This is a genomic window from Parabacteroides sp. ZJ-118 (assembly GCF_011038785.1).
Lineage (GTDB): Bacteria > Bacteroidota > Bacteroidia > Bacteroidales > Tannerellaceae > Parabacteroides.
In genome coordinates this window covers 173,015-214,542 of sequence record NZ_JAAKDT010000001.1, presented here as the reverse complement: position 1 = coordinate 214,542, position 41,528 = coordinate 173,015, and the positions used below count along the sequence as shown (strand labels likewise).

Below are 41,528 nucleotides of genomic sequence, written 5' to 3'. Positions count from 1 at the left end.
ATGGCACGAGGGATCCACCTCTTCCCATTCCGAACAGAGAAGTTAAGCCTCGTCACGCCGATGGTACTGCGTAACAGTGGGAGAGTAGGTAGCCGCCGTCTTGAGTGAAGGCGATAGCCGGAAGAGAGGGGAGTCAATCCGAAAGGGTTGGCTCCTTTTTTGGTATGACGGGCATGTCATACATCTGTGGTGAAAGATTAATTTATTAATCGGTAGAATGTTTTTTCTCCTTTTAGGTAAAACGCTAGGATAAGGCTTCCTCGCAAAAGTTCCGGGATGGAGGGAAGAACGGCTTTCTCTAAGTTTATTTTACGCTTAGGCGCATATTCCGGTTTGAGTCGGTGATAGGCTTTCCTTGCCTCATAAACGGCTTTGGCGTTCGCGAAATGTCCTTCCAGCAGGAACTTTGCGGCGGCGAGATAATCCAGCCAGAAGCGGACACGCATCACATGCTTTAAGTCGTCTTCCCTCGAGTTCTTATAAAGCATCAATAGGCTGTTCCGGAAATTCAAGAAGGTCTTACGGGGACTTTCCGCGTTCAAGGTGGCTCCACCTACGTGGTAGACGATGGATTGCGGGACACATACCAACCGATATCCCCGGGAACGTAAGCGCCAACACATATCGACCTCCTCTTGATGGGCAAAGAACCCGGCATCCAATCCTCCGACCTCCTTGTAAACAGCGGTACGAACGAACAGACAGGCTCCTGTGGCCCATAAGATATCGGCAGTCGTGTCGTATTGCCCCTCGTCCTTTTCCACGACATGCAAGATTCTTCCCCGACAAAAGGGGTAACCGTATTTATCAATATATCCTCCGGCCGCTCCCGCATACTCGAAGTATTCTTTATTGCGCTGGGCCCGTATTTTGGGTTGGACGCAAGCGATGGTGTGATCTGAATCGAGTGCGGTTATCGGGGCATCCAACCAATTGGGAGTTACCTCTACGTCGCTGTTTAACAAAACGCAATATTCATGGTCAATCCTGCTAAGTGCCTGATTATATCCCTCGGCAAAACCGTAATTCCGGTCGAGGCGGATAATGTCGACCGTAGGGAATTTAGCTTTCAACATCTCGATCGAGTCATCGGTGGAACCGTTATCGGCCACGATAACCTCAGCCCATTCCGGGGAATTGGCCACGACGGAAGGTAGGAATTCCTCCATTAACTTTCTTCCATTCCAATTTAAGATGACAATTGCTATTTTTTTCATCCTTGTTGCTCGTGTTTATGTTTCCAACGTTTATGAGTCCATAGCCAGTAGGCTGGATCACGCAAGATCATTTTCTCTAAGAGCCGTGCGTATCGCTCGGTGATGTAATTCTCTGGTGTCTCTTTCGGCGTCTCCGTAATGAGTTGCATATCCACGGTGTAGTAGCCTCTTTTTATCCTTTGGGTATCGAGGAAGATAACCGGTAGGTTCAACTTACGTGCGATACGTTCCGGACCGGTTAACAGGGCCGTATCTTGATGAAGGAACTCCGTCCAATAACGCAGGTTGGCCTTACTGGGTGTCTGGTCCGCCAAGAAGATGACGACAGAGCGGGTCCTGTCTTGTTTTAGCTTGATGATATCCCGTATCGTATCGTTTTTCTTGATGCCGAAAGAACCGAATCGCGTCCTGAGATTAGCGAATAGCATATCAAAAGCCTTGTTGTTTAACGGACGATATATCTGATAGATACGTGAATCCTCGAAACGGGTGGTCGATCCGGAGAACCATTCCCAATTGCCATAATGCCCCATCGTGAGAATGAAGCAAGTATGGCCTTTTTTCATAAGCTGATCAACCAATTCCGGATTCCTCAAATATGCGCGCCGTTGTATCTCATCTAGGGATATATGGGCCAATTTGATCGTTTCCGCGATATAATCGGCGAAATGATGGTAAAAACGACGTTCCAACCGGCGCAATTCTTCCTTGGATTTATCAGGGAAGGATGCGTTTATATTACGGCGGACTACTTTTACCCGATATCCGGCTATTTTATAGATGAGTACATACAGAATGTCTGATAGGACGTATAAAGCCCGCATGGGAAGTAAGGCGTGTACTTTTACCCAGCTATAAAGAATGGCGTATAGTATTTTATTCCACATGATCGTTAGCTGTTGATAGTTGACAGTTGGCCATTGACAGTGAGGGCGGTGTGATCCTCATCCCAATCCCCTAATGTGACTTGACGGGTTTCGTTTACCAAGGAAGCGTCATAAGGAATCCCCACCTTTATATAGTTTTCGGTAAAACCGTGCATCCTGCCGTCTTTTTGGGTATGCTCGAATAAGACGTTCGCTTTCTGTCCGATGTGGGCCTCATAAAAGGCATGTAGCTTCCGATCCGAGATATCCAAGAGCTGTTGGCTGCGTGCGTGTTTGGTCTTTGGGTCTACCACATAATCGATCTTCAGCGCTTGGGTACCCGGGCGCTCGGAATAACTGAATACGTGCAGTTGGCTTATATCCAGGCTGTCGATGAATTGGCGGGTCTCCTCGAAGTACTCGTCAGTCTCGCCACGGGTTCCTACGATTACGTCTACGCCGATAAAGGCATGTGGCATTATTTCCTTGATCTTTTCGATCTTATGACGGAAGAGAGCGGTGTCGTAACGGCGTCGCATGAGTTTCAATACGGCATCGCTACCGCTTTGCAAGGGAATATGGAAATGAGGGGCGAAACGTTTGCTACGGGCTACGAAGTCTATCGCCTCGTCGGTAATCAGATTGGGCTCGATAGAGGAGATCCGGTAGCGAATGACACCTTCTACCTCGTCGAGGGCACGGATTAAGTCGATAAAGGTCTCATGGGTACTTTTACCGAAATCCCCGATATTTACGCCCGTCAATACGATTTCCTTTCCTCCTTTACGGGCTACTCCCCGGGCTTGCTCTACCATGCTGGCGATCGTCCCGTTCCGGCTTCTTCCCCGGGCGAGGGGTATGGTGCAATAAGAGCAATAATAGTCGCACCCGTCTTGTACTTTCAGGAAATGACGGGTACGGTCGTCCGCAGAGCAGGATGGAGAGAAGGAACGTATCTCTTCGCGTGGTGAGGCGATAATCGCTCCTCCGTTTTCTTTCTTCTCCAGATCCTCCAGATATTGAAGGATCTTTAGTTTCTGTTCGGCGCCAAGAACCAGGTCAACACCTTCTATATGGGAGACTTCCTCCGGTTTCAACTGCGCGTAGCAACCGGTTACCACGACAAAGGCCCCGGGGTGTTGTTTCCCGATCCGACGAATCGCCTGCCTACATTTCTTGTCGGCAAGTTCCGTGACGGAGCAGGTATTCACCACGCATATATCCGCTTTCTCGCCGGGACGCGCTTTACGGATACCTCGCTCGGCCAGTAGCTTTCCGATGGTAGAGGTCTCCGCGAAATTAAGTTTGCAACCCAACGTATAATAAGCGGCCTTTTTATTGTTAAATACGGTCTGATCTATCATTTTTGATTTTGTTAGGTAGTAGGTCGGCAGCATTACTGCCGCTTTCCCTATCAAGAACCGCACGTGCGACTTTCATCGCGTACAGTCCCGATAATTCTAAATTTAATTCTCATAAAATTAAATCGGCTCATTTCCGCTCTTGCGAGTGGTCGTCGTTCCGAGAATGTCTGACAGCTTTATCAGCGCGAATTTAGATATAAATCGCGATTTATATGCCAATGAGGTAAGAAAACGTCAAGATCACTCCTGTCTTTAAAGGTAGTCTTTACAGGTAGGGGTGGAACGAAATCTCTCCTAAAAAGATATTGAGTGCTTACGAATTTATCAACGTTCTAATTTCCGGGTGAAATCTCTTAAACATTTTGCCGGGATGGGCTGTTATAGGTACAGTAGTGTGTTTTTCATGATATTAGGTTTTAGATTAGTAATTAGATTGTTCATTCAGTTCGGGAGAATAGGATGTTGGTCCCTAAATGGGATAGCCGGAAAGAAGAGAACTCATTCTCTCCTTTCCGGCTATTTTTTTGTTTAAAACTCGTCATTGGCGTAAAGACTCAATAGGTTTTTCAGCTCATAATCGAATATCTCGTCATCTTTGAAGAAGCGTTTCAATTCGATCTCGGCTGTCTCCGGTGAGTCTGATGCGTGCACGATATTCTCTTGTACGCTCATACTATAATCTCCCCGTATCGTACCGGGAGCGGCGTTCCTGCCATTGGTAGCGCCGGCCAAGGTCCTTACTACATGTATGGCATCTACCCCTTCCCAGCAACATACGATCACCGGGCATGCACGCATTGCATCCTTGATTCGTTGGAAGAAGGGCTTTTCTTTCAGGTGAGCATAGTGCTCACTCAAGATCTCATCAGTCAGCCAAACCATCTTCATACCGGCCAGACGGAGTCCTTTTTTCTCGAAACGGGTCACAATTTCACCGATCAGCCCTCGCTGAACGGTACAAGGCTTTAAAATAACCAATGTTTTCTCCATAAGATTTATATTAAAAGATTAAACAAACGTTTGATGTCTTGTGCATACATGTTAACCTTGCGGCGTCTGTCTTATACCTCCGCAAGGTAAGGGGAATAAACAAATAAATGAGCGATAAGTCCGCTAAACTTAACGGATTTAACACATATTAATTTTCGTTTAAGTAGTTAGTCCTTCTGTATCCTTTTCCATTTCCGCGGAATTTCCGGATGGGCCTTGAGGAATTCCCGCAAGGTCTGCCGGTTTACCCCCAGTTTCTTGGCTATATATACTTTGGTCCTATGTTCCTTAATATACTGCAAGATCTTCTCTTCCTTACCTTTCAGCTTACAGGCTTCCGGTCGCTCTCCTTTCGGGCGACCCAATTTGGCACCTTGTCCCTTTTTCCGAGCCAACGCCTCTTTCGTTCGTTGCGAAATCAGGTTACGTTCGATTTCGGCGCTTAGGCTGAATGCGAATGCCAAGATTTTACTGTTAATGTTATTTCCGAGTTCATAGCCTTCCTTTATCGTAAATACGATGATGTCTTTTTCCATACATTGATGAAGGAAGCTCATAACTTGCATGAGATTACGTCCGAGACGTGACAGTTCTGTCGTGATCAAGATGTCTCCTTTACGTATCTGCTTTAATAATTTACCAAGTTGGCGATCGGCGATTACTTTTGTCCCGCTGATCGTCTCGTCCACCCACCTGTCGATTCGTATGTTTCTCAATATTGTGAATTTTTCAATCTCGAACCGCTGGTTTTCAGTGGTTTGCTTGTCTGTGCTGACTCTTACATAACCGTATACCATGGACCCTAAATATTTAGTTAAACAACATCCAATTTACAGGAAACCGATTGATTGTTAATGCGTTTTAGTAAAAACAAACTTTTTTATGGTTGCGTTAAATAATTTGAACGGTTTTAAACGTCAGGCAAATTGTAATAAACAAGGATTAATGGATGCTCGTATGAAAAATTTAAGTTACTTTTGTTTTCGAAAAAAATAAGATGGAGCCTTGGAATGATCATGGGTATGAAAAAGTTGTTGTCTTTACCTCCAAACTTGGTAGATAGTTTCCATGCGATAGCGCATGTTGGTACAGAGGAGTGGTTTTGCACCTCGGATCCGGCAGGTGCGCGTTTGGGATCCGGGGGAGGAACGACATGGCTGTTGGAAGCCTCCCGGCGGAATGAGGCCCCTGATGTATCCATGAAGGAGTGGTTGGGACAGGAAAAGCGTATCCTGTTGCATGCCGGAGGGCAAAGCCGTCGTTTGCCCGGATACGCGCCATCCGGGAAAATCTTGACTCCGATCCCCGTGTTTCGCTGGGCAAGAGGACAGAGGCTGTCCCAGAACTTATTGTCCTTGCAATATCCTCTTTATGAGCGGATCTTGAAAAAGGCACCGGAATCGCTTCACACCTTGGTCGCCAGTGGCGACGTATATATCCGTGCGAACCAGCCTTTGCAAGAGATTCCTGAGGTCGATGTGGTTTGTTACGGTTTATGGGTCGAGCCTTCATTGGCAACGAATCACGGGGTCTTTGTGTCGAACCGTAAGTCTCCGGACATTCTGGACTTTATGCTACAGAAGCCTTCGTTGGAAACTTTGGGGGAATTGGCGGGTAGTCATTTATTCTTGATGGATATCGGAATCTGGCTGCTAAGCGACAAGGCGGTGCGATTATTAATGGAACATTCCTATACCGAAGACGGCAAGGCGATGAAGGCCTATGATTTATATGCCGAGTTTGGGTTGGCCCTGGGGAAGAATCCGCGTATCGCGGACTCGGCGTTGAACCGGCTTTCCGTAGCGATTTTGCCACTTCCGGGTGGGGAGTTCTATCATTATGGAACGAGCCGCGAGTTGATCTCCTCTACATTGGCGATACAGAACCTGGTCAGGGACCAACGTGCGATCATGCAGCGTAAGGTGAAACCGCATCCTGCCATGTTCGTGCAGAATGCGTTGTTACACCGGAAGTTAACCGCTGAGAATTCGGAATTATGGATAGAGAATAGTTACATCGGTGAGAATTGGACGTTACGTAGTCGGCAAATTATAACGGGTGTTCCGGAGAATAATTGGAGCTTATCTCTTCCGGAAGGTATCTGTGTGGATGTTGTCCCGGTAGGGGAAACCCATTGGGCGGCAAGACCCTATGGGTTCAACGACTTGTTTAAAGGGAGTTTGTCTGATACGTCTACCTTGTTTATGGGGAGACCTCTCTTGACTTGGGCAATGGAACGAGGAATCACCTTGAGCAGGGACGAGGATATACAAAACGCACCCTTGTTCCCTGTTTGCCAAACCGTGGATGAGCTGGGAGAAGTGCTGCGCTGGATGATTACGGAGCCGGATAGGGAGGAGGGAAAGTTAATTTGGCTTTCCGCCCGGAAATTATCGGCGAATGATTTGTCCGATCAAGCGAACTTACGCCGTTTAGTAGCTCAGCGAGAAGTTTTCCGTAAAAAAGACTGGTCATTATTGGCCGCTAATCATGAGAAAAGTATATTCTATCAATTGGATCTCTCGGACGCGGCGAAAAGCTTCGCCAAAGACAAGATCGTCTTACCGGAAGCTCTTTCCGAGGATCATCCGTTGATGAAAAGGATACATAATCATATGTTCCGCTCTCAGGTGATGAAGCTCCAGGGTGAAGCGTATGAGGGGGAGGAGCAAAAGGCTTTCGCTTTGTTGCGGGAGGGACTGGTCGGTTCCGTACTCGGAAGTAAGCAACAGCCCTGTTTGAATGTCTATCGGGACCAGATCGTATGGGGGCGTAGTCCGGTACGTATCGATCTGGCAGGAGGGTGGACAGATACGCCGCCCTATTGTCTATATGCGGGTGGAAACGTGGTGAACGTGGCGATCGAACTAAACGGGCAACCACCGCTGCAAGTCTATATCAAGCCTTCCGATACCTTTAAGATTATCCTTCGCTCGATCGATCTGGGAGCGATGGAGGTTATCTCTTCCTGGGACGAGCTTCGTGATTACAATAAGGTAGGATCGCCCTTTTCCATCCCGAAAGCGGCTTTGGCCTTGGCTGGATTTATCCCGGAATTCTCGACAGAGGCTTATGCCTCTTTAGAGGCCCAGTTGGAAGCTTTTGGTAGCGGGTTGGAGATTACCTTGTTGGCGGCGATACCGGCGGGCTCCGGTTTAGGCACGAGCTCGATCCTCGCGGCCACCGTGTTGGGCGCTATCTCTGATTTTTGCGGCTTGGCTTGGGATAAGAATGAGATCGGAAACCGCACCTTGATTTTAGAACAATTGCTGACTACCGGCGGGGGATGGCAAGATCAATACGGTGGCGTATTGCACGGATTGAAACTCTTGCAAACGAACGAGGGGTTTAATCAGAATCCTTTGGTACGTTGGCTGCCGGAATACCTGTTTACTGATCCGGAGTACCGGCCTTGTCATCTTCTATATTATACGGGGATTACTCGTACGGCGAAGGCTATCTTGTCGGAAATCGTGCGAGGTATGTTCTTGAATAGCGAGGCGCATTTGGGCCTTTTGTCTGAGATGAAAGCCCATGCGCTCGATATGTACGAGGCGATCCAATGCGGAGACTTCGTGACGTATGGTAAATGGGTCGGAAAGACTTGGGAGCAAAATAAGGCACTCGATTCCGGAACGAGTCCGGCGGCGGTGGAAGCGATTATCTCCAAGATACAGGATTACGCCTTGGGATATAAACTTCCGGGAGCAGGCGGTGGCGGTTACCTATATATCGTAGCGAAAGACCCGGGCGCGGCTCTGCGGATCCGAAAGATATTGGCTCTTTCTCCACCCAATTCGAACGCCCGCTTCGTGGAGATGAGTTTGTCGAGTAGGGGGCTCCAGATTAGTCGTTCGTAGGTCTGTTTGCCTGTTTTGTTGTTAATTGGAATATATTGTATGTATTTTGGAACATTTATATTAATGATCCTGTTGTACTTTTGCGGAGTTTAATGAGGTGTTAGATTTGATGGGGAAGAGAATTGTTTTTGTATGGCTTTTCTTGGCGTTCGCTTGGGTAGCGAAGAGCCAGAACTACCAGGTAAAAGGAATCGTGACGGATTCCGTTACGGGAGAACCTTTGCCTTATGTGGCTGTGATTTTGAAGGGAACTACGATAGGTGCTACGACCGATCTGGACGGGGCTTTCACGCTCTCCTCCTCATCCAAGGTACGTACTTTGCAGGTCTCTTATCTGGGGTATACGGAGAAAGAATTGAAATTCGTTCCGGGTAAGGCGGAACCTTTGAAGATCCAGCTGGCTCCGACAAGTATTCATTTGTCTGAGGTGGTCATCAAGCCGGGAAAGGAGAAGTATCGGAAGAAGGATAATCCCGCGGTTATCTTTATCAGAAACGCCATCGCACGTCGGGAGAGCAACGACCCTCGTAATCACGATTATTTCCGGTATGACCAGTATGAGAAGATGATCTTCGCCATGAACGATTACCAACCGAAACCGAAAAAAGATGGAAAGGTGGGAAAGTTTGACTTCTTGGCGGATTTCATCGATACGTTGGAGCTGGGAAAGACGATCTTGCCGGTGTCCGAGCGAGAGAAGATCCAGACCGTTTATTACCGCAAAGACCCGAAAACGGAAAAGCGGGTCGTTCGGGCTACGAAAGCGGCCGGTGTGGATGAGGTCTTCTCGCGCGACGGTATGCAGCAGTTCTTGAATGAGGTATTCCGGGAAGTGAATATCTTCCAGAATGATATTCCTTTGTTCTTGAACCGTTTCGTCAGTCCTATGTCTACGATGGGACCGAACTTCTATAAATATTATTTGCTGGATACGGTGGAGGTCGCCGGACAGAAGTGCGTGGATTTGGGGTTCGCTCCGTTTACTCCGGAGACGTTCGGCTTTACGGGACATCTTTTTATCTCGTTGGATTCCACTTATTTCGTACAGAAGGTTAAGTTGAATGTCCCGAAGAAGATCAACTTGAATTTCGTGGGAGGAATGTCTATCGAGCAAACCTTCGACCGAGCCCCGGACGGGACGCGGATAATAACCAAGGACGATATTCATGTGGATTTCAAATTGACGGAGAAATCGAAAGGAATGTATGCCCGCCGTTTGAATATCTATTCGAATCAAGCGTTTAAGGAACCGGACGATCCTCAGGTATTTGAGGAGAGCGCTCCTATCATCGTCCCGGTAGAGGCGTATCGCCGTTCAGCCGAATATTGGGCCGAGAATCGACCTCCCGAGGTGGGAACCCGCAAGCAGAACAATGTGGAGTTGCTGATGGAGAAGCTGCGTTCCGTCCCTATTTTCTATGTGACAGAGAAGGTGGTGTCTATCTTGACATCCGGATATATCCAGACGAATAAGGTGAAGGAGAAGAGTAAGTTCGAGTTTGGCCCGATGAACACCTATATCAGCGGTAACGCGATTGAGGGGGCTCGCTTCCGTGTCGGTGGAACCACGACAACGGCCCTCAGTAAACGTCTTTTCCTGGATGGTTATCTGGCTTATGGATCGAAAGACCGCGAGTTGAAATATGATGGCATCGTAGAATATTCTTTTATCGATAAGAAGGATTACCGGAAAGAATTTCCCGTGCATTCCATCCGCTTCGAGTACATGTATGATATCAACCAGTTAGGTCAGCAGTATATGTATACCAACAAGGATAATATGTTCTTGGCCTTGAAGCGGCAGAAGGATACACGTGCCACCTATTTAAGGAATATGGAACTGACCTATTACCGCGAACATTACAACGGCTGGGCTTACGGAGCGGTGCTCCGGAATTTCAAGGAATACGCGACCGGTTACGCCGCGTTCGACCGGATCGGTCCGGATGGGCGGGTCTCGGCTATCGATTCCTACCGGATGTCGGAAGTGGAGTTTAAGTTCCGTTTCGCCCCGAATGAGAAGTTCTATCAGACCCGTAATTACCGTTATCCGATTACGCTTGACGCGCCGGTATTCACCTTGAATCATACGATGGCTTTCCAAGATATATTGGGTAGTTCGTATGATTATCAGAAGACGGAGTTCGGTATCCAGAAACGTTTCTGGTTCTCTGCTTTCGGTTATGTGGATATTCTCGCTAAAGCAGGTAAAGTCTGGACAAAGGCCCCTTATCCTCTGTTGATCTTGCCGAACGCGAACTTGTCGTATCTGGTGCAACCGGAATCGTATACGAATATGAACGCGATGGAGTTTATCAATGATGAGTACGCTTCGTGGGATATTACTTATTTCATGAACGGAGCCTTATTGAACCGTATCCCACTTATCAAGAAGTTAAAATGGAGAGAGGTCTTTTCTTTCCGAGGTATGTTCGGTCACTTGACGGATAAGAATAATCCCTATATCAGCGGGCAGAATGAGGGCTTGTTCCTATTCCCGCAGGGCTCTTACCTGATGGATCCGTCTACCCCTTATATGGAGGCGGGTGTCGGTATTGAGAATATCTTTAAGTTCTTGCGTTTGGATTATGTATGGCGTCTGACCTATAAGGATCATCCGGGTATCCAGACAAAGGGCGTACGTTTTATGATGAAGCTATCCTTCTAGGGCAGCTGTTATTTCCAGTCGCTGAACTCAAAGCTCAATTGTTCCCAACGCTCTTTCGTATGAGGCTCCTCTTTTACGGGGTTTGATACGGATAGACCGATCAGTCGGATGGGATGCTCGGTATATTCCACTCCTTTCAGTAATTCCTTGGCCAAGGGAAGGATCCTATCCAAGGTTGTTAACTCGTCCGGGCGGCTGAGGCTTCTCGTGATTTGATTGAAATCGTGGAACTTGACCTTTAGGGTCAGTGTATTTCCCTTGAATCCCGAACGTTCCAGCCTGCCGATAAGTTCGATCGCTACGTGGTAAAGCTCGATGATAACAGAAGATCTGCGGGAAATATCTTTTTCCAGCGTATGCTCGCAACCTACCGACTTCCGGATTCGTACCGCTTCTACGGGGCGGTTGTCTATACCTCTGGCAAACTCGTAATAAAGTGTTCCCGCCTTCCCGAACTGCCGGGTAAGCATCTCCCCTGAGCATTCCCGTAATTGCAGCCCGTTGTGGATACCGAGCGTATGCATTTTCCGGGCTGTTACGGGACCTACTCCCCAGAAAGACTCGATGGGAAGACGGGCTATGAAATCGAGGGCTTGGCTCGGGTGAATGGTACATAATCCATTGGGCTTCCGATAATCCGAGGCTATTTTCGCTAGAAACTTGTTGTAGGAGACTCCCGCTGACGCGATCAGGTTCAAGTTATCCCAGATCCGTTCCTTGATCTCCTTGGCGATATCTACAGCGAGAGAGATACCCCGTTTATTATCGGTGACATCCAAGAAGGCTTCATCCAAGGAAAGCGGTTCTATGATATCCGTGTAATCATGGAAGATCTCGTGGATCTGGCGTGAGACGGATTTATATACGTCCATCCTTCCGTGTACGAATATCAGGTCCGGGCATAAACGTTTGGCTTTTTGAGACGCCATGGCGGAACGTACCCCATATTTCCGGGCCTCGTAGCTGGCGGCGGCTACTACGCCTCGCTGCTCCGCATGCCCGACCGCTAGGGGCTTTCCTCGCAACTCCGGATGGTCTCGTTGTTCTACCGAGGCATAAAAGGCATCCATATCGATATGTATGATCTTTCTCAAGATAGCTCTTTTATTACTGATATTCGCGGCTGCATGGCATCTGCGACATCCATGCCTTCTACCACTTCGCCGTAAACCGTGTATCTTGATTTTCCATCTTATACTTATTTCGCTATGAGTTTCATGGACTTGATCTGTATGTTCTTCGTGGGTCTGTCTTCGGCGTTCGTCTCGACGAACTGGATCTTATCCACGACTTTCATGCCTTGTATGACCTCTCCGAATACCGTATAGTTCCCGTCCAGGTGAGGCGCTCCGCCTTCCAGCATATAGGCCTCTTTTTGCTCCGGCGTAAACTGGATGCCCTTCTCCTTGGTCATCTTATCCAGCTCCATCTCCGTAAAGAACTTCCCGGTCACGATGTAGAACTGAACCGCCGAGGAGGCCTTCTCCGGATTTTCCTCATCCGGGGTACGTGCGGCACAGAGCACTCCCCGCTTATGGAAATATTTGGGATACACGAACTCGGCGGGGATGGTGTAATCCAGATCGCCGTCGCCCAGATGCGCGTCCAAGGGAGCGTCTTTCGAGTTGATATCGCCTCCTTGTATCATGAATTGCTTGATAACCCGGTGGAACAACAATCCATCGTAACGGTGTTCCTCTACGTTCTTGATAAAATTATCCCTGTGCAACGGTGTGTCGTTGAACAGCTTCACCTTGATCTTACCCATATTCGTATCAATCAGCACCAACGTCTCAGTCTCTTGCGCATGCGGCGTGCATGGCGAAAGCATAAATACCGAAACAAACAACATCGTAAGGATCTGTCTCATATTCATTCCTATTTGTTTTAGACGGGCAAAAATAGCAATAAAAAATGAGATGGTGAAGAGAATCTGTCTCCGTCGCACGTCAGGGATCTTATGATCAGAATAACTTGCTTGGATACTCGCCTGCGTCTACCAAGGCCTGGATCTTATCCACTACGCCTTGACGATCCGCCGCGTAAGTCACGCCAAACCATTTAGAGGTGGTATCCAACACTTTCACACGGGCTGTTCCTTCCGTGATCAGTTTATTTACCATCAGCGGGATGAAATATTCACTCTTTAAATTATCCCTATTGGCCTTCAGGAACTCCTTGAAATATTCCTCGGAATAGTCGAAGTAATCGGGCGTGAAGCCCCACATATTCATGGAGACCGGCGTGTTTGCTTCCAATACGACCTTCTTCCCGTTCTCGTCTACAAACTGGATATCGCCGTCGATACGTTCGATAGCGGTACGCTCTACAACGCCTGTCAGATACCCTTCCTCGTTCGTGGCGCAAACGCCGCGTGCCACGGAACCGCTCTCGCTCAACGTATTGCCTACACGATAGCCTACCATGCAATAATCATTCTTCTTTCCATCCATCTCAGCCAATTGCTTACCCAATACGGCGAAGCTATCGCGTCCGTAGAAATCATCCGCGTTGATTACGGCGAAAGGCTCGTCGATCACCCGCTTGCCCATCAATACGGCATGGTTGGTTCCCCACGGTTTCTCACGTCCCTCCGGGCAAGTGAAGCCCTCCGGAAGATCGTTCAAATCTTGGAATACGACTTCAACCGGGATATGGTTCTCATATTTGGAGATGATTTTCTCGCGGAAGTCTTTCTCGAACGACTCGCGGATAACGAATACAAGTTTACCGAACCCGCCGCGAATAGCATCGAAAATGGAATAGTCCATGATGGTCTCGCCATGAGGGCCCAGGCCGTCCAACTGTTTCAAGCCTCCGTAACGACTGCCCATCCCGGCTGCCAATACAAATAATGTAGGTTTCATAATGCGTTTCTTTAATGTGTTTTTTAATTCTCCGGGCAAAGTTAATAATTATAGAAACATGGCCACGGTATTATTGTCCCTCTTTTTATAAAACTTCTATCACGACGATCGACAGGGGAGGGAGGCTGACGCTTAACTTCCCCTTCTCCACCTTCGCCCCCTGGAAAACTTCCGGCTTGACTTTCTCCGGCGAATCGAATGTGTTATGGTCGTTTATGGAGGAGGCCGTCAGGATACGCCCGTTCACACTCTTTATCGTTACGTTTTGCAGGTCGATACGGATATGCTCGCTCTGCCGGGGATCTACGTTCGCCAGGGAGATGTGGATCTTACCCCGCGAGTCTCGGGAGGCGGAGGCGCTTACGACCGGTACTTCCCGGTTGTCTCTTACCTTCTCTTTGTCGCAGATTAAATCCATCGGCAAAAAGGTAGCGTCCTGATGCACCTTGTACATCTCGAACACATGGTAAGTAGGCGTAAGCACCATGTCCTTGCCTTTCGTGAGGATCATAGATTGCAGCACATTGACAATCTGCGCGATGTTTGCCATTTTTATCCGATCCGTGTAGTTGTGGAAAACATGCAGGGTCAGGGCGGCCACGAAGGCGTCGCGCATCGTGTTTTGCTGGAACAGATGGCCGGGGTTCGTACCGGGTTCCACATCCCACCAAGTGCCCCATTCATCTACCAGGAGGGCTATGTTTTTCTTCGGGTCGTATGTGTCCATGATAGCGATATGTTTTTTAACGACATCCTCTATCTCAAGGCATTTCCCTAAGGTCCAGTAATAATCCTCCGTGTTGAAATCGGTAGCGGAGCCTTTGCTGCCGTCCCATCCCGCCACTGTATAATAATGCAGGGAGATCCCGTCCATGCGTCCGCCGATTTGTTTCATCAGCGTCTCGGTCCAGTTGTAATCATAATCGCTGGCGCCGCTGGCGACCTTGAACAAGACATTGCCATCATAGTTCCGGCAATAGGTAGCGTAGCGGCGATATAGGTCGGAATAATATTCGGGCCGCATACTGCCCCCGCATCCCCAACTCTCGTTCCCGACGCCGAAGAACTTGACTTTCCAGGCCTTATCCCGGCCGTTTTTCCGGCGCAGGTTGGCCATGGGGCTGTCTCCTTCCGAGGTCATGTATTCCACCCATTTCGCCATCTCCTCGACCGTGCCGCTTCCCACGTTTCCGCTGATGTAAGGCTCACAGCCTAATAACTCACACAAATTCAAGAACTCATGGGTTCCAAAACTGTTGTCCTCAATCGTCCCTCCCCAGTTCGTGTTCACCATTTTCGGGCGACTCTCCCGGGGGCCGATCCCATCCATCCAATGATATTCATCGGCGAAGCAACCGCCCGGCCAACGTAAGTTCGGGATCTGCAGTTTCTTCAACGCGTTCAAGACGTCCGTACGGTATCCTTGGGTATTCGGGATGTCAGACTCCGGCCCCACCCATAAGCCCCCGTATATGCAACTACCCAGATGCTCGGCGAATTGCCCGTAAATATGTTTGCTGATCTGTTGGTTGCCTTGCTCCGGGTAAATACGGATACTTGCGTCTCTTTGCGCGAATAAAGGAAGGGCGATACATGCCCAAACGCTGATTATTAGTTTCTTCATGATCCAAATGATTTGTTGGCAAAGATACACTTGCTTTTGAATATATGCATCCTTTTATCGTCCGAAAAACAGGTAAAAAACATGTACCTGTTTTTCTTTCGCGTATTTATCGTACCTTTGCGGGGTTTTAAGACAAAAGACTAGACAAGATGAGAAAGAGAGAAATGTTTCCGTTTTTAGCGGCCGGGATAGTCGCTTTCGCGAGTTGTACCGCTCCCCGGAAAGAGGTCGTGAAGATCGCCGCTATTGATCCTGCGAATATGGATACCGCGGTTGCCGCGGGCACGGATTTTTACGCGTACGCTTGTGGTGGATGGATAAAGCATAATCCCTTGAAACCGGAATATGCTCGTTTCGGAACTTTCGACCAATTGCGGGAGAATAGCCAAGAGCAGCTCCGGGTGTTGATCGAGGAACTTAGCGCTACGCCCCAGGAGGCGGGTAGTGTCGCCGGGAAGATCGGCGCTTTGTACGCGATGGGATTGGATAGCGCGAAGTTGAATGCCGATGGCGTGGCTCCTGTCAAAGAGGAACTGGACGCGATCGACGCGCTGGCGACGAAATCGGATGTCTCCAAGATGGTGGCCACGCTTCATAAGGAGGGCATGACCCCGTTCTTCGCCCTGTACGTGGACGCCGACGAGAAGAATAGCGCCCAGAATATCGTCCAGCTGTACCAGGCCGGTATCCGGATGGGCGATCGGGATTATTACTTATTGGAAGATGAAGGTTCCACCCGGATGCGTGACGCTTACAGGATCTATATAAACAAGCTATTTACGTTGGCCGGCTCAAGCCCGGAGCAGGCGGGCGCGGCGGTGGATGCCGTGATGAAAATAGAGAAGGCGATCGCTGAGATCTCCTACGGCCGCGAGGATTTGCGCGACTCCCGGAAGAACTATAACAAGTTGGCTTACGAGGATTTCAAGAAAATAGAATCCCCGTTGGATTGGGACGTCTATTTCGAATCCATGGGATTAGCCGGGCTGAAAGCGTTGGACGCGAAGCAAATCAACTTCTATAAGGAGATGAATAAGGCTTTGCGGAACACGACGGTCGATGAGCAAAAATATTATCTGGCGTTTCATCTGTTGAGCGCGGCGGCTCCGTACTTGAGTGATGATTTTATAGACGCTAATTTTGAGTTCTACGGAAAGGTGATGTCCGGAAAGCAGGAGCAACAACCTCGTTGGAAGCGGTCGTTGAATACGGTAAACGGCGCGTTGGGCGAGGCTGTCGGCGAGATGTATGTGGAGAAATACTTCCCGGCCTCCTCCAAGGAAAAGATGTTGACGCTGGTGGAAAATTTGCAGACGGCTTTGAGCGAGCGGATCAACGGCTTGGAATGGATGAGCGATACGACGAAGGCGAAAGCCCAAGAGAAATTGGCCGCTTTTACGGTGAAGATAGGTTATCCGGACAAATGGCGCGATTATAGCGGCCTGGAGATCAAGGACGACTCGTACTGGGCGAATGTCCGCCGCTCCAACCGCTTCGATATGGCCTATCGGTTGGCGGACGTGGATAAGCCGGTCGATAAGTCTCGCTGGCACATGAATCCGCAGACCGTGAACGCGTATTACAACCCGACAACGAATGAGATCTGTTTCCCGGCCGCGATCCTTCAACCTCCCTTCTTCAACCCCGATGCCGACGACGCGGTGAACTATGGCGCTATCGGTGTGGTCATCGGCCATGAGATGACGCATGGATTCGATGACCAGGGACGTAACTACGACAAGGCGGGTAATTTGACCGATTGGTGGACGGCCGAGGATGCCGCCCGTTTCAAGGAGCGTGCCGATAAATTGGTTGATCAATACGACCGGATCATCGTGGTCGATACGCTTCATGCCAACGGACGTTTTACGCTGGGTGAGAATATCGCCGACCACGGAGGTTTGTTGGTCGCCCACCAGGCCTACTCGAACAGCTTGAAGGGGAAAGAGACGCCGGCCCCGATCGATGGCTTTACGAATGAGCAACGTTTCTTCTTGGGGTACGCGGCGTTGTGGGGACAAAATATCCGTCCCGAGGAGATCCGTCGTCGTACCAAGACCGACCCGCATTCTTTGGGGAAATGGCGGGTGAACGCCGCCTTGCGTAACATCGCCCCGTTCTATGCCGCTTTCGACATCAAAGCGGGTGATCCGATGTTTATGGATCCGGCGGACCGGGTCGTTATCTGGTAAGAGAAATAGGGTTTATAGAAGTGATGGAAGTCGGTCGCGTCAAAAAAGGCATACCGCCGGCTAGAGGCTGGGGGGGATTTTCATCCTTCTATATTCTTGAGGGGTCACTCCCGTATGCTGCCTGAAGTATTTGTTGAAAAAAGAGAGGTTGTTAAAGCCTAGCGAGAAAGCGATCTCTTTTACGCTCAGGTCGGTCGACCTTAATTGTGCCTTGGCATCCATCGTGATGATGGAGGAGATGATCTCCAAGGGTGTAAGTCCGATCGCTTTCTTGATCGTCGTGCAAAAATGAGGCAACGACAAATTCAATTGGGCGGCGTAGAAGGAGACGCCGTGCTCGGCGGTGTAATGCGCTACGACAAGTTCGATGAACTTGCGGTAAATCTCATGGGTACGCGTACGGACCCCGTTTGTCCAATGGCTCTGATTTTTATACAACTCAGCGGTCCCTTGCATGAATATCGTGAGATAAGCGATGACCAGGTTCTTGTTTACCGTAGCGGCAGAGGGGGACAAGGATCTCGCACGTATCAGCAAACGGTATCCGTCAATATACAATTGAGCTACCGATTCTTCCAGCGGCATAACCGGATGTTCCGCGATAACGGGAAGAATGCTCATGGATGATTTGATAAAATGGATGTTTGTCATGAACTCCGAGGAGAATCTGGCGAAATAAAAACGCACGTCGTCCGATACCTCATGGAACTGGATAAAATTGCTGGGCACCAAGGTCACGAAATCATATTTTTTGATCGTATACCTTGTCAGATTGATAGAAGCCTGCACGGAACCTTCCACACAAAGGAGAAACCATCCTGCCTTTATCTTATGCGGCAGCCTGCTGTATTTGTTTAGCGTCTCTTTCGTGATACGATCTCCGGCGATAAAATCGTCCGTGATATCGAATGTGAACAATTCCTTTTCCATATCCAATCGGTAATTCGTCTCAAATATAGGAATTAATAAATACGTATGAGTCAAGATAATAAAAATAGAACATAGAAACGAAAGAATGGATATAAAGAGGATAAAAAAAAGGCCATCCGTCACGGACAGCCAATCTTCTTCGCCTCTTCATGTGATTTTGAATCGGGATGCCCCCCTGTTTCGGAATAATTCCGTATGTTTGTCACCGGATAAATACCTGAACGTTCAGTCGAGACGTATAGGATCGATAAGTCTGGTTTCTTTAAGCATAAAATATTGGAATGGAAAATAACAAATCGAGCATGCAAGCGTGGCTGGAGGCGGCACGTCCGAAAACGTTGCCGGCCTCATTCAGCCCGGTCGTGGTGGGATGCGCGCTGGCCTACAGGGATGGCGCGTTTAAATGGACTCCGGCAATCCTTTGTGTCTTTGTGGCTCTGCTCGCCCAGATCGCCAGTAATTTCGCCAATGATTATTTTGATTTCAAGAAGGGGGCGGATACGGAGGAGCGGTTAGGCCCGGCGCGGGCGGTGGCTTCCGGTTGGATAACGCCTGAGGCGATGCTAAGGGGGACTTTTATCGCGTTGGGGCTTTCTTGTCTGTGTGGGTGTTGCCTGTTGTTCGTTGCCGGATGGGAGCTGATCGGGGTAGGAATCGCTATCGCTATTTGTGTCTTGGCCTATTCGGCGGGGCCCTTTCCGTTGGCTTATAACGGGCTGGGGGATGTGTGTGTCGTATTGTTTTATGGGATTATCCCGGTTTGCTTTACCTATTATGTACAGGCCTTGTCGTTTTCCATGTTGTCTTTCCAGCTATCGTTGTCGTTGGGGCTGTTGTCCGCCAATATCTTGATCGTGAATAATTACCGGGATTATGAGCAAGATAAGGCGGCCCGTAAGCGGACTACGATTGTCTTATTCGGGCGTACGTTCGGGTTGGTGGCCTATTTGCTGAACGGTATATGGGCTATCTTGATCCCGCTTCCTTTATGGCGGGAGGCCTCCCCTTGGCTGGTGGGTTTATGCGCGGCTTTTAGCGTGCTGTTCGCCGTCACCTGGCTGGAGATGAAACAGCGTCGGGGCCGTGCGCTTAACCGGACGTTGGGGCATACGGCACGGAATGTATTTATCTATGCCATATTGCTCTCGGTTGTATTGTTGATGGGCTCTTAAAACCGTGCTTTGAGCAATCGGAGATAGGTGATAAAACGCAATGGAACAGGAGGCGTAATCCATTGCGTTATGCCTCCTGTTCCAGGGGTTTTCGACGGATGATTGACGCACTTATGATTCAATTATTTTAGTTTGTACAGGTAAGTAATGGTACCACTCTGGTTGTTCGCCCCGCCGATACTGTTGAACTTCGCCTTCCGGGCCGCCTCCAGCGCGCTTTTACGCATGGAGGCGTTGTCGATGTTCGTGCCCCGGCCTATCCCGGCGGACACGACGTTGCCTTTCGGGTCTACGGTTATATCGATAACGATACGACCCTCTTCCTGGATCGTGTAAGCGGGGCGGGGGAGACCTCCGGCACCGATTGAACGACCATTCAGGTTGAATGACCCGTAACCGCCTACGCCCTCGTTCGCCCCGTGATCGGCGTTGCCGAACGGATTTCCTTGGTTACCGGCTCCGCTCCCCGCGTCGCCCTGGCGGTTACCCTCGGAGTCACCCTTGCCAAAAGCTCCGGCCACTTTGTCGCTGATGGCCTGCTCCTGCTTGCGGCGCTCCTCCTCTTTCCGTTTCCTCTCTTCCTCTTGTCGCTTGCGTTTCTCCTCCTCCCTCTTTTTCGCGTCCTCAAGCGCTACGCTTTCCTCGATATCCTGAGTGACGAGTTCCTGCTTGGGCGTTTCCACCCGCGGCTCCGGTTCGGGAGGCGGCGGGGTTGTTTCCCGAGGCGGTTCTTGCCCGGTATACCGGGGCTCGAACGTGCCGGCGGCGGCGTCTACATTCCCGAAATTAACGAGCACACCCCCCTCTTCATCCGGCACCTCGGTTTTCAATACGGTAAACCAGAGGACCAGCAGAATGACACCGTGAAAAGCGACGGTACCGATCAAACTGTATATGTCATCCTTATTCAGTCTCATAGCTGTTATTTCTGCGGACGGGTGGCAAGCACCATCCTGAACTTATTCTCGTTCGCTATGTTCAGTATCTTTACGATTTCTTTGTAAGGCACGGTCTCGTCGGCGTATAGGGCGACGAACATCTCCGGTTCCTTCGCGTAACTGTCTCGCAGGAAAGGCGCGATCTCGTCGAAGGAGACCTGCACCTCCTTTTGCTTCCCGAATGCCACGTAGTAATTCAGTCGCGCGTCTATCGTTACCCTCGTGAGCGGTTTCGCCGCTGTCTGCTTTTGCGCTTGCGGCAAGGTGACCTTGATGGCGTTGGGGATTACAACGGTAGAGGTAACCATGAAGAAGATCAGCAAGAGGAATATGACATCGGTCATAGAGGCCATGCTGAACGCTTCGTTTACCTTTGTTCTTCTTTTCAGAGCCATAGTATTTTAATCAGCCGGTTCATTTAATAAATCCATGAATTCCATCGTGCGCGCCTCCATCTTGTTCACGACGTTATCTACCTGGGATACCAGATAGTTGTACGCGAACAACGTGATGATACCCACTACCAGACCGCCAACCGTGGTTACCAAGGCCTCATAGATTCCGCCGGACAATAGGGATACATCCACATTGGTACCCGCGTTCGCCATATCGAAGAAAGCGCGTACCATACCGGTTACGGTTCCCAGGAAACCGAGCATGGGGGCGCCGGCGGCAGTCGTCGCGATCAAGGGGAACCCTTTCTCCAGCTTAGCGATCTCCAAATTCCCTACGTTCTCGATCGCTACGAGTACGTCGTTCATCGGACGGCCCAAGCGGGTAATACCCTTCTCGATCATGCGGGCGGAGGGCGTGTCGGCGTTGCGGCACAGGTTGAGCGCCGAGTCCACCTTCCCCTCATGAATATAATCCTTGATACGGTTCATGAACGTCTCGTCTTCTTTTCCCGCGCGGCGAATGACGATCAGCCGCTGCACGAAAATATAAACAGCCATCAGAGAGAGCAGTAACAATACCACCATAATCCAACCGCCCTTAAAGGCGAGGTCTATCACATTGATTTCCGCTTCTGTGGGAACGGTAACTGCCGTCAAATCCGGCATCTGATCTGCCGCTTGAGCGCCTACGGCCTGTAGTGAAAGCAAAATACTCATCGTTTCGAATGATAGGTTATAATTTTTAATAGTCAATTCTTCTCCCTGCTCAATCGTTCAAGCATGCCTTGTATAAGGCGATCGTCTCCCGCAAGCCATGGTAGAGCGCGTCGCAAATCAGGGCATGGCCGATAGAGACCTCCTCCAGCCAAGGGATATGTTTGCTGAAGAAAGCCAGATTCTCCAAGCTCAAATCGTGTCCGGCGTTTACGCCCAATCCCAGGTTCTTGGCCAGTCGCGCGGCCGCTACGAAGGGTGCGACCGCCTTGTCGCGATCTTCCGGATAACGGGTCGCGTACGGTTCCGTATATAATTCGATACGGTCCGTACCCGTTTTCGCGGCCCGCTCGATATTCGCCAAGTCTGTCCCGACGAAGATGGAGGTACGGATCCCTTGCGAGGTAAAGGTATCCACCAGTTCGCTCAAGAGATCGAAATGATCCTTTACGTCCCAACCGGCGTTCGACGTGATGGCGTCCGGAGCGTCGGGAACCAACGTGACTTGGGTCGGTTTTACCTTCAATACCAAGTCGATGAATGTATCGCAAGGATAGCCTTCTATGTTAAATTCTGTCCGGATGAGCGGTTTCAGGCCATAAACATCGCTATAGCGGATGTGTCGTTCATCCGGACGGGGATGAACCGTAATTCCTTGTGCCCCGAATAATTCACAGTCTTGCGCTACCTTCAGCACGTTGGGCATATTGCCGCCCCTCGCGTTACGAATCGTAGCTACCTTGTTAATGTTTACGCTTAAATTTGTCATTGTATATCGTATATCTTTTTTCTTTCATTACATTTGCACAAAAGTATCGGCAAATTTAGCAGGATTTAGGGAATTAGCAGAATAATGTTGGTGAAAGATTTCATAACAAAGGAAATTCCGGTGTTAAAAAAATTTGACACAGCGGAATACGCGTTGGCGTTGATGGAGGATTTCAAACTCAAGCATCTTCCGCTATTGAGCGATGGCGCCTACGCGTGTTTGGTATCGGAAAAAGACTTGTTGGCGATGCCGGATCCCTCGGTCGCGATCGGAGAACCGGTCTTATTCGCTCCGGCGATCTCGGAAGAGGGGCATTTACACGAGGTGTTGGCCATGATCACCCGGTATGGATTGAGCCTGCTGCCTGTGGTCGCCGCGGACGGGACTTATCTGGGGGCGATTACCCGGGATCGTCTGGTGGATGCCTTGTCCGAGTTGTGCAACGCGGAGGCCGCCGGAAGCGTGATCGTCTTGGAAATGATGCCACAGGATTATTCTTTAACGGATATCGCCCGTTTGGTAGAGGCCTACAATGCCCATGTCCTTAATCTGCTATCCTGTCAGGATAATGATACGGGCCGTCTGCTGGTAACCCTTAAGATCGATCTGGAAGATGCCTCTCCCGTGATCCGTGGTTTCGAGCGTTTCAACTATACGGTGCACGATCATTTTATGGAGAATGGGGTGGTGGACGATCTGTTGCGGCAGCGGATGAATGAGTTGTTACATTATATGGATATGTAAAGTAAGGAGCGTAGAATGAAAGTCGGAATATTTGGAAGTGAATATCAGGTCGAGCGGCAGAATCTGATCAAACGCCTGTTCGAGAAGCTGCGCGCGCAGGAGGCCGCTGTGTATGTGGACAGCCCTTTTTATACATTCCTTACCGACGCTTTTGGCTTCGAGCCAGAGGTGAGCGGGCTGTTGGTGGGGGATGCGTTCGATTTGGATCTGGCGATCAGTATAGGAGGTGACGGTACCTTCCTCCGTACGGCGGCCCGGGTAAACAGACAGGATATTCCTATTTTAGGTATCAATACCGGCCGGCTGGGTTTTCTCGCGGATGTCAGCAGTCAGGAGGTGGAGGATACCTTGGACGCGATTTTCAAGCGTTACTACAAAGTAGAGGAGCGGACCCTCTTGCGTCTGTATACCGAAGACCGCGCGTTTCGCGGATATAATTATGCCTTGAATGAGATCGCCGTGCTGAAGCGCGACAGCTCCTCGATGATTACGATCCACACCTTCTTGAACGAGGAATATCTGACCTCTTACCAGGCGGATGGCCTGGTAGTGGCTACGCCTACCGGTTCCACGGCCTATTCGATGAGCGTAAATGGGCCGATTATCGTCCCGCAGAGTAAAAGCATTGTCTTGAGTCCGGTCGCTCCGCATTCCTTGAACGTGCGTCCGCTGGTGATTCCGGATTCTGATGTCATAACGCTCCGGGTAGAGAGCCGGAATAAATATTTCCTGATCTCGCTGGATGGGCGTTCCGAAATATTCCCGGCGGGTATCGAGTTGAAGATGAGCCGGGCCGATTATACGACGAAAGTCATCAAACGCTATAACCATACATTCTATCAGACGCTTCGGGAAAAATTAATGTGGGGGGCGGATGTGCGGATGAAATAAGATTATTCGTAAATTCGCGCTTCGTTTTAATACCAGATCTTGTAGGTAAGCGTATGAAAAGAGTATTCTGCCCAAAATGTGATAATCAGTTGTCTTTTGATGAGACCAAATATCCGGAAGGGAAGGTATTGGCCTTCGTCTGTCCGCGGTGTGGCGCGCAATTTAAGATTAAATTGGGGCGAAAGGTGGTGAAAACGCCTGCCGGTGAGGAGAAAGAGGTGAAGGAACCGGATTTCTCGTGCGGCTATATCACGGTTATCGAGAATAGTTTCGCCTTCAAGCAAGACCTTCCGTTGGTGATGGGAGACAACGTGATCGGTCGCCGGAACAAGGATACGGAAGGCGTGGACGTCCCTATTATCACGAGCGACCCGAGCATGGGGCGTAAGCATTGCGTGATCCATGTAAAGAAAGACGCGAACGACAAATTCATCTATAGCATACGCGACTTTCCCAGCCTGACCGGGACATTTGTGAGAAATGTATTGGTCGGTAAAAAAGAACAGGTACGTATCGGGGAAGGTGCGATCGTGACAATCGGCGCGACTACCTTTATCCTGCATTCGGCGAACGAGGGGGAGGCAGAGGCGTAAAGGCGGAATCCCTCAAAGGCGGCCGCGCGCCTTGTCGTCATCGCAGCTCCCGTATCCGGACGTCGATGCCGCTCCCCTTCAATGCCTCTTTCAACTCCTCGACCTTCGTATTCCCGTAGTGGTAAGGGTATAAGATCTTCGGCGAGAACATCCGGGCCGCCTGCGCCGCTTGCGCGACAGTCATGGTATACGGCTGATTGACGGGAAGGAAGGCGATGTCGATCTCCTTCAGCTCCTTCATCTCCGGGATAGTTTCCGTATCGCCCGCTATATAGACCCTCAGCCCGTCGAAGGTGAGGACGTAGCCGTTATCCCGGTGGCGGGGATGGTACTTATCCCGTCCGGGCGTGGAGTTATAGGCCGGGACGGCCTCTATCGTCACAGCGCCGACGGAGGTATCCGTATCGCCGTTTCTCAGGACTTTCCCTTTTCCCAGCTTCTTTTGGCTGTTCTCGTTGGCGATGATTTCCGTACCCTCTTTCTCGACGGCCTGTATCGCTTTCGGGTCCAGATGGTCGCCATGCTCGTGGGTGATCAAGATGAGATCGGCTTTCGGGAAAGCCGTATAATCGGCATATTCGGAGACAGGATCTACCTGTATCGAGCGATTGTCGTACGTAAGCATCAGGCTGCCATGCTTGATGAACGTGATGGTCAGTTCCTTTCCGCTCCGGGTCTTGAAAGAATCCGAGGCGAAGTTACCGGCGGAGGCCAGGCTCGCCAGGAGTAAGCTACACAGAAGCATACATGATTTCAGTCTCATAATCTCGTGGTTTTTTTTAAAGACCCCTGCAACCCTTACGGTTACAGGAGTCTCTCTATAAACAATTCATCAGTTGTCCGGCAGAAGATTACTTCTTCATCGCCTCCTCGATAGCGACCGCTACGGCAACCGTAGCACCTACCATCGGGTTGTTACCCATACCCAGGAAGCCCATCATCTCCACGTGAGCGGGAACGGAAGAAGAACCGGCGAACTGAGCGTCGCCGTGCATACGGCCCATCGTGTCCGTCATGCCGTAAGAGGCAGGACCCGCGGCCATGTTGTCCGGGTGCAACGTACGGCCCGTACCGCCACCGGAAGCCACGGAGAAATACGGATGACCGTTCTCCATACATTCTTTCTTATACGTACCGGCTACCGGGTGTTGGAAACGAGTCGGGTTCGTAGAGTTACCCGTGATAGAAACGTCGACCCCTTCCATGCGCATGATCGCCACACCCTCGCGCACATCGTCAGCGCCGTAGCACTTCACCTTCGCGCGAAGACCGTTGGAATATGCTTTCTCCTCGATCACGTTCACCTCGCCCGTCATATAGTCGAACTGCGTCTGTACATACGTGAAGCCGTTGATGCGAGAGATGATCTTGGCGGCATCCTTGCCCAAGCCGTTCAAGATAACGCGCAACGGCTCTTTACGCACCTTGTTTGCCATCTCGGCGATCTTGATAGCGCCCTCAGCCGCGGCGAAAGACTCGTGGCCGGCCAAGAAAGCGAAACACTTCGTCTCCTCGCGAAGCAAACGGGCGGCCAAGTTGCCGTGTCCGATACCTACCTTACGGTCGTCAGCCACAGAACCCGCGATACAGAATGCCTGCAACCCGATACCGATAGCCTCGGCAGCCTCGGCAGCGTTCGCGCAACCTTTCTTGATCGCGATAGCGGCGCCTACCACGTAAGCCCAGCAAGCGTTCTCGAAACAAATCGGTTGCGTCTCCTTACACATCGTATAAGGGTCGATACCCTTAGCGTCGCAGATAGCCTTCGCGTCTTCGATGCCATTGATACCATATTCGTTTAATACCGCGTTGATATGATCAATACGACGGTCATAACTTTCAAATAAAGCCATACTATTTTTTACTTTTTAAAATTCTTATTTACTAGGAATAAAGATATCAGAAAGTTGAAAACCAATACACCGCCGCAACAAGCCACGTAAAGCGCCAACCACGGTTTCTCCGGCTTTATCGCGAAATACGCGATAAGCGTAGCCGCGCCCGTGATAACGCTCAGCCCGATGAGGACGTGTGTAAATGCCTTCTTATTCATTACGAGGATCGATATATTTTACAGCTTCTTTGAAACGACCGTAAGAGCCTTTCGCCTTTTCCAGCGCCTCGTTAGCGTCCATACCTTTCTTTACCATATCCATGAATTTACCCAGGTGGATGAATTCATAACCGATTACTTCGTCATCCGCGTCTAATGCCATGCGTGTGCAATATCCCTCGGCCATCTCCAGGTAGCGGGGGCCTTTGGCCAACGTACCGAACATCGTACCTACTTGGCTGCGCAAACCTTTGCCCAGGTCCTCCAAGCCGGCGCCTACAGGCAGGCCTCCCTCCGAGAAAGCGGACTGCGTACGACCGTAAACGATCTGCAAGAACAACTCGCGCATAGCGGTGTTGATAGCGTCACAAACAAGGTCTGTGTTCAATGCCTCCAAAAGGGTCTTACCCGGAAGGATCTCGGAAGCCATGGCCGCTGAGTGAGTCATACCGGAACAGCCGATTGTCTCTACAAGAGCCTCTTGGATGATTCCCTCCTTAACGTTTAATGTCAGCTTACATCCACCTTGTTTCGGCGCGCACCAACCGATACCGTGAGTCAAACCAGAGATGTCCGTGATCTGGGTTGCTCTAACCCACTTTCCCTCTTCAGGAATCGGAGCGCACTGGTGGTTAGCTCCCTTCTTTACAACACACATGTGTTGAACTTCATGTGAATAAATCATAATCGCTAATTTATTATATTAAAGTGTAATAAAACTTTATGCCAATTGTATCGTAACATCGCTCTCCTTAGAGATCACGCGAAGATAAATTTTTTAATCCAGCCCCGCAAGAGGCGGGGAAGGTTTTAGGCTCCGCCCGGTCTCGCGGGATCGGGGCGGGGCTGCCGTCTTGTCTTTAGTTTCCAAACAGCTCTTGAAGCTTGGCCTCGAGCCCCTCGCCACGCAGGTTCTTGGCGATGATCGTCCCGTCCTTATCCACCAATACGGTGTGAGGGATGCTATTCACCCCATAGCGTTGAGCGCCCGCGTTCTTCCAGCCTTGCAAGTCGGAGAGTTGCGCCCATGTGATATGCAGGTCCTTTATGCCCTTCTTCCACGCGTCGGCCTTGTTGTCCAAGGAGATGCCGACGATCTCGAAACCTTTGTGCTTGTACTTCTTGTAGGCGGCCACCAAATTCGGCATATCCCGGCGGCAGGGAGAGCACCAGCTCGCCCAAAAGTCGATCAACACGATGTCCTTGCCATTGCCTACGAACTCGGACAGCTTGCGCGTCTTGCCGTCCGGGTCGGCCATCTCGAAGTCCGTGAACTTCTTGCCTACGGCCACGGTTGTCAGCACCTCCAGGTGAGCCATGAGCTTATCGATGTTCGGGGCGGCCTTGAAGACGGAGTCCGCCTTGGCGATGATCTCGTGCTGGGAAGCCTCGTCCAGGCTATAACGGAAATCGTATAACAGCTTGGCGGCAGACAGCTGGGTCGTATGATCCAGTATGTAAGTCCTGACGGCATTGGTCACCTTTTGGTCGATCTCGTCATATTGCTTCTCGGCGGCGCTCGCGACCTCCTTGTCCTCCGATTTCATGTCGGCGGAAAGCTTCTCCAGATCCGCGCGCAGCGTCCTCATGTGTGCTTGCAGGGCTTTCAAGCCGTCATTCTCCGGTGTCCCGGAAACGGCGGAAGCGGTCTCGTCAAGCGTAGCCTGCAAGTTGCCGTTCTCCAATACGAATATGCTCGTGAAGGGGGCGTTCTCGCCGGAAGCGGCGCGCTTGGGCTTCACGACATCCTCGGCGAAGGCCAGCTTGCGCAGGGCAGGGGCGTCTTGCGTTCCCTTGAACGTGAAAGCATTGTTCTGCACCAACGCGCTGTCCATCGGGGCGGCGCCTTGTACGCCATATTCATACAGGTAGACATATTTCCCGTTCAGGCCGCTGTCCGCCACGGTACCGTTGATCTCGTAACCCGGTTTTTCGCCGCACGCGGCCAGGAGCAGAGCTGATGCGGCAAGCGTAAGATACTTTTTCATTTCGCAGTGTGTATTAAGTAATGTATATGAGATATAAACTTCGCAAAGCTACGAATAAAAAATGAAACGCGGAAGCATGTAGTTCTCTCTTCCGGATTTTTTTCCGTATATTTGCACCGCTTTTGAGTACGTATCAAATAATTTCTAAATAAATCAACTGAGAAATGACAAAGAGTGCATTACAAATCGCGAGAGCAGCTTACCAACCGAAGGTACCCGCTGCGTTGAAAGGTGCAGTGAAAGCCGTTGACGGCGAGTATACACAATCAGTAGCCGATCAGGAAGAAATCAAGAAATTGTTCCCGAACACCTACGGAATGCCGATCGTTACGTTCGAGAAGAGTAACGAGGCGAAGGCTATGCCCGCCATGAACGTAGGTGTGATCCTTTCCGGTGGTCAGGCCCCCGGTGGTCACAACGTGATCGCCGGTCTGTTCGACGGTATCAAGGCCCACCATGCCGATTCTCGTCTGTATGGATTCATCTTGGGCCCGGGCGGTTTGATCGATCATAAATACATGGAACTGACAGCCGATATTATCGACGAGTACCGTAACACGGGCGGCTTCGACATGATCGGTTCCGGCCGTACGAAATTAGAGACGAAAGAGCAATTCGACAAAGGCCTTCAGATCTTGAAAGCACTCGACATCAAGGCCTTGGTTATCATCGGCGGTGACGATTCCAACACGAACGCCTGCGTATTGGCCGAGTATTACAAGGCGATCGGCGCCGGCGTACAGGTGATCGGTTGCCCGAAGACGATCGACGGCGACTTGAAGAACGCCCAGATCGAGACCTCCTTCGGTTTCGACACGGCCTGCAAGGTCTACTCCGAGGTAATCGGCAACATCCAGCGCGATTGCAACTCCGCCCAGAAATACTGGCACTTCATCAAGTTGATGGGTCGCTCCGCCTCCCATATCGCCTTGGAGTGCGCCTTGCAGACGCAACCGAACGTCTGTATCATCTCCGAGGAGGTCGAGGAGAAGAACATGTCTTTGGACGATATCGTCACCTACGTGGCCGGTATCGTAGCCAAGCGCGCCGCCGAGGGTCACAACTTCGGTACGGTATTGATCCCGGAGGGCTTGATCGAGTTCGTCCCCGCCATGAAACGCCTGATCGCCGAGTTGAACGACTTCCTGGCCAAGCACGACGCCGAGTTCAAGATGATCAAGAAGAGCGAGCAGCGCGCCTATATCATCAGCAAGCTGACGAAGGAGAACTCCGATCTGTACGCCTCGCTTCCGGAGGGCGTAGCGCGTCAGTTGTCTTTGGACCGCGACCCGCACGGAAACGTACAGGTCTCTTTGATCGAGACCGAGAAGCTGTTGTCCGAGATGGTGGGCAAGAAGCTGGCCGAGTGGAAAGCCGCCGGCAAGTACGCGGGCAAGTTCGCCGCCCAGCACCACTTCTTCGGTTACGAGGGCCGTTGCGCCGCCCCGTCCAACTACGACGCGGACTACTGCTACTCCTTGGGTTACACGGCATCCTGCCTGATCGCCGCCGGCAAGACCGGTTATATGTCGTCCGTACGTAACACGACCGCTCCCGCGGATCAATGGATCGCCGGCGGTATTCCTGTTACGATGATGATGAACATGGAAAAACGTCATGGCGAGATGAAGCCGGTTATCCAGAAGGCATTGGTCAAGCTTGACGGCGCTCCTTTCAAGGCATTCGCCGCCAACCGCGACGAGTGGGCCTTGACGACCAGCTACGTATACCCCGGCCCGATCCAGTACTTCGGCCCGACGGAGGTTTGCGACCAGCCGACCAAGACGTTGCAGTTGGAGCAAGCTTGATACAGACGGATACACCTTATAATAAATCAGCCGGAAGAGGATGTCCATGCAGGGGCATCCTCTTTTGTTTTGTAAAAAAAAGCGGCATACCGTTGTTTTTTAAAAATAATACGTTACATTTGCCCCGGGTATCCGAAGAGTGGGTACGAATGTTTAATGTTAACCTATTTTTGTGTTATGATGAACAAAAAGTTAGCTTCTGTTAAAGGCAGGCTGGGCTTGGCACTTTGTTTCCTTATGATCGGCGCGGGTGTAACTCCGACCATCCACGCATCTAATGCGCAAGTGTCCATTACCCAGCAGGCAAAGAAAGTTACCGGTACGGTGACTGACGCGAAGGGTGAGCCCCTTTTGGGTGTGAATGTTGTAGTGAAAGGTACTACAAACGGTACGATTACCGACCTCGACGGTAAGTATTCCTTGGAAGTGGAGCCCAACTCCATTTTAGTCGTTTCCTACATTGGTTATGTCTCTCAGCAAATTCCCGCTTCGGGTAGCGTGGTGAATGTTACCTTGAAAGAAGATACCCAGAACCTTGACGAGGTCGTAGTGGTAGGTTATGGCACGCAGCAGAAGAAGGACATCACCGGATCCGTGGCGGTAGTCGATACGAAAGAGCTGCTGGCCTCTTCGGGATCTTCCGCGGCTCAGCAATTGCAGGGTAAGGCAGCCGGTGTGTATGTGGGGCAATCCGGTTCACCGGGTTCGGCCACGATGGTCCGTATCCGAGGCATTAACTCAGTGAATGACAATGGCCCCTTGTACGTGATCGATGGTGTCTCTACTCGTAATCAGAACATGAGTAGCTTGAACCCGAACGACATCGAGAGCATGCAGGTATTGAAGGATGCCTCTGCCGCGGCTATCTATGGCGCGCAGGCGGCCAATGGCGTTATCTTGATAACGACGAAGAAAGGAACTAAATCCGGACAGCCGAAAGTTACCTACGACGGTTACATCGGTATGCAAAAAACGACAAAGAAGTACGACGTGCTGAACTCCGCGGATCGTTTGGCATTGGAATGGGAGTCGCAGCAGAACTCTTATACGATCCGCGGCGTAGATGAGGTCCCCGAACATCCCCAGTTCGGAAAGGGGCCGAAGCCAACCATCCCGAATTATCTGACAACAAACGGAGCGCAAGGCAGCCAGAATATCAGCATGGATGATTACAGCTTCCCCGACAACCAGATCGTACCTTTCTCGGATACGGATTGGTGGGACGCCATCGATCGTACGGCTTTGATGCAAAACCATCAGGTCGGCTTGTCCGGAGGTACGGAGAAGGGAACCTACAACGTAAGCGCGAACTATTTCAAGCAAGACGGTACGGTTATAGATTCGTACTACCAGCGGTATCAAGTACGCGCGAATACAACGTTCAACATTCGCCCCTGGTTACGTGCGGGAGAGAATATGACCTACGCGTTTTCCAAGGACAATGGCTTGCAGGCTTCCGCCGCGGAGTCGAGTGCGTATTCCTGGACGTACAGAGCCTCTCCTTGGGTTCCCGTACGCGATGAACGAGGCAACTACGCGGGCTCAAAGATAACAGGTACCGGTAACTTCGAGAATCCCGTGGCGCGTCAAGAAAGGAACAGGGACAATTATTGGACCAACAGCCGTGTCTTCGGTAACTTGTGGGCTGAGGCCGATTTATACAAAGGCTTGACATTCCGCACGAACTTCGGTCTGGACTATACGAACAATTATTCGTATCGTATGAGCAAGAAAAACCTGGAGTTCTCCGAGAGCCCCGGAACCAATAACCTGGAGGAGGCATCCGGCTTCAATTTCCGTTGGGTCTGGACGAATACGTTGACGTACAACGCGGTCTTCAACGACGTGCATAAGTTGAATGTCCTGTTGGGTACAGAGGCCATCCGCGACGGTATAGGACGCAGCATGACGGGGCAGCGTTTCGGCTACCTGATGGAAGACAACACGAATACATGGGTGTTGAATATGGGAGAGAACGACGCGCGTCGTAGGGCTGAGTCGGCATACAATGGAGAGTTCGCCCTGTTCGGAATGTTCGCGCGTGTGGATTATTCTTTCGCTGACAAATACTTGGTTACGGGTATCGTGCGCCGTGATGGCGTGTCGCGTTTCTCCGAGGCGAATCGTTACGGTGTGTTCCCCTCCGTATCTTTGGGATGGCGTATCTCGCAGGAGTCGTTCATGAAAGACACCAAGGATTGGTTGGACGACCTGAAGTTGCGTGTGGGATATGGACAAACCGGTAACTCCGAGATGAGCCGTAAGACGAACTACGCGTTTGAGTACGCTACGAACCCGACAATCACGAACTATGACCTGGGCGCCTCCAACTCCGGTTCGATGGTCGGATTCCGTCTGAGCAAATATGGTAACGAGGATACGAAATGGGAGGCCACGGAGATGACGAATGTCGGCCTTGATGCCAGTTTCCTGAATGGAAAGTTCGGATTAGGCTTTGAGTGGTACTACAAGAAGACCTCGGATATGTTGATCGAGGCGGCCTATTCAGGATTGGCAAGTAGCGAGATCGGCAAGCCCTATCTGAATTATGGCGACATGAAGAATACCGGTTGGGACCTGACGTTCAATTACAGAGATTCCAAAGGCGATTGGGGATGGGATATCGGCCTGAATGCTTCCGCCTACAAGAATGAGGTCTTGAAGCTGTCCGATACGGACGATTTCTTTATCGGCAAGGCCGGCGCTCGTTTTGAGGGCGAACATGTCACCCGCACGACGAAAGGACAACCGATATCCTCCTTCTTCGGCTACAATATAATCGGTTTCTACGAATCTGCCGAGGATGTCAAGAACTCACCGCTGCCTTACGGTATAAGCAGCAAGGAAGAGTTGAAGCCGGAGCAGATGGTCGGTAAGTTCAAGTTCGAGGATCGCAACAACGATGGTAAAGTGAACGGCGAGGACCGTACGTTCATCGGCAGCCCTCATCCGGACTTGATCTTGAGCTTGAACGCCTCCCTTACCTGGAAGAACTGGGACTTCACGATGTTCTGGTATTCCACGATCGGAAATGACATATTCAATAACACGAAGTACTTTACGGATTTCCCGTTGTTCGGCGGAAACCGTTCTACTCGTATGAGAGATTTGTCGTGGAGGCCGGGCGCGGATAACTCGAAGGCGATATTGCCGATCCTTGACTCGAAGGACTCTTGGAGTGGCGCGGTTCCCAGCTCCTACTACGTAGAGGACGGCTCGTTCTTGCGATTGAAGAACGTGGTATTGGGCTATACCTTCCCGAAAGCTTTGTTGCAAAAAGCCACTATCTCTAATCTGCGCGTGTATATACAGGCGGAGAACCTGTTGACGATTAGCGGATATAGCGGTTTGGATCCGGAGTTTACGAACGCGGATGTAGGCGAGGGCAATGGAGCGGACTTGAGACGCGGTATCGATATGGGTGGTTGGCCGACTACGCTGAGATTGTTGTTTGGAGTGAATTTCGCTTTCTGATAAAAAGTGAGACGTATGAAAACTAGAATAAAACATAGAATTATGAGACAAAAATATATAGCTTTATTGGCTTGCGCGTCTTTATTGACTTTAGGGGCTTGCGGAGAAGACTTCCTGTATAAGGCTCCGCAAGGCGCGATTGATAAAGAGGCATTGACAAATGCGAATGGTGTGGACTTGCTGGTGACGAACGCTTACGCGAACTTGACGGAGAATGGCTGGGGAGCTTCCGTTTTCAACTGGACATTCGGTGGAATGTACGGCGGCGATGCCAACAAAGGATCCGACAGCAACGACCAGTCCATCTTGAACACGTTGGAAATGTACAATATGCTTCCTTCCAACGGATACCTGAATGAGAAATGGGAATGGGTGTATAAAGGAGCGAAGCGTGTGAATAACACATTGCAGATCATTCCGGACGTCACGGATATGCCCGAGAACGTAAAGAACACCCGCGTCGGCGAGTTGAAATTTCTCCGCGCCCTGTTCTATTTCGAGGGTATCAAGGTGTTTGGCCCCCTGATCCCGTGGGTGGATGAGACCATCGAGGAAAACAACCCGTTGGTGCATAACGACAAGGACATTTATCAGAATGTGCTCGCGGATATAGACGACGCGATCTCGAAACTCCCGGAGACCCAGGATATGGTGGGCCGTGTCAATGTCTGGGCGGCGAAAGCCTTGAAGGCGAAAATCCTGATGCAAAAAGGGGATATGGCTTCCGCGAAACCTATTTTGAAAGAGGTGATCGAGAACGGCAAGACTTCGAATGGATTGGCCTACGGCCTGGAGAATGATATGAACGCGAACTTTGATTCGTTCAGGGACAACGGTAAAGAATCGATCTTCGCGATACAGTTCTCCGTAGACGCGAACGACAACGGCAATTCAGGGATGTCTCTGTGCTATCCGCATGGCGGATCCGGCAATCCCGGAGGCTGTTGCGGATTCTATCAGCCCTCCAGCGAGTTGGCCAACTCTTTCAAGGTCGACGCGAACGGCCTGCCCTTGTTGGATAACTCGTATCGCGCGGGCGACCCGGTTTCCTATCGCAACAGCAGTACGAACCCGGAGGATCCCATTGCCTTGAATAACGAGGAGATCGCGGTGGATCCTCGCCTGGATTTCGCTATCGGACGTTTCGGTATCCCCTACAAGGATTGGGGCGAGCCTAAGAATGGATGGGTACGCGACGCCGCGAACGGTGGTATCTATCTGCCGAAGAAACATGTATACTCAAAGGCGGAAGAAGACGCGGGCTTGGCCAGCGGAGGAATCAGCGGAGGCTGGGCTCCGGGTTCCGCGATGAATCTGCAATATTTGAGCTTGCGCGATTGCATCTTGATGTACGCGGAGTGTCTGGCCAACGATGGCCAGTTGGCGGAGGCGATGTCTCAGGTGAACAAGATCCGTGCCCGCGCGGGTTTGGACGTGAATATCATCAAGAAAGATGGCAAGCCGGCGGCTCATTACAAGATCGCCGAATACCCCGCTTCTCACGCGGCCTTCTCAGACAAGAGCACCTGTATCAAGGCCGTTCGCATGGAACGTAAGCTGGAGTTGGCGATGGAAGGTCAGCGTTGGTTTGATTTGCAACGTTGGGGAGGCGATTATATGGCCGCGACGCTCAAGGACTATGTGGACTTCGAGAAGGGCTACTTGGCTAAATTCTCCACGGCCTCTTATTTGCCGGCGGCTAAGACCATGTTCCCGATTCCGGATCAGCAGATCTCGACCATGGGTAACGACGAGAACGGTAATCCGTATCTGGTGCAGCCCGGTCCTTGGAAGTAATTTCCCGCGGGGCGGACTTAAAAAAAAGAAGGGTGTATCCAATCGGGGCGATTGGGTACACCCCCGCTTTGTATGAGGACCGCTCAACCCCAGTACTTCAGGAGGCACCCGGCGCATCCCGCTATCAGGAGGGTGTAGCCGGAGATGCCCAGCCAGTCCGCCCCGGGGGGCGGCGGGGCGGCAGGGAATCGCGGTGGCGGAAAAGCGTCAGCGAGGCGCCGATCGCCGCCAGCGTCACCTCCGTCTCCCGCATGAGGAGGGAGAGGAGGGCTAACAGGAGCAGGAGCAGCGCCGGTAGCGTCTGTCGTTTCGGGAACAGGGGGATGCTTCGGGAAGATGACCCGGAGGAGCGCCGTGAGGCAACGGATGATGAGTTCAAGGTATTTCATTTTTGTTGACAGTTGATGACAGAGGCGGCATCTGACCGCCCTTTGGGTTGACGATTGATAGTCGCTCGCTGATTTTCCGGCAAAGCTGGACGATCAGCTTGCGATAAGCCTCCCGGTTGTCGCCGTTCACCTCGCTGATGTAGGGGCTGTAGGCGATCTCCTTGGCGAAGGCCGCAGGGTTGGCGCTCATGTCGGCCGCCCGGGGATAGGCCGAGCGAAGCAGGCGGCAGTAGTCCATGAACGAGCACGTATCATCGGGGTAGACCCGGAAACGCAGCGAGCGGGACGACAGCTCCGTCCACCGGCCGGTCCACCACGCGTTGGGCGGGCCGTAGGCCGTGATGCCGAAAAAGTTGTGATACTCCCGGCTGAGCGTACTCTCGCCCCAACCGCTCTCGAGGGCCGCCTGGGCCAGGATCACCACCGGATGGATCCGGAACGCCCGGCCGGCCTCCCGGGCCAGCGGGGCGTATTCGCGTAGAAAAGTAGAAATCTCCATGTCGCTTAATTTTCAATTCGCTGTTTTTTCAATGCTCCATTCGCGGGCCCTTAGACATCGTCCGGAGTCTCGGGCGCGTCTTCGTCGCCGCCCGGTAGCGCCTCCCCGTTCGAGTACTCGGTGTACTCGCGGAGCTTGGCCGCCAGCTTGAGCGAGCTGCTGGAGAGGTTGCCCGTGGCGCGGGCGCGGAGGCGTACGCCGGTGATGTTGCCCTGCGTGGAGAACTCCTCCGGAGTGGCGGCCCCCTTCGAGCGGATGCCCACGCTGAAGATGCCCAGGTCGTCTATCTTCACGTTCTTGCCGTCCATCAGCAGCTCCTTGATACAGTTCACCATGTCCTTCAGCATGCCGTGGATGGCGCCGGTGGAGTAGGGGGTGTTGTGGGTAGACATGTGCTCGGCCAAGGCGGCGATGTCTACTGTCTCCTCGCATACGGCACGGGCATACCACTTGTTGTAGGCTGCCGTGTTCTTCTCGTTCTTGTTTTGATACTTCTTGTAACGGATCATAATGGTTGTTTTTTGATGTTGACGCAAAGGTACGACGAGGGTCGGGGGGCTTTGTCGCTTTGGGTGACTTCGGGTGATTTCGGGTGACTTTTTTTTCTGAAAAAAGATGGATATTTGCCGGAAAATCACTACCTTTAGGCTATGGAAACGACATTCAAGATACGAGCTTACGGGCGGATGGAGCTGGCCGAGGTCTACCTGCCCGACCTGCATCCCCGATCGGCCCACCGCAAGTTGCAACACTGGATCGCGCTCTATCCCGGCCTGCCCGATCGACTCCGATCGCTGGGCTACCACGAGGGCGAGCGAGTCTATTCGCCTGCCATGGTGCGGGCCATCATCGAGTCGCTCGGCGAACCGTGAGAGCCGGCGGTATCCGGCTGGAATAGGGAGGCTAAGTCACTGGAATCCATCTCGTTTTCCATAGACTTGGCGCCCTGTCCCATGGGGTTTCCGGGCGGCTCTCCGTGAGCGACGAAGGGGGAGGGTAGGGCGCAAAGGGCGCATCTTTACGACCTTTATAAAAACTTTTATATATATATAAATTTACATCGTACTTACACAGTAAGATGAATATTTTTATATATATATATTTTTTAGCGGAGGTCTTGTTTTTGCGCCCTTTGCGCCCTGGCTCCTTTTAGGAAGGCGGCGTTGATCCCGGCTTATCCTTCTGATCCTTAGTGTTTTCAGGTTCATCCGGGTCGCTGTTCTCCTTCTCCTGCTCAGGGCGCAAAAAATTGGCTTTTACCTGTTCCGACGTGATCTCCGTGATCTCGAAAAGGCGTTTTCCGTTCGATTTTACGAGCCTAAAATCGTGTTTTTTCAGCACCTTGCTCAACGTGAGTACACCGGAACGCGTCGGCGTAACACGCGAAACCATACTTATTTTCGTCATAATATCGCTCGCTGTAAGATACTGTGGCGTGTCGGAACGCTCCGGTTTGCGGAAGTAGGTGAAGAGCAATTCCTCCTCGGGGCTTCGCTGGCGGAAGGTCTCGTTGTTCTTGTTGATCCTCCGGATATCGTCGTCGGCGAACCAGTATTTCTCGCCCCGGCGGAAAAGGGCGTAGGCCTGGGCGTAAATGTCGGCGTGACGTATGGGCGACTGGTAATCGATCCGCGTGGCCTCGAAGCACAGGAAGCGGCGAGACTCGCTGTCGTCCGGCAGCGAGTGCAGGTCGTTCACCGTGGCGGCGAAGGAGGCGCGGCGCATCTGCGTCTCGGCGTAGCGCCCGTAGGGACGGCGCTGGTAGATGACTCCGTTGGAGGCGAGCGCCTTGAGGCGGCTCAGGTCGGCGTAGCTCTGGCCGGACATCTCGTCGATGACGATCAGGAAGCAATCCGCCATCATCTGCTTGAAATCCTTGCTGTACGGGTCGACATTGCCCGTGAAAAGATAATCCCGGAGCTCGGGCGGCACGAGGTTCCGCAGCCACGAGGTCTTGCCCAGTCCCTGCCCGCCGACCAGCAGCAGGATGGAGTGGTTCTCCTGCCCCGGCTCCGTGGCGCAAGCCACCGCGGCGATGATCCAGCGCCTGAGGCACTCCCGCCAGAAGTCCGGCCGGGTCGTCTTCACGGTATCGGCCAGCTGCCCGATCCAGTCGGTCACCCCGTCCCATGGGGGCAGCTTCTCGAAGTAGTCGCGGAAAGGATCGTACGTCTCGCTGAAGTCCGACTGCAGGATGGAGCGTATGTCGTTCAGCGTGCAGATGTGACCCGCCTTCTGGAGATTCCGCCAGAGCGTGTTCACCCAGTAGTCGTTCACCGCGTTGAAAACCATTTTCGAGCCGTTCCGCCTCTTTTTCACGGCTACCTCCACGTACCCCTTCACCTCGTTCTTCCGGGTCTGGAAACGCTCGGATATGTACGCCTCCACGGCGACCACGTCCACCGAGCCGCGGCCCCGGGACGCGCCGCCGCCCTTCTCGATGGCGTGCTGCTCCGTGTGGCTGTAGGCGTTCTTGATGGCGGCCAGGCGCTCCTCCGCCGGCAAGTCGGCGAAGGCGGTGGAGGCGTACGCCTCCATCTCGCCCTGCTTCACGCCCAGCCGGTTCGCCCGGGTGGCCATGACGAAGATGAAGTTGTTGCGGTTGCCCTCCGCGTAGGCTCCTTTCCGCTCGGCGGTCCGGCGGGCCTTCTCCAGCGGCGAGGCCACTCTCCTTTTCCTCGCCCCGGAAGCCGCGTCGTCCTCCTCCGCCTGCTTCCAGGTGAGGGGGAGCGGGTCGAGCCCCTCCGGCAGCTCGCCCGTACCCTCCAGCCAGGGGCGGTAGGCCGGCGCGAGGTACAGGTCGGGATCGTCCGACACGAAACAGAGCCGCCCGATGTCGCTGCCCGAGGTATCCAGCCTCACGCCCAGCCGGGCCGCGTACCAGCGGCTCACGGCCTCGTAGACCCTGCGGTGATTGCCCGGCGTGGCGATCTCTTCCGTGGCGGCGTAGGCGATGAGTTTCGCCCCGTCGCCGCTGGGGCTGCGGAAATAGGCCACGGTGTAGGGCGCCTCCGCGGCGAGCGGGGCGATACGCTTCAGCTCCTGTTCCCCTACATGGTCGATGTCGAGTATCACCAATTGGTTATAGCGGGTGATGTGGGGGTCGAGGCGCTTCCCGGAGTAGGTGGCCTGCGGGGTGAAGGCGGGCAGCATTTTCTTTTGGTTGGCGGCTCGTTCCGTCTCGCCCGCCGCCAGCGATTCCCGTATCTCGCCGACGAGCTGCCTGTAGGTTCCTCCCCGGATGTTCTCCAATACGCCCGTTAGCGAGGCGTCTCCCTTGTATCGCCCGAAAAGGGCGAATAATGAAATTTTTATCATACGATAGGTTTTAAAGTGATTAAAAAAAAGCCAGTTTCTCTGGCTTGACGGCGCTAAGGTAGGGAGGCGTTTTGGAACGCCTCCCAAGTTTTAACTTTTGTTATAAAAAACGGGAAAGCCTCCTATTCCCGCATTTTCCCGAATTCCTCCTGCACCGCGGAGAGGATGCTCCGGAAGCGCCTTGGCTCCGAGCAGCCGTCGGGGCGAATCTCGAACACCTCCTCCAGCGCCCGTACCATGGCTTCCCGGTTCGGCCTCCCGTTCACCCGGAACCGGTGGTCGTTGAGGATGGGCATTATCAGCCGCACGAAGTCTTTCGTGGAGCCTATGTAGGTGATCTTCTCCAGTTTGACCAGATTCTCCTCCGGCTGATAGCCTTTTAGCGAACTGTGCAGATGCTTGATCTGCTTATTCAACTCCATCCCTGCTTTGTGGAAATTCTCAAAACTCTCCAACAGTCTTTTCGTGCTGAGGATCACTTCTTTAAAAGGTACTTTTTTTTCATTTGATAGACATTAAACTTTAAAAAGCGGCAAATATAGACCATTTGCGTGATAATTCCGCGCTGTAAGCGAAAATCGCACGCGAAGTGGTCTTTTTTTTGAGCTATGTCAAAAAATAGATCCTCAAAAAAATTTTGTACAAAAAATTTGTATAAATTGTTTTTATGAAGTAACTTTGCTGGGTGAAAAATAAGAGATCAAAACAATATCCGTAATATGAGAGCTAAATTTATCGTCCTTACAGGAATGGCATTCGCTCTGACACTGCTGAGCGGATGTATGGAAGACGACCTTTTCAAAGGCGAAGAAGAAAAAGAAGAGGAGAAAGTCGTGGAGGAAGGGGAAGAGAAAGACTTCAATACCTTCGATTTCTCCACTGTGAACCCCGCTACTACCCTCGAGGTGGCTTACTTGAACACCGGCGTGAAAGCCCGTGTCTATTTTGAGCTCTACGATGTGATGCCTGTCATCGAAAACAAGTACAGCTACAGCAAACGCCCCGATGTTACACCCCTCTTTGCCGCCTACACCAACACCGACGGCGTGTTCAGAGACAACGTCTCTCTGCCCGCTTACCTCAAGAAGGTGTATATCTACTCCCCCGCTTTCTACGCGCGCACCCTGATAGAGGCGGACGTGGTGAACGGAAGCATCAAGGCTACCGACGCGGTGGAGGTGAATCCCGGAACAAAGTCTGTCACCAGAGCCGGAAAAAAGTATGACAGTTATGACAGTTACATGGTGATGGAGGGCAAAGTCCCGGAGGCATATAGAGGCAACCGCTGGAAGACGTTTTTGGAAGGAGGCTATAACGGGATGGGATTTGTCAAATACGAAGGTAAGCTCTCTGATGAAATATTGCGTATAGGAGAAGAGGATGTTGACGACTTATATGTGGCACACTC

General features: G+C 51.6%; 35 protein-coding genes and 1 rRNA gene (1 of these 36 cut by a window edge). 13 read left to right on the top strand and 23 right to left on the bottom strand.

The genetic code is table 11. The annotated features are described in order from the left end of the window. Window positions 1-101, top strand: a 5S ribosomal RNA gene (gene rrf, locus G7Y39_RS00905); the annotation flags it as partial. 96 nt (window positions 102-197) lie between these two features. Here the strand turns inward: rrf and G7Y39_RS00900 are convergent. From G7Y39_RS00900 to G7Y39_RS00880, 5 genes are all read right to left on the bottom strand, one after another. Continuing rightward, window positions 198-1,217: a glycosyltransferase family 2 protein gene (locus G7Y39_RS00900; RefSeq protein ID WP_165154133.1), complete on the bottom strand. Its 1,020-nt coding sequence runs from the start codon at window positions 1,215-1,217 to the stop codon at window positions 198-200. After that, window positions 1,214-2,104: a lysophospholipid acyltransferase family protein gene (locus G7Y39_RS00895; RefSeq protein ID WP_165154131.1), complete on the bottom strand. Its 891-nt coding sequence runs from the start codon at window positions 2,102-2,104 to the stop codon at window positions 1,214-1,216. The genes G7Y39_RS00900 and G7Y39_RS00895 overlap by 4 nt, the downstream gene beginning before the upstream one ends. A 5-nt stretch (window positions 2,105-2,109) precedes the next feature. Further along, window positions 2,110-3,447: a tRNA (N(6)-L-threonylcarbamoyladenosine(37)-C(2))-methylthiotransferase MtaB gene (gene mtaB, locus G7Y39_RS00890; protein ID WP_165154129.1), complete on the bottom strand. Its 1,338-nt coding sequence runs from the start codon at window positions 3,445-3,447 to the stop codon at window positions 2,110-2,112. Window positions 3,448-3,975: 528 nt separating this feature from the next. Further along, window positions 3,976-4,437, bottom strand: a complete 462-nt coding sequence (gene ndk, locus G7Y39_RS00885) for a nucleoside-diphosphate kinase (protein WP_165154127.1) — start codon at window positions 4,435-4,437, stop codon at window positions 3,976-3,978. Between the two features lie 167 nt (window positions 4,438-4,604). Then, window positions 4,605-5,234 (bottom strand): master DNA invertase Mpi family serine-type recombinase, encoded by a 630-nt coding sequence (locus tag G7Y39_RS00880; protein WP_165154125.1) that lies wholly within the window; start codon window positions 5,232-5,234, stop codon window positions 4,605-4,607. 225 nt (window positions 5,235-5,459) lie between these two features. Here G7Y39_RS00880 and G7Y39_RS00875 point away from each other — a divergent pair, with 225 nt between their 5' ends. After that, a complete protein-coding gene (locus G7Y39_RS00875) occupies window positions 5,460-8,297 on the top strand; it encodes a bifunctional fucokinase/fucose-1-phosphate guanylyltransferase (protein ID WP_241159927.1) in 2,838 nt (945 codons plus the stop codon). Between the two features lie 109 nt (window positions 8,298-8,406). Next, window positions 8,407-10,965: a DUF5686 and carboxypeptidase-like regulatory domain-containing protein gene (locus tag G7Y39_RS00870; RefSeq protein WP_165154123.1), complete on the top strand. Its 2,559-nt coding sequence runs from the start codon at window positions 8,407-8,409 to the stop codon at window positions 10,963-10,965. Window positions 10,966-10,973: 8 nt separating this feature from the next. On the opposite strand, the gene dinB is transcribed toward G7Y39_RS00870, so the two are convergent. The 4 genes from dinB to G7Y39_RS00850 all read right to left on the bottom strand — a co-directional run bounded on the left by dinB (window position 10,974) and on the right by G7Y39_RS00850 (window position 15,456). Continuing rightward, a complete protein-coding gene (gene dinB / locus G7Y39_RS00865; protein ID WP_165154121.1) occupies window positions 10,974-12,059 on the bottom strand; it encodes a DNA polymerase IV in 1,086 nt (361 codons plus the stop codon). 104 nt (window positions 12,060-12,163) lie between these two features. Continuing rightward, window positions 12,164-12,817, bottom strand: a complete 654-nt coding sequence (locus G7Y39_RS00860; RefSeq protein WP_370520347.1) for a peptidylprolyl isomerase — start codon at window positions 12,815-12,817, stop codon at window positions 12,164-12,166. A gap of 112 nt (window positions 12,818-12,929) precedes the next feature. Next, entirely contained in the window at window positions 12,930-13,832 is a 903-nt protein-coding gene (locus tag G7Y39_RS00855) for a nucleotidyltransferase (RefSeq protein ID WP_165154117.1), read from the bottom strand. An 85-nt stretch (window positions 13,833-13,917) separates the two neighbouring features. After that, window positions 13,918-15,456, bottom strand: a complete 1,539-nt coding sequence (locus tag G7Y39_RS00850; RefSeq protein ID WP_165154115.1) for an alpha-N-arabinofuranosidase — start codon at window positions 15,454-15,456, stop codon at window positions 13,918-13,920. 149 nt (window positions 15,457-15,605) lie between these two features. On the opposite strand from G7Y39_RS00850, the gene G7Y39_RS00845 reads away from it, so the two are divergent. Further along, window positions 15,606-17,648, top strand: a complete 2,043-nt coding sequence (locus G7Y39_RS00845; RefSeq protein WP_165154113.1) for a M13 family metallopeptidase — start codon at window positions 15,606-15,608, stop codon at window positions 17,646-17,648. 60 nt (window positions 17,649-17,708) lie between these two features. Here G7Y39_RS00845 and G7Y39_RS00840 read toward each other — a convergent pair whose 3' ends face one another. Beyond that, the gene (locus tag G7Y39_RS00840) at window positions 17,709-18,578 is read right to left on the bottom strand and encodes an AraC family transcriptional regulator (RefSeq protein ID WP_165154111.1); all 870 of its coding nucleotides are present in this window, start codon (window positions 18,576-18,578) and stop codon (window positions 17,709-17,711) included. 281 nt (window positions 18,579-18,859) lie between these two features. On the opposite strand from G7Y39_RS00840, the gene G7Y39_RS00835 reads away from it, so the two are divergent. After that, entirely contained in the window at window positions 18,860-19,750 is an 891-nt protein-coding gene (locus G7Y39_RS00835; protein WP_165154109.1) for a 1,4-dihydroxy-2-naphthoate polyprenyltransferase, read from the top strand. A 122-nt stretch (window positions 19,751-19,872) separates the two neighbouring features. On the opposite strand, the gene G7Y39_RS00830 is transcribed toward G7Y39_RS00835, so the two are convergent. From G7Y39_RS00830 to G7Y39_RS00815, 4 genes are read right to left on the bottom strand one after another with little or no spacing between them, the layout of a single operon-like run. Beyond that, complete coding sequence (locus tag G7Y39_RS00830; protein ID WP_165154107.1) at window positions 19,873-20,667, bottom strand: energy transducer TonB; 795 nt, start codon at window positions 20,665-20,667, stop codon at window positions 19,873-19,875. A 5-nt stretch (window positions 20,668-20,672) separates the two neighbouring features. Further along, window positions 20,673-21,083, bottom strand: coding sequence for a biopolymer transporter ExbD (locus tag G7Y39_RS00825; protein ID WP_165154105.1), 411 nt, complete (start codon window positions 21,081-21,083; stop codon window positions 20,673-20,675). A 6-nt stretch (window positions 21,084-21,089) separates the two neighbouring features. Then, on the bottom strand, window positions 21,090-21,800 hold the full coding sequence (locus G7Y39_RS00820; protein ID WP_165154103.1) for a MotA/TolQ/ExbB proton channel family protein: 711 nt from the start codon (window positions 21,798-21,800) through the stop codon (window positions 21,090-21,092). Window positions 21,801-21,849: 49 nt separating this feature from the next. Then, window positions 21,850-22,566: a pyridoxine 5'-phosphate synthase gene (locus G7Y39_RS00815; protein WP_165154101.1), complete on the bottom strand. Its 717-nt coding sequence runs from the start codon at window positions 22,564-22,566 to the stop codon at window positions 21,850-21,852. 84 nt (window positions 22,567-22,650) lie between these two features. Here G7Y39_RS00815 and G7Y39_RS00810 point away from each other — a divergent pair, with 84 nt between their 5' ends. The 3 genes from G7Y39_RS00810 to G7Y39_RS00800 are packed head-to-tail and all read left to right on the top strand — an operon-like array spanning window position 22,651 to window position 24,794. Continuing rightward, the gene (locus G7Y39_RS00810; protein WP_165154099.1) at window positions 22,651-23,310 is read left to right on the top strand and encodes a CBS domain-containing protein; all 660 of its coding nucleotides are present in this window, start codon (window positions 22,651-22,653) and stop codon (window positions 23,308-23,310) included. 15 nt (window positions 23,311-23,325) lie between these two features. After that, window positions 23,326-24,201 (top strand): NAD kinase, encoded by an 876-nt coding sequence (locus G7Y39_RS00805; protein WP_165154097.1) that lies wholly within the window; start codon window positions 23,326-23,328, stop codon window positions 24,199-24,201. A gap of 53 nt (window positions 24,202-24,254) precedes the next feature. Beyond that, entirely contained in the window at window positions 24,255-24,794 is a 540-nt protein-coding gene (locus tag G7Y39_RS00800; RefSeq protein WP_165154095.1) for an FHA domain-containing protein, read from the top strand. Window positions 24,795-24,831: 37 nt separating this feature from the next. On the opposite strand, the gene G7Y39_RS00795 is transcribed toward G7Y39_RS00800, so the two are convergent. The 5 genes from G7Y39_RS00795 to G7Y39_RS00775 form a co-directional block, all read right to left on the bottom strand. Continuing rightward, window positions 24,832-25,557, bottom strand: coding sequence for an MBL fold metallo-hydrolase (locus tag G7Y39_RS00795; protein WP_165154094.1), 726 nt, complete (start codon window positions 25,555-25,557; stop codon window positions 24,832-24,834). An 88-nt stretch (window positions 25,558-25,645) separates the two neighbouring features. Then, window positions 25,646-26,647 carry a GGGtGRT protein gene (locus G7Y39_RS00790; RefSeq protein WP_165154092.1) on the bottom strand — a complete coding sequence of 334 codons (1,002 nt, stop codon included), beginning with the start codon at window positions 26,645-26,647 and terminating at the stop codon, window positions 25,646-25,648. Between the two features lie 8 nt (window positions 26,648-26,655). Next, window positions 26,656-26,847 (bottom strand): hypothetical protein, encoded by a 192-nt coding sequence (locus tag G7Y39_RS00785; protein ID WP_165154091.1) that lies wholly within the window; start codon window positions 26,845-26,847, stop codon window positions 26,656-26,658. Beyond that, entirely contained in the window at window positions 26,840-27,532 is a 693-nt protein-coding gene (locus G7Y39_RS00780) for an iron-sulfur cluster assembly scaffold protein (protein WP_005855907.1), read from the bottom strand. Before G7Y39_RS00780 ends, G7Y39_RS00785 begins: the two co-directional genes overlap by 8 nt. A 175-nt stretch (window positions 27,533-27,707) precedes the next feature. Next, a complete protein-coding gene (locus tag G7Y39_RS00775) occupies window positions 27,708-28,835 on the bottom strand; it encodes a TlpA disulfide reductase family protein (RefSeq protein WP_165154089.1) in 1,128 nt (375 codons plus the stop codon). A gap of 164 nt (window positions 28,836-28,999) precedes the next feature. Here G7Y39_RS00775 and G7Y39_RS00770 point away from each other — a divergent pair, with 164 nt between their 5' ends. The 3 genes from G7Y39_RS00770 to G7Y39_RS00760 all read left to right on the top strand — a co-directional run bounded on the left by G7Y39_RS00770 (window position 29,000) and on the right by G7Y39_RS00760 (window position 35,914). Beyond that, a complete protein-coding gene (locus G7Y39_RS00770) occupies window positions 29,000-30,643 on the top strand; it encodes a diphosphate--fructose-6-phosphate 1-phosphotransferase (protein WP_165154088.1) in 1,644 nt (547 codons plus the stop codon). A gap of 177 nt (window positions 30,644-30,820) precedes the next feature. Continuing rightward, entirely contained in the window at window positions 30,821-34,117 is a 3,297-nt protein-coding gene (locus G7Y39_RS00765) for a TonB-dependent receptor (protein WP_165154087.1), read from the top strand. Between the two features lie 42 nt (window positions 34,118-34,159). Further along, on the top strand, window positions 34,160-35,914 hold the full coding sequence (locus tag G7Y39_RS00760) for a RagB/SusD family nutrient uptake outer membrane protein (protein ID WP_165154085.1): 1,755 nt from the start codon (window positions 34,160-34,162) through the stop codon (window positions 35,912-35,914). A 375-nt stretch (window positions 35,915-36,289) separates the two neighbouring features. Here the strand turns inward: G7Y39_RS00760 and G7Y39_RS00750 are convergent, their stop codons facing one another. Beyond that, window positions 36,290-36,802 (bottom strand): glucosaminidase domain-containing protein, encoded by a 513-nt coding sequence (locus G7Y39_RS00750; RefSeq protein WP_165154084.1) that lies wholly within the window; start codon window positions 36,800-36,802, stop codon window positions 36,290-36,292. Between the two features lie 50 nt (window positions 36,803-36,852). Further along, the gene (locus tag G7Y39_RS00745; RefSeq protein WP_165154143.1) at window positions 36,853-37,311 is read right to left on the bottom strand and encodes a DNA-binding protein; all 459 of its coding nucleotides are present in this window, start codon (window positions 37,309-37,311) and stop codon (window positions 36,853-36,855) included. Window positions 37,312-37,452: 141 nt separating this feature from the next. On the opposite strand from G7Y39_RS00745, the gene G7Y39_RS00740 reads away from it, so the two are divergent. Further along, complete coding sequence (locus G7Y39_RS00740) at window positions 37,453-37,674, top strand: DUF4248 domain-containing protein (RefSeq protein ID WP_165154083.1); 222 nt, start codon at window positions 37,453-37,455, stop codon at window positions 37,672-37,674. 277 nt (window positions 37,675-37,951) lie between these two features. Here the strand turns inward: G7Y39_RS00740 and G7Y39_RS00735 are convergent, their stop codons facing one another. After that, window positions 37,952-40,120 carry a VapE domain-containing protein gene (locus G7Y39_RS00735; protein ID WP_165154082.1) on the bottom strand — a complete coding sequence of 723 codons (2,169 nt, stop codon included), beginning with the start codon at window positions 40,118-40,120 and terminating at the stop codon, window positions 37,952-37,954. 122 nt (window positions 40,121-40,242) lie between these two features. Then, a complete protein-coding gene (locus tag G7Y39_RS00730; RefSeq protein ID WP_206225129.1) occupies window positions 40,243-40,599 on the bottom strand; it encodes a hypothetical protein in 357 nt (118 codons plus the stop codon). A 240-nt stretch (window positions 40,600-40,839) separates the two neighbouring features. Between G7Y39_RS00730 and G7Y39_RS00725 the strand changes: the two genes are divergently transcribed. Continuing rightward, window positions 40,840-41,528 carry the beginning of an LruC domain-containing protein gene (locus G7Y39_RS00725; RefSeq protein WP_165154081.1) on the top strand. It continues 1,348 nt past the right edge of the window, so 689 of the gene's 2,037 nt are visible here — the first part of the coding sequence; it begins with the start codon at window positions 40,840-40,842; its stop codon lies off the right edge, out of view.

What these genes read in the sequence shown, in the direction of transcription:
- G7Y39_RS00900 (WP_165154133.1), bottom strand. Translation starts at nt 1,217, where the DNA reads ATGAAAAAAATAGCAATTGTCATCTTAAATTGGAATGGAAGAAAGTTA.
- G7Y39_RS00895 (WP_165154131.1), bottom strand. Translation starts at nt 2,104, where the DNA reads ATGTGGAATAAAATACTATACGCCATTCTTTATAGCTGGGTAAAAGTA.
- mtaB (WP_165154129.1), bottom strand. Translation starts at nt 3,447, where the DNA reads ATGATAGATCAGACCGTATTTAACAATAAAAAGGCCGCTTATTATACG.
- ndk (WP_165154127.1), bottom strand. Translation starts at nt 4,437, where the DNA reads ATGGAGAAAACATTGGTTATTTTAAAGCCTTGTACCGTTCAGCGAGGG.
- G7Y39_RS00880 (WP_165154125.1), bottom strand. Translation starts at nt 5,234, where the DNA reads ATGGTATACGGTTATGTAAGAGTCAGCACAGACAAGCAAACCACTGAA.
- G7Y39_RS00875 (WP_241159927.1), top strand. Translation starts at nt 5,460, where the DNA reads ATGAAAAAGTTGTTGTCTTTACCTCCAAACTTGGTAGATAGTTTCCAT.
- G7Y39_RS00870 (WP_165154123.1), top strand. Translation starts at nt 8,407, where the DNA reads ATGGGGAAGAGAATTGTTTTTGTATGGCTTTTCTTGGCGTTCGCTTGG.
- G7Y39_RS00860 (WP_370520347.1), bottom strand. Translation starts at nt 12,817, where the DNA reads ATGTTGTTTGTTTCGGTATTTATGCTTTCGCCATGCACGCCGCATGCG.
- G7Y39_RS00855 (WP_165154117.1), bottom strand. Translation starts at nt 13,832, where the DNA reads ATGAAACCTACATTATTTGTATTGGCAGCCGGGATGGGCAGTCGTTAC.
- G7Y39_RS00850 (WP_165154115.1), bottom strand. Translation starts at nt 15,456, where the DNA reads ATGAAGAAACTAATAATCAGCGTTTGGGCATGTATCGCCCTTCCTTTA.
- G7Y39_RS00845 (WP_165154113.1), top strand. Translation starts at nt 15,606, where the DNA reads ATGAGAAAGAGAGAAATGTTTCCGTTTTTAGCGGCCGGGATAGTCGCT.
- G7Y39_RS00840 (WP_165154111.1), bottom strand. Translation starts at nt 18,578, where the DNA reads ATGGAAAAGGAATTGTTCACATTCGATATCACGGACGATTTTATCGCC.
- G7Y39_RS00835 (WP_165154109.1), top strand. Translation starts at nt 18,860, where the DNA reads ATGGAAAATAACAAATCGAGCATGCAAGCGTGGCTGGAGGCGGCACGT.
- G7Y39_RS00830 (WP_165154107.1), bottom strand. Translation starts at nt 20,667, where the DNA reads ATGAGACTGAATAAGGATGACATATACAGTTTGATCGGTACCGTCGCT.
- G7Y39_RS00825 (WP_165154105.1), bottom strand. Translation starts at nt 21,083, where the DNA reads ATGGCTCTGAAAAGAAGAACAAAGGTAAACGAAGCGTTCAGCATGGCC.
- G7Y39_RS00820 (WP_165154103.1), bottom strand. Translation starts at nt 21,800, where the DNA reads ATGAGTATTTTGCTTTCACTACAGGCCGTAGGCGCTCAAGCGGCAGAT.
- G7Y39_RS00815 (WP_165154101.1), bottom strand. Translation starts at nt 22,566, where the DNA reads ATGACAAATTTAAGCGTAAACATTAACAAGGTAGCTACGATTCGTAAC.
- G7Y39_RS00810 (WP_165154099.1), top strand. Translation starts at nt 22,651, where the DNA reads ATGTTGGTGAAAGATTTCATAACAAAGGAAATTCCGGTGTTAAAAAAA.
- G7Y39_RS00805 (WP_165154097.1), top strand. Translation starts at nt 23,326, where the DNA reads ATGAAAGTCGGAATATTTGGAAGTGAATATCAGGTCGAGCGGCAGAAT.
- G7Y39_RS00800 (WP_165154095.1), top strand. Translation starts at nt 24,255, where the DNA reads ATGAAAAGAGTATTCTGCCCAAAATGTGATAATCAGTTGTCTTTTGAT.
- G7Y39_RS00795 (WP_165154094.1), bottom strand. Translation starts at nt 25,557, where the DNA reads ATGAGACTGAAATCATGTATGCTTCTGTGTAGCTTACTCCTGGCGAGC.
- G7Y39_RS00790 (WP_165154092.1), bottom strand. Translation starts at nt 26,647, where the DNA reads ATGGCTTTATTTGAAAGTTATGACCGTCGTATTGATCATATCAACGCG.
- G7Y39_RS00785 (WP_165154091.1), bottom strand. Translation starts at nt 26,847, where the DNA reads ATGAATAAGAAGGCATTTACACACGTCCTCATCGGGCTGAGCGTTATC.
- G7Y39_RS00780 (WP_005855907.1), bottom strand. Translation starts at nt 27,532, where the DNA reads ATGATTTATTCACATGAAGTTCAACACATGTGTGTTGTAAAGAAGGGA.
- G7Y39_RS00775 (WP_165154089.1), bottom strand. Translation starts at nt 28,835, where the DNA reads ATGAAAAAGTATCTTACGCTTGCCGCATCAGCTCTGCTCCTGGCCGCG.
- G7Y39_RS00770 (WP_165154088.1), top strand. Translation starts at nt 29,000, where the DNA reads ATGACAAAGAGTGCATTACAAATCGCGAGAGCAGCTTACCAACCGAAG.
- G7Y39_RS00765 (WP_165154087.1), top strand. Translation starts at nt 30,821, where the DNA reads ATGATGAACAAAAAGTTAGCTTCTGTTAAAGGCAGGCTGGGCTTGGCA.
- G7Y39_RS00760 (WP_165154085.1), top strand. Translation starts at nt 34,160, where the DNA reads ATGAGACAAAAATATATAGCTTTATTGGCTTGCGCGTCTTTATTGACT.
- G7Y39_RS00750 (WP_165154084.1), bottom strand. Translation starts at nt 36,802, where the DNA reads ATGGAGATTTCTACTTTTCTACGCGAATACGCCCCGCTGGCCCGGGAG.
- G7Y39_RS00745 (WP_165154143.1), bottom strand. Translation starts at nt 37,311, where the DNA reads ATGATCCGTTACAAGAAGTATCAAAACAAGAACGAGAAGAACACGGCA.
- G7Y39_RS00740 (WP_165154083.1), top strand. Translation starts at nt 37,453, where the DNA reads ATGGAAACGACATTCAAGATACGAGCTTACGGGCGGATGGAGCTGGCC.
- G7Y39_RS00735 (WP_165154082.1), bottom strand. Translation starts at nt 40,120, where the DNA reads ATGATAAAAATTTCATTATTCGCCCTTTTCGGGCGATACAAGGGAGAC.